The organism is Actinomycetospora atypica (assembly GCF_042653685.1).
Taxonomy (GTDB): Bacteria; Actinomycetota; Actinomycetes; order Mycobacteriales; family Pseudonocardiaceae; genus Actinomycetospora; species Actinomycetospora atypica.
In genome coordinates this window covers 1-55513 of the sequence record NZ_JBHSIV010000006.1, presented here as the reverse complement: position 1 = coordinate 55513, position 55513 = coordinate 1, and the positions used below count along the sequence as shown (strand labels likewise).

Genomic DNA, 55513 nt, shown 5'->3' with positions numbered 1-55513 from the left:
ACGACCGGGTGGCGCTGTCGTCCTACGTCGGGGACGCGAGCGCCGACGACCTCGCGCTCGACGAGCACGCGGACCCGCTCGTCGAGCTCCACCTCGACGAGCCCGTCGTCGCGGTCGACCGCGCCGCCCGCACGGTGACCACGGCGAAGGGCCGGGAGGTCGCCTACGACGAGCTCGTGCTCGCCACCGGCAGCGTGCCGTTCGTGCCGCCGGTGCCGGGCCGCGAGCTCGACGGCGTGTTCGTCTACCGCACGCTCGACGACCTCGACGGGCTGCGTGACGCCGCGGCGGCCGCCATCGCGACGGCCGGGGCCGGCCGGCGCTCGGGCGTCGTCGTGGGCGGCGGGCTGCTCGGGCTCGAGGCCGCCAACGCGCTGCGGCAGCTCGGGCTCTCGCCGCACGTGGTGGAGATGGCGCCGCGGCTCATGCCGGTGCAGGTCGACGAGGGAGGCGGGGCGCTGCTGCGCTCGCTGGTCTCCGAGCTGGGTCTGCGCGTGCACACCGGGGTGTCCACCGCCGCGATCGCGCGCGACCACCGCGGCGGGCTCACCGTGACCCTCTCCGACGGCACCGAGCTCGACGCGTCGGTGGTCGTCTTCTCCGCCGGCATCCGGCCCGCCGACTCCCTCGCCCGCGCGATGGGCCTCGAGGTCGGCGAGCGCGGCGGGGTGCTGGTCGACGAGCGCTGCCGGACCGACGACGAGCACGTGTGGGCCGTCGGCGAGGTCGCGGCGGTCAAGGGCCGCACCTACGGCCTCGTCGCGCCGGGGTACGCGATGGCCGAGGTGGTGGCCGAGCGCCTCACCGGGGCGGAGGGCCGGTTCACCGAGGCCGACATGTCGACCAAGCTCAAGCTGCTCGGGGTCGACGTCGCGAGCTTCGGCGACGCCCACGCCGCCACCCCCGGGGCGCTCGAGGTCACCCTGAACGACCCGGTGGCGGGGACCTACGCCAAGCTCGTGGTCTCCGACGACGCGCAGACGCTGCTGGGCGGGGTCCTCGTCGGGGACGCCTCGAACTACGAGACGCTGCGCGGCTTCCTCGGCGAGACGCTGCCGGGCGACCCGATGTCGCTGATCGCCCCGGCGGGCGACGGCGCCGTGGGCGTGGGCATCGACGCGCTGCCCGACGGCGCCCAGATCTGCTCCTGCAACGCGGTCACCAAGGGCGCCCTGGTGGAGGCCATCACCTCCGGCGAGGCGTCGACGGTGCCGGAGCTCAAGGCGTGCACCCGGGCCGGCACCACCTGCGGCTCGTGCGTCCCGACCCTCGCGAAGGTCCTCGCGAGCTGCGGCGTGGAGGTCTCGAAGGCGCTCTGCGAGCACTTCACCCACAGCCGCGCGGAGCTCTACGAGATCGTCATGGCGACGGGCCTGCGGACCTTCAGCGAGATCGTCGACCGGTACGGCACGGGCCGGGGCTGCGACGTCTGCAAGCCCGCCGTCGCCTCGATGCTCGCCACCCTGGCCGGCGGCCACGTCCTCGACGGCGAGTCGGCCGCGCTGCAGGACACGAACGACCACTTCCTGGCCAACATGCAGCGCAACGGCACCTACTCGGTGGTGCCGCGGCTGCCCGGCGGCGAGGTCACGCCCGAGGGACTCATCGCGATCGGGTCCGTGGCGAAGGACTTCGGGCTCTACACGAAGATCACCGGCGGCCAGCGGATCGACATGTTCGGCGCGCGCGTCGAGCAGCTGCCCGCGATCTGGCGCCGGCTCGTCGACGCCGGGTTCGAGTCGGGCCACGCCTACGGGAAGTCGCTGCGCACCGTGAAGTCGTGCGTCGGCACCGACTGGTGCCGCTACGGGGTGCAGGACTCCGTGGGCCTGGCCGTGGCGCTCGAGCTCCGCTACCGGGGCCTCCGGTCGCCGCACAAGCTCAAGTCCGGGGTCTCGGGGTGTGCCCGGGAGTGCGCCGAGGCCCGCAGCAAGGACTTCGGGATCATCGCGACCGAGACCGGCTGGAACCTCTACCTCGGCGGCAACGGCGGCTTCACCCCGCGCCACGCGGAGCTGATCGCCACCGACCTCGACACGGCGACGCTGGTCCGCACCGTCGACCGGTTCCTCATGTTCTACGTGCGCACCGCCGACCGGCTGCAGCGCACGGCGCCGTGGATCGAGTCGCTCGAGGGCGGGATCGACCACCTCCGCGAGGTGATCATGGAGGACTCGCTGGGGATCTGCGCGTCGTTGGACGAGCAGATGGCCGCCCACGTCGCGGGCTACGCCGACGAGTGGGCCGCCGTGCTCGACGACCCCGACAAGCTCGAGCGCTTCACCTCGTTCGTCAACGCGCCCGGCGTGCCCGACCCGACGATCGAGTTCGTCGACCACCTCGGCCGCCGCGTCCCAGCCGGGATGAAGGACGGGCAGCCGACGGACCTCGCGGCGCTCGGCCTGGGCGGCGTGCCGATCACCGACGGCGCCCGCATCCCGATGGGAGCCCCTGCATGAGTCTCGACACCGCCGCGGCGCGGTCCAAGGATCCGCAGCCCGTCCCCGCCGAACCGACCACCCCCTCGTCGGGACGCGGATGGACCGCGATCTGCCCCCTCGACAAGCTCCAGCCCGAGCGCGGGGTGGCCGCGCTGGTGGCCGGGGAGCCGGTCGCGGTGTTCCGCACGCACGACGACCGCCTGTTCGCCCTGCACAACGTCGACCCCTTCTCGGGCGCCTCCGTGCTCTCCCGCGGCATCGTCGGGGACCTCGGCGGGGTGGCGGTGGTGGCCTCGCCGCTGCACAAGCAGCACTTCGCGCTGGAGACCGGGGCGGCGCTGGAGGACGAGAGTGCCGTGGTGGCGACCTATCCTGTGCGGGTGGTGAACGGGACGGTCGAGGTCGGCGCGCGTGAGTGAGGGTCCGCTGAGCGGCGTGCGCGTGGGGGTGACGGCCGACCGGCGCGCGGACGACCAGATCGAGCTGCTGCACCGCCGCGGCGCCACCACGGTGCACGGCCCGACGATGCGGATCGTCCCGCTCGCCGACGACGCCGACCTCGCGGCGGTCACGAGGGAGCTGGTCGACGCGCCGCCCGACGTCGTCGTCGCCACCACCGGGCAGGGGTTCCGGGGCTGGCTCGAGGTCGCCGACGAGTGGGAGCTCGGGGAGCGGCTGCGCGCGGTCCTCGGCGACGCCGAGATCCTCGCCCGCGGCCCGAAGGCCCGGGGCGCGATCCGCGGCTCGGGTCTGCGCGAGGCGTGGTCGGCCGACGAGACCGAGTCGTCGCCGGAGGTCCTGGAGCACCTGCTGGCCTCCGAGCTCTCCGGGCGGCGGGTCGCGGTGCAGCTGCACGGCGATGCGATGACCTCCTTCCTCACGGCGCTGCGCGAGGCGGGCGCCGACGTCGTCGAGGTGCACGTCTACCGCTGGGAGCCGCCGCCCGACCTGCCGGCCGTCGACGCCCTGATCGCGGCGATCGTCGGCCGCGAGGTCGACGCGGTGACATTCACCAGCGCGCCTGCGGTCGAGGGGCTCGTGCACCGGGCGGAGGCGACGGGCCGGGGCGACGAGCTGCTGGAGGCGCTGCGCGACGGGGTGCTGGCCTGCTCGGTCGGCCCGGTGACGTCCGCGCCGCTCGACCGCCGCGACGTCCCCTCCATCGCGCCCGACCGGTTCCGGCTCGGGGCGATGGTGCGGCGGCTGGAGGAGCACGTGGCACGACGCGGCATCGAGGGGAGCGCGCCGACCGGAGAGCTCGACCCCACGAGCCCGGCCACGGTCCGGTCATGACGCTGGTGGTGCTGGCGCACGGCACGAACGACCCCGCCGGCCGCGCCACGTGGGGGGCGCTGCTGACCGGGGTGCGCGCGCGGCTGCCGGAGGTGACGGTCCGGCTCGCGTGGGCCGGGGTGGCGCGCCCGCAGCTCGCGGACCTGCTGCCGAAGATCCCGGACGAGCCGGTGGTCGTCGTGCCGGCCTTCCTCGCGTCCGGGTTCCACGTGCGCCGCGACGTCCCCGACCAGCTCGCGGCCCTGGATCGTCGGGACGTGACGGTCACCGAGCCGTTCGGGCCTGACCCGGGGCTGGTCGACGCCGCGCTCGGCCGGCTGCGTGCGGCCGGGTGGGCGGGCGAGCGGGTGGTGCTCGCGGCGGCCGGGTCGACCGACGAGGTGGCGCAGGCCGACCTGCGCACGGCGGCCGACCTGGTGGCGGCCCGGCTGGGGGGCGAGGTGCCCGTCGGCTACATCGCGGGCGGCGCACCGAAGCTCGCCGACGTGGTGGCCGCGCAGGACGGGCCGGTGGCGCTGCTCATGTGGCTGCTCGCGCCGGGGGTGTTCCACCGCTGGGCCGGCGACTCGGGCGCAGCGGTGGTGGCGGAGCCGTTGGGCGACCACCCGGGCGTGGTGGACGTGGTGTGCGCGCGGTACCGGTCGGCGCTCGCCGTGGCAGGGTGAGCCGTCCGCGGCCGGTGTGTCCCGCGACGCGCCGTGTCCCGATGCTCCCCGCGAGTATGTCGAGCGCCCCGGGTGGGCAGACTGCCCCGGACGCAGCACACGCGAAGGGAGGGGAGCCCGGATGGCGGAGGACGGCCAGCTGATCGCGGGGCGCTATCGCCTCGGCACACAGGTCGGCAGCGGGGCGATGGGCGTGGTCTGGCGCGCCGAGGACGAGACGCTGCGCCGGACGGTCGCCCTCAAGCAGGTCCGGCTGCCGAGCGGGGTCGACGACCTGAGCCGCGAGCAGGCCTACCGCCGCGTGATGCGCGAGGGCCGGCTCTTCGCCCGGATCCACCACCCCCACGCGATCGCGGTGTTCGACGTCGTCGACCACGACGCCCAGCCGTGGCTGGTGATGGAGTACCTGCCGTCCCGGAGCCTGTCCGAGGTGGTGGCCGCCGACGGGGTGTTCACACCGCCGGTCGCCGCGGCCGTCGGGCACCAGGTCGCCGCCGCCCTGACCGCCGCCCACACGGCCGGGATCGTGCACCGCGACGTCAAGCCCGGCAACGTCCTGCTCGGGGCCGACGGCATGGTGAAGGTGACCGACTTCGGCATCTCCCGCGCGGTCGACGAGGCGACCATCACCTCGACCGGGATGATGGCCGGCACCCCCGCCTATCTCGCGCCGGAGGTCGCCCGCGGCGCGGAGGCCACCTTCCGCTCCGACGTCTACTCGCTCGGGTCCACGCTCTACGCCGTGGTGGAGGGCGAGCCGCCGTTCGGCCGCGACGAGAACGCGCTCGCCCAGCTGCACCGGGTCGCCTCGGGGGAGTACCGGCCGCCGCGGCACGCCGGGACCCTGGCGCCGCTGCTGGAGCGGATGCTCGCCGCCGATCCCGTGCATCGCCCCGAGATGCACCAGGTGTCCGACGAGCTCGAGCGCCTGTCGGCCGTCGAGGTCGAGACCGAGGAGTGGGGCGGGCAGAGCCCCTCGACCGGCGCGACCGTGCCGGTGAGCCCGAGGGGACCCGTCGGGCCCGCGGGGTCCGCGTCCGGGGGCTCCGGGACGGGGCCGGGCCGGGTCGCGGTGGCGGCCGTCTCGTCGCCGTCGACGCGCCCCCAGACCGCGCCGCAGGCCGCCGCGCCCCAGGCCGCCGCACCGCAGGCCGTCGCGCCGCAGGCCGGCCCCCAGGCCGCCGCCCCGGACATCACCCGCCCGACCCCGCGGCCCTCCGACACCGCCGTGGCGGAGACCGAGGAGCAGGACGCGCAGGACACGCCGGCCCCGCGCCGTCGTCGGGGTCTGCTCGGGGCCGCCCTCGCGCTGCTGCTGGTGGGGGCCGTCGTCGTCGTGGCCCTGATCCTGGCCTCGGGCGGCGGCGGCAGTCCCACCGCCACCGTCGCCGGGCCCACCCCGAGCGCCTCGGAGGACGCCGGCTCGGGCAGCGGGGAGACCACGGCGTCCGACGCCCCGGCGGCCACCGACGCACCGGCGGCGTCCGACGCCCCGGTGGCACCCGCCCAGGGCACGCCGGACCAGGTCGCGCAGCAGCAGGCCGTCATCGACTACTACGCGATGATCCCGACGAATCTGCCCGAGGGCTGGGGGCGACTGACCTCGTCGTACCAGCGCACCACCGCCGGCGGCTTCGCCGGCTACTCCCGCTTCTGGGACGCGATGAGCCAGGTGTCGGTGCGCGGGGTCTCCCCGGGCGCGGGCAACAGCGTCGACGCCACCGTCACCTACGTCTACCGGGACGGACGCACCAGCGAGGAGCGGACGCTCTTCACGATGGTGCAGGAGGACGGGGTCTGGAAGATCAACGACAGCCGGATCCTCTCGAGCCGCTAGCTGCCGGGCTCGCGGTAGCGCGCGGAGTAGCGGGCCGCCGCCTCGTCGTCCTTCTCCCGCGTGCGCTCCGCCCGGGTCGCGACCCCGGTGCCCACCGGGTAGCCGGCCTTGAGCAGGCGGTGCTCGGCGGTCTCGTGGACGTAGGCCACCGCGAAGATCATCCCCATGATGCCCCCGCCGAGGGCGCACATCGCCCGCAGCCACAGCGGGCCGGGCACGAAGATGATGATGGCGGCCGCGAAGGGCGCGATCTGCACGACGATGCGGACCACGTGGCGCACCCACCACGTGCGGCAGGTGGTGTCGTGCAGCACCCACGGCGAGAAGCGCTCCGGGAGCGAGCCGCCGTAGGCGTACCAGAGCCACCACAGGGGGCCGGGCCGATTGACGCTTTGCACCCCAACAGTATGCGCACCAAGTTAGGATGGCGCCATGTCCGCCGCCCCCGAGGAGCTCGATGCCCTCGCGCTGGAGAATCAGGTCTGCTTCGCGCTGGCCGTCGCGGCCCGCTCGGTGATCGGGCTCTACCGCCCCCTGCTCGAGCCGTTGGGGCTCACCCACCCGCAGTACCTCGTGATGCTGGCGCTCTGGGGCGACGAGCCGCTGTCGGTCACCGACCTGTCGGAGAAGCTGGCACTCGACCCCGGCACCCTCTCGCCGCTGCTCAAGCGGCTCGAGGCCCAGGGCTACCTGGAGCGGCGGCGCGTCCCGGGCAACGAGCGCACCCTCGCGGTCACCCTCACCGACGCCGGCCGCACGCTGCGCGCCGACGCCGAGCGCATCCCGCCGGCGGTCGTCGAGCGGCTCGGGATGCCGGTCGAGGAGCTGCTGCGGCTGCACGCCGACCTGAGCGCGGTGATCGCGGCGGCCCGCACGGAGTGACTCAGGGGCGGGCGTCGAGCATCGCCCGCACCACCGGGCTGCGGGTGATCGCCCGCGACCAGGCGGCCACCACCGGCAGCGGCGGCGGCTCGCGGTCCAGCGGGACCCGGGCGACCGTCGTGCTGGGGTCGGGTGCCGCCTGGGCGAGCACCGACCAGCCGAGGCCCTGCCCGACGAGGGCCCGCACCATCTCCGGGGAGCGGGTGCGGTGCTCGATGCGCGGCGTCACCCCCAGCTCCCGGCACACCGCGAGGGCGTGGTCGGAGGACGGCGGGAGGTCGAGCAGCACCATCGGCTCGTCCGCCACGACGCGCAGGTCGACCGGCCCGACGCCGGCGTGCGGGTGGTCCCGGGCGACGAGCAGGTAGGGGACGTTGGCCGCGATCCGCTCGGTGTCCAGGCCCGAGGAGAGGCCGTGGTCGTAGAGCACGGCGAGGTCGAGCTCACCGTCGAGCAGTCGCCGCTGCAGCCGGTCCTGGTCGTCCTCGACGAACTCCACCCGGGTCCGCGGGTGGCGCTCCCGCAGCGCCGCGATCCATGGCGCGACCACCGCCGGCGCGAGCGTCGGGTAGCAGCCGACCGAGACGACCCCGGCGACCTCGCCCGATCCGCCCACGCTCGTGGCGAGCTCCCCGGCGTCGCGCAGCAGCCGCCGCCCGCGGGTGGCGGCCGCCCGGCCCGCCGGGGTGAGCCGGACCCCGTGCGCGCGGCGCCGCAGGGTGAGCTGGACGCCGAGCGCCCGGTCGAGCTCGTCGAGCGCGACGGAGATCGCCGAGGGCGAGACGTGCAGCGCCGCCGCGGCGGCCGCGAGGGTGCCGTGCTCGGCCACGGCGACCAGGTAGGAGACCTGCCGCAGGGTAAAGTTCATAGAACTCACGAAGAACCGTAGCATCGTGAAATTTACAGGCGGGGCTTCCGCGAGGACTCTGGTCGCTATGACCACCACCACAAAGGCGCCGAGCGTCGTGGACGTCGCCGCGTCCGAGGACGTGCCGGAGCGCGGCCGCCTCGTCGTCGAGATCACGACGACGAGGCCGGTGACCGTCGGCATCTTCCGCTTCGCCGGCCGGCTGTACGCCTGGGAGAACGTGTGCGCCCACCAGGGCGGGCCGGCCTGCCAGGGCCGGATCGTGAGCCGGGTCCGCGAGCGGCTCGACCCGGAGCAGCGCAGCCTCGGGCTCACGTTCGACGACGGCACGATGCACGTGGTGTGCCCGTGGCACGGCTACGAGTACGACGTGACCACCGGCCGCCACCCCGGGGTGCCCGGCGCGTCGTTGCGCCCGTTCCCGGTGGACGAGGAGGAGGGCCGGATCCGTGTCACGGTCTGAACGGGCGGCCCGTATCGATCAGCTGGTGGCCGAGCTGGGCGCCGAGGTGGAGGCGGGGTTCGCCGACGGCGCTATCGCGCGCCTCGCGCCCGACACGGCCCGACGCCTCGTCGGGACGGCCGGGCGCTGCTGGGCCGTGGCCACCGAGGAGGACGCCCCGGCGCCCGACGGCACCGACCTCACTCCCACCGACGCGGTCGTCCTCGCCACCGCGGCCCTGCGCAGCAACGACCTCAACCCGTTCGACCTCGCCCTGTGGTTCTCGAGGAGCAGCTCATGAGCACGGTCCGGCGCCTGCCCACGCAGGAGATCACCACCGCCACCGACACCCGCGAGATCCTCGCGAACGCCCGGCGCGACACCGAGCGCTACGGCCTGGACGACTACTTCATCGTCGACGTCGACTCCCACCACGTGGAGCTCGACTCGTGGCCGGAGATCCTGCAGTACCTCGACAGCCCGGTCATGCGCGACACCGCGAACCAGATGATGCAGAACTGGCCCAACGCGGCACGCCTGGCCCTGCACAACCACTCGCCCGGCCTGACGATGCAGGACGTCTCCGGGCGCATCCCGCACCAGGCGGCGCTGGGCGAGGACACGCCCGGCGTCGAGAGCGGCGCCCACCGCGACGCGACGCTGGTGCGCCGCGCGATGGACGCGATGTCGATCGACGTCCAGGTCGTGTTCCCGCAGCCGATGCTCGAGACCGGGCTGCACCCGCAGCCGGAGGTCGCGACCGCCCTACTGCAGGCCTACAACCGCTGGTTCGTCGCCGAGGTGCTGCCGCGCGAGCCGCGCATCCGGACGATGCTCGGCCTGCCCTTCGAGAACCCCGACGCCTGCCTCGCGACGATCGAGGAGTTCGCCGACGCCCCCGGGGTGATCGGCTTCCTGGTGACCTCGCAGCGCCACGCCGGGGTGCACCGCAACGCCTACATGCCGGTCTACCGCGAGCTCGAGCGCCGCGGCCTGCCGATCGGGTTCCACGCGGGCCCGAACCAGTCCGACACGATGACCTCGACGATGAACCGGTTCCTCTCGGCGCACGCGATGAGCTTCGTGACCTGCAACATGACCCACATGACGAACTGGATCGTCAACGGCATCCCGGAGCGCTTCCCGGGCCTGCGGACGATCTGGATCGAGAGCGGCCTCGCGTGGCTGCCGTTCATGATGCAGCGCCTCGACCACGAGTACTCGATGCGCCAGTCCGACGCCCCGCTGCTCACGCGCCCGCCCTCGCACTACATCCGCGAGATGTACTACACCTCGCAGCCGATGGAGTGGACCGACGACAAGCTGCTGGCCTCCACGCTCGAGGCGATCGACGCGGAGAACACGCTGATGTACTCGTCGGACTGGCCGCACTGGGACTTCGACGTCCCGGGCCGCATCGCCGCGCTCCCGTTCGTCTCCGACCACGGCAAGCGCAACATCCTGGGGGAGACGGCGCGGAAGGTGTTCTCGCTGGGCGGCTGACGCCCTGCGCCCGCGGTCCCGCCGCTCGCGTGCGAGTGGCACGGGAGGCAGGTTCCGGGGCCGTCGGACCTGCCTGACGTGCCACTCGCGACGGCGGATCGCCGGCCGTTGCGCGACGCACACGGCCGGCGGAGTCGGCCCCCGATGTCCGCGCCGTTGCGACACGCAAGGCCGGGCGCGAGCGCCACGGATCGAGCCGGCTGTGTGCGGCCCGCAACGCCCGGCGCCCCCGACGGGTACTCCCGCTGCCATGAGCGGATTCGTGCGGGCGGCCGGCACCGGGGAGACCTACGACTTCGACGGGGCCGTGTTCACGGTCAAGGCGTCGGGGGACGACACCGAGGGCCGTGTCTCGGTGATGGAGCAGGCGGCGCCGGTGGGCCTCGTCGTCGCCCCGCACACCCACGAGGGCGAGGACGAGATGTTCCACGTGCTCGCGGGTCGGGTCGGCGGGCGCTGCGGCGAGGAGGAGTTCACGGCGGCGGCGGGCGACTTCATCTTCCTGCCGCGCGACGTCGAGCACACGCTCTGGGTGCTCGACGACGAGCCGGTGCGGATGCTGACGATCTGCGGGCCCGCGAAGTTCGACCGACTGGTGACCGAGCAGGGGACCAGACGCGGGTAGCCCCACCCATGACCAAGGGCGCGAAGGACTACGAGAAGGACTACACCGACCCCGAGCTGCGCGAGCGCCTCAAGGAGGAGATCAAGCAGTCGGACAAGGGTGCGGCCGCCGGGAAGTGGTCGGCCCGCAAGAGCCAGATGCTCACCCAGGAGTACGAGAAGCAGGGCGTGGACTACAAGCACAAGGACGAGCCCACCGAGCAGCAGCGCAACCTCTCGCAGTGGACCGACGAGGAGTGGCAGACCGCCGACGGCTCCACCGACGCCCGCGGCGAGGACGAGACCGACCGCTACCTCCCGAAGAAGGCCTGGGAGGAGATGTCGACCGAGGAGCAGGAGAAGACCCGCGAGGCCAAGAAGAAGGGCTCCCGGGAGGGGAAGGGCGACGTCCCCAACACCGAGGGCGCGAAGCAGGCCCGCAAGGACGCCCACCTCGACGGGATGAACGCCGACGAGGCCGTCAAGCAGGCGAAGGACCTGTCGCCCGACGAGGCGCAGAAGGCCCTCGAGCACGAGAAGCAGAACAAGGACCGCAAGACGGTGACGCAGAAGCTCGAGAAGGTCGCGTCGAAGGACTAGGGCCCGGGTGGGCCCAGACGGTCGACGACGCCCTCGCCGATCCGGGCGAGCGTCTCCAGTTCGTCCGCGGTGAGGTGGTCGACGAGCGCCGCCCGGACGTCGCGGACGTGCTGCGGGGCCGCGGCGGTGATCCGCTCGGTGCCCTCGGGCGTGATGACGGCGATGCACCCGCGTTGGTCCGTGGCACATCGCTCGCGCGTGACCAGGCCGCGCTTCTCCATCCGCCCCAGGTGCTGCGACAGGCGGCTCTTCTCCCAGCGCACCAGGGCGCCGAGCTCGAACGACCGGAGGCGGCCCCCGTTCTCCGAGAGGTGCGCCAGCACCTGGTAGTCGGCACCCGAGAGTCCGTCGCGGGTGCGGAGCTGCCGCTCGAGGAACTCGTCCAGCGCGTCCTGCATCGCCATGAGACCTCGCCAGGCGCGTTCCTCCTGCGGATCCAGCCATCGCGCCTCGTCCATGGCGCCCAGCCTACCGTTGGTTGACGTGTGAACCTCCGCGGTCGTACTTTGGTTCACACGTTAACCAGCGGGTGAGGGAGCAGCGGGATGAAGATCGTGACGATCGGCCGGGGCACCATCGGCAGCGGGCTCGCCCGCCTGTGGCGGGAGGCGGGCCACGAGGTCACCGAGCTCGGGCGGGAGGGCGGGGACGCCTCCGAGGCGGACGTCGTCCTGGTCGCCGTACCGGGCGGGGAGATCACGACGGCACTGGCGAAGGTCACGGGCCTCGTCGGGAAGATCGCCATCGACGCGACGAACGCGCTGCCGCGTCAGGGCTCGGCTCCCTCGTACGCGCAGGAGGTGAAGACCGCGACGGGCGGTCCGGTGGCCAAGGCGTTCAACATGAACTTCGGCGGCCTGTTCGACCGGGTGCGCGAGCAGCGTGTCCGCCCGAGCAACTGGTACGTCGCGGACGAGGACGCCGTCGCCGTCACCGAGCAGCTGACCCGGGACGCCGGCTACGACCCGGTCCGGGTCGGGGACCTCTCGCGCGCCCGCCAGTTCGAGGACGCGGCCTGGCTCCTGCTCGGCATCGCCCCGGTCGGCGGCGTCTTCTACCGCGTCGCCGTCCCGGGCGAGCTCTGAGTACCGGCCGACACGTCCGAGAACGGGAGACGCCATGACCACGACCACGACCACGACCACGACCCTCCGGACGCGACCGGTGAGCGCCTGATGTTCACCGGAGCACGGACGGCCAACGACTTCGCCGACACCCCGGTGGGCGACGACGAGCTCACGGCCGTCTGGGAGCTCGCCCGCTGGGCGCCGACCGCCGGCAACACGCAGCCCCTGCGGGTCCTCTACGTCCACCCCGGGGCGGGCCGGGAGCGGCTCGTCGAGCACATGAACGAGGGGAACAGGCACAAGACGCGGTCCGCGCCCGCGGTCGCGGTCCTCGCCCGCGACACCCGGTTCCACGAGCACGTCCCGGTGCTGCTGCCGTTCAAGCCGGAGCTGAAGGACGTGTTCGCGGCCGACGACGCCCTGCGGGCCGAGACCGCGACCTTCAACGCCACGCTGCAGGCCGGCTACTTCATCCTCGCCGTGCGGGCGCGCGGGCTGGCGGCCGGTCCGATGGCGGGGTTCGACGCCGCGGGCGTCGACGCGACGTTCTTCCCCGACGGGCGGTACCGCTCCATCCTGGTCGTCAACATCGGGCATCCCGGCGAGAACCCCTGGTTCGGCCGGCTGCCGCGCCTCGACCTCGACGACGTCCTGCAGTGGGTCTAGCCGGGCCGCCTCGGGTCCTCCGGCCACGCGTGCTTCGGGTAGCGGCCCCGCAGGTCGGCGCGCACCTGGCGGTAGCCCTCGCCCCAGAACGACGCGAGGTCCGCCGTCACCGCCGCCGGTCGACCGGCGGGGGAGAGCAGGTGCACGACGACCGGGACGCCGGCCAGGAGCGGCGCCCGCTCCCACCCGAAGGCGTGCTGGAGCTTCAGCGCGATCACCGGGGCGGCCGGGTCGGTGTAGTCGACCGGCACGTTGCGGCCGGCCGGGGTCGTGACCCGGGGCGGCGCGAGCTCGTCGAACCGGCCCGCCTGCGACCAGGGCATCAACCGCCGCAGCGCCGTCGCCACCCTGACCCGCGACAGGTCGCCGCGGCGGCGCACGCGCGACAGGTCGAGCCACTCGTCGAGCCGTGCGAGCAGGGAGGCGTCGTCGACGGCGGGCCACGGGTCGCCGAGCGCCGCGTGGAGGAACGCGAGGCGCGCCCGCAGCGACGTCGCGGCGTCGTCCCACCGGAGCAGGTCGAGGCCCTCCGCGGCGATCCCGTCGCGGACCGCGGCGGCCACCGCCACCGGGTCGGGGTCCCGCAGGGGGCGGCGGGCCAGCACGATCGCGCCGAGCCGTTCCTGGCGCTCGGCCACCACGTCGCCGTCGACCCACGCGACCACCTCGTCGTCGCGCCACCAGGCCGCGGCGGCCTCGCGAGCGAGGTCCTCGTCGATCGGCACGGCGAGGCGCACGCGCGCCACCCGGTCACCCGGGCCGCGCACCGCGTCGGCCACCGCGATCCACGGTGCCCCGCGCAGCGGTGAGGACACCCCGAGCTCGACCCCGGTGCCGCCGGTCGTCAGGTACTCGCGCGCCTCCGCCGACCGTGCCCGGGCCAGGCGGTCGGGGTAGGCGAGGGCGACGACGACGGCGGGCGGTCCCGACGATGCCCGCCCGCCGCCCGGGACCGCCTGCTTCAGCCGTCGGACCTCCGCCTGCCAGCGCGGGTCGTGCGAGCCCCGGGCCGCTCGGAGGCGCTCCTCGAGGTCGTCGGAGCTCCCCGGCACCTCGGCGGCGAGCAGCGCCACCACTTCGGTCGCCGTCTTCGCGCCGACCGCGTCGGCCCCGTCGAGCAGGGCCCGCCCGAGCCGTGGGTGCACCCCGGCCGTCGCCACCGACCGTCCGCGCTCGGCGATGCGCCCCTCGCCGTCGGTCAACCCGAGTCCGCGCAGCACCTCCCGCGCGGCCTCGAACGCGGTCGCCGGCGGCGGGTCGAGCAGGGCCAGCCCGGCGGCGTCGGGGGTGCCCCACCGGGCGAGCTGCAGGGCGAAGCCGGCGAGGTCGGCGTGCGCGAGCTCGGGGGAGTCGTCGCGGTCGCGGTGGGCGTGCTCGGCCTCCGACCAGCATCGATACACCGCTCCCGGCGCCTCGCGACCCGCGCGCCCGGCCCGCTGGGTGGCCGAGGACTGCGACGCGAGCACGGTGACGAGCGCGTCGAGCCCGCGCGCGTGGTCGGTCCAGGGCCGCCGCGCGAGGCCCGCGTCGACGACGATCCGCACCCCGGGCACCGTCAGGCTGGTCTCGGCGATCGACGTCGACAGCACCACGCGCCGGCGTCCGGTCGACCCGGCCAGGACCGCGTCCTGGTGCGCCGCGTCCTGCCCGCCGTGCAGCGTGAGCACCTCGGCATCCGTCCCGACGAGGCGTCGGGCCACCTCGTCGATCTCCCGGCGGCCGGGCAGGAACACGAGCGCGTCGCCCTCCCGTTCGGCGAGCGCCCGGCGCACCACGGCGCCGACGTGGTCGATCAGCGCCGGCTCCACCCGCATCCCCCGCGGCGGCGGCACCGGCTTCGCCGGCGGGCACCAGACGACCTCGACGGGGTGCAGCGGGTCGGGCGCGGTGATCACCGGGCCGTCGAGGGCGGCGGAGAGGCCGTCGGCGGCTGCGGTGGCGGAGGTGGCGAGCAGCTGCAGCTCGGGGCGCAGGATGCGCGCGTCGACGGCGAAGGCGAGCGCCAGGTCGGTGTCGAGGTGGCGCTCGTGGCACTCGTCGAGGACGACGGCGTCGACCCCGGCGAGCTCCGGGTCGCGCTGCAGCCGCGCGACGAGCAGGCCCGTCGTCACCACCTCGACCCGGACGTCCTTCCCGCCGCGCCGCTCGCCCCGGATCGCGTAGCCGACCCGCTGCCCGACCGGCTCCCCGACGAGCGAGGCCATCCGCGCCGCGGCCGCCCGGACGGCGACCCGCCGCGGCTCGGCCACGAGCACCTTCCCGGTGACCGCCCCGGCGAGCGCGAGCGGCACGAGCGTCGTCTTCCCGGTGCCGGGCGGCGCGACGAGGACCGCTGCACCGTGCTCGGCCAGCGCGGCCTCGAGCCGCGGCAGGGCCGGACGCACCGGCAGGTCGAGCCCGACCTCGTCGATCACGCCCGCCGGTCTACCACCACCGGGTACGCGGAGCGCGCAGCTGATCGCGTCGGACGATCACGCGAACGGCGACCGCTCCCCGGAGGCGTCGAACAGAGCGACGTCGACGGACCGGAAGGCGTCGCCGACGTCGGGCGCGTGGGCCACCGCCCGCCACGCGTCCAGGTCCTCCCACGACCGCCACCGCTCGTAGTTGTTGATGCGCCCCGGGTCGACGGAGTCGGCCGTGATGGCGGCGTCGAGACAGCCGGGCGCAGCCCGGGCGCGCCGGACGAGGTCGGCGAACTCCTCGACGAGCCGGTCCCGATCCTCGGGCGTGACCTCGACGTGACCTCCGATGATCAGCATCGCTTCAGTCTAACAACTCTCGGGTCCTGAACAAGGACCAAGAGGGTCGCCGGTCGCGGGGGTCAGTCGTAGATGACCGCGAGGCCGCGCTCCTGCAAGCCGGCGAGGCCCGTGCGCATCGCCTGCTGCTGCTCGGCGGTGTGCCCGGTCCAGTCCTCGAGCTCCCCGACGATGCGCACGGGCTCGCGGGTCCGGAACGAGCGGGTGGGATTGCCCGGGAGCTTCTTGTCGGTGACGTTGGGGTCGTCCTCGATCTCGCCGAGGGGCTCCACGAGGTAGATGCGCCCGGGTCCGTCGCCCTGGGCCAGCTCAGCCCCCCAGACCGCGGCGTCGAGCGTCTCGGTCACGTAGACGTGGTTCATCACCCGCCCCTCCTCGAAGTTCGAGAGGCGGCCGGGAACCAGCAGGTCGCCGATCGCGAGGTCGGCCTTCGTCCCGTGCAGCAGCGCGCCCGACTCGTGGATCTCGAAGGGCTTCGGCCCCGTCATGTCGTGTCCTCTCGACGTCCTGACCAGCGAGGACGGCGATTCTCCGACGCGGGTGAGGGCTTGCCGCAAGCCCCGCCACCCGCTATACGTTGGTGCAGAGCTTGTGAGCACTTAGCGGGGCTATAGCCCCGCTTAGTGCTCACAAGGGCTCCGCCCACACCGTCAGCTGCCCAGGGCCAGCACGTTGCAGACGTCGCCCCGGCCGCCCGAGCTGGTGAGCCCGCGCTGCGAGCGGATGCGCTCGGCGAGGTGGCGGGCGTCGTCGCCGACCCCGGAGAACCGGCCCGAGCCCCAGGTCCACTGCCACGGCAGGCCGAGGAAGTAGAGGCCGGGCGCCGAGGTCACGCCACGGCTGTGGCCGGGGGCGCCGCGCCCGGAGAACACGGGGACGTCGACCCACGAGAAGTCCTGCCGGAAGCCGATGCACCAGACCACCGAGGTGATCCCGGAGTCGGCGAGGCGGAGCTCGGTGGGGTCGGACTCCGAGTGCCACACCGGGGTGTAGCGGTCCTCGACCGGGGCGTCGATCTGCTTGGCCGCGATGTGCTTGTCGATCGTGTCCTTGATCGACTCCGACACCTCGTCGGCGTGGTCGAGGTTCCCGGTGAGGTCGGGGGCGAAGTGCAGCACGCCGTCGCGGTGGTCGGTCATCATCCCGTAGAGGCGCATCCCGTCGCGGGCGTGCGCGCGCAGGTCGATGTCGCGCCCGCCGTCGCGGCCGGTCACGTAGTGGTTGGCCTGGGCGCGCACGGCCTCGCGGCGGGGGTGCTCGGTGACGGGCATCCGGTAGTAGCCGAGGTCGTCGAGCCAGTCGGTGACGTCGCGCCCGCGATAGAACCGCGCGACGCGCGGGGCGTTCCCGACGACGAGGTGCACCTTCCGGCCCTCGAGGTGCAGGTCCTCCGCGATCTGCGCGCCCGACTGGCCCGACCCGACCACCAGGACCTCGCCCGGCGGGAGCTGCGAGCCGTTCTTGTAGTGGTGCGACTGCACCTGCGTGATCGACGAGGGCAGCGGCTCGGACAGCGGCGGGGTGATCGGGGTGTGGTAGCCGCCGGTGGCGATGACGACCTGGTCGGCGGTGAGGCGCCCGGCCGTCGTCTCCAGCACGTAGGTCCCGTGGTCGTCGCGCGACACGCGGGTCACCCCGACGCCCTCGTGCAGCGGCGGGTCGACGAACGCCCGGTAGGCCTCGAGGTAGTCGATGATCTCCGTGCGGACCATGAAGCCGTGCGGGTCGGTGCCGCCGTAGCCGCCCTCGCCGTAGGGGAAGTCGGGGAGCCGGCACTGCCAGTTCGGCGTCACCAGGCAGAACGTGTCCCAGCGGAACGCCTTCCAGGAGTGGCCGATCTCGTCGCGCTCGAGCACGAGGTGGTCGATCCCCACCCGGCTCAGGCAGCGGCTCATCGACAGACCGGCCTGCCCGCCCCCCACGACGATCACGGGGCGGTGCGTCCCGTCGAGGTCGCCACCGAATCCGGTGCGGGTGCCGCGCAGGGGCGTGACGGTCATGGCCGGTCGTTCCTCTCAGCCGGGCGGGACACATCGCGTGGCCCTCGGTTCCGAGTGATCAGAGTCCGAGCCGTTCGTTGCGGAACGATTTCGGTCTGACTGCCGCGACATTGCCGGATGTTTCGAAATGTCCCCGTCACGGGAGAGTCATTCGGTGACGCGCTCGTAGTCACGGGGAAACGGAAGCGTCATCGCCCGTTGTGAGGCTTCAGCACCACGAGGCCGGGTCGACCCCGACGCCGGGCCTCCACCGCGTCCTCGAAGGAGACACGTCATGACCACGGCCGAACTGTCCGACGTCGAGCAGAAGAGCCTCGAGGAGATCCCGCACCCCTCGCTGCCCGAGGGCTCGAACATCTACGGCGGCACCAAGGTCTTCCCCGACCTGCAGGCCGAGAACGGCGAGACCTACTTCACCCTCGTGCACGGCATCGCGCACGAGTCGTCGGTCAGCTTCGTCGCCGTCCTGCAGGCCACGCGGGCGCTGCGCAAGGGCTTCGAGACCGCGATCTACTTCTACGGCCCGGGCTCGCTGAACTGCCTGGCCACCCGCGGGTTCCCCACCACGGGCACCTCCGCCTTCCCCGGCGAGCACAACATCAACGACCAGCTGAAGACCTTCATCAGCGAGGGCGGCAAGGCCTACTGCTGCCGCTTCGGGCTGTCGCTGCACGGTGCCCGCGAGGAGGACCTCATCGAGGGCGTCATCCCGACGCACCCGCTCGACGTCCAGGACGCGCTCATCCACTACGCGCGCAAGGGCGCGATCATCAATTCCACCTACCAGTTGTGAGCACCTGTGAGCACTTTCCGGGGTCATGGCCCCGGAAAGTGCTCACGAGGGCTCTGCCCACATCGAAGGAGGCACCTTTCCCTTGACAGTCGATATCCGTTCCGAGATGGCCGTCCGCGGTATCGCTGTCGACCTCGGCGCCACCATTCCGCTGCGCCGCCCCGGCGGCGCCGGCCCCTCCGACGACGGGCACGTGCTCGTCGACGGGCTGAAGACCACCCTGCCGATCGACCCGGCGAGCCCCTACCGGCTGCGCGACGGCCGCCTGGTCCGCAGCGGGCCCGACGGCGGGATCACCGACCTCGGCGTCGCCGTCGACACGGTCGACCGGCCCGCCTTCTACGACCTCACCACCGCCGACGGCGTGCGCTACGAGCAGATCGCCCGCCTGCACGGGAACGACGTGCTCGCGACGACCGTCGTCCAGACCTGCGTCCGCTACGACGAGGCCGACCGGTGCCGCTTCTGCGCCATCGAGCAGTCCCTGCGCAGCGGCGCGACGACCGCCGTGAAGACCCCGGCGCAGCTCGCCGAGGTCGCCGAGGCCGCGGTCCGCCTCGACGGCGTCCGCCAGATGGTGATGACCACCGGCACCTCCAACGGCCGCGACCGCGGCGCCCGCCACCTCGCCCGGTGCACCGCGGCGGTGCGCGCGGCCGTTCCCGGCCTGCCGATCCAGGTGCAGTGCGAGCCGCCGGCCCCCTCTGATCTGGAAGCCCTGGCCGTCCTCCGCGACGCCGGCGCCGACGCGATCGGCATCCACGTCGAGTCGCTCGACGACGCCGTGCGCGCCCGGTGGATGCCGGGCAAGGCGAGCGTGCCGCTCGAGCAGTACTGGACGGCCTGGCGCGAGAGCGTCCGGCTCTTCGGGCGCAACGCCGTCTCGACCTACCTCATCGTCGGCCTCGGCGAGGACCCCGACGAACTCGTCGCCGGCGCGGCGCAGCTCATCGACGCGGGCGTCTACCCCTTCGTCGTCCCCTACCGCCCCATCCCCGGCACGCTCGCGTTCGCCGACGGCGACCCCGCGCCCGACCCGGCCCTGCTCGCCGACGTCACCGCCCGCGTCGCGAAGGAGCTGAAGGCGGCCGGGATGCGCGGCTCCGACCAGGCCGCCGGATGTGCGGCGTGCGGCGCCTGCAGCGCACTCTCCGCGGCGGGGGGCTGACTCATGTCGCTCACGGACGAGTCGTTCCCACCCCTGATCGTTCCGCAGCCCGCCCGCACCCGGACCGCGCTCGGTGCCGCCGAGGAGATCCTCGGCGGCCTCGTCCGCCGACCGGCTCCCCGCGAGCTCACCATCGGCGAGGCCCCGGCCGCCGACGCGACCCACCCCGACGTCGTCGCCCACCGCGCCCTCCGTCGAGCGGTGTTCGTCGAGGAGCAGGGGCTGTTCGGGCACTCCCGCAGCGACGCGGACGACACCGACACCGACCCCCGCGCGATCGTCCTGCTCGCCCGCGACGCCGACGGCACCCCGCTCGGTGGCGTCCGGCTCGGGCCCGCCCGGCCCGGCGAGCCCGACCTCGGCTGGTGGACCGGCAGCCGGCTCGCGGTGGGCGTCGGCGGTCGTCGTCGGGCCGGGGTGCGCGTCGGCGCCGCCCTGATCCGCGCCGCCGTCGCGCGCGCCGAGGCCGCGGGCGTGCTGCGCTTCGAGGCCGACGTGCAGGCCGCGAACGGCCCGCTGTTCACCCGCCTCGGCTGGGACACCGTGCGACCGGTGTCGGTGCCCGGCGCCCCGGCGGTGCCGCACCTGCGGATGCGCCACCCGATGGACCGCATCCAGCGCCTCGTCGACGCCACGAAGGCCCCGCTCGGCGAGCTCGTCGCGGGCCTCGGCCCGGCCGGGTTCGTCGGCGACGACGGCGCCCCCGTGCCGGGCAGCGACGTGATCGCCGCCTGCGACGCGATCCTGCCCGCGATGGTGGAGCGCGACCCCGAGTGGGCCGGCTGGTGCGGCGTGCTCGTCAACGTCAACGACCTCGCCGCGATGGGTGCCCGTCCGGTCGGCCTGCTCGACGCCGTCGGCGGCCGGGACACCGCGTCCGTCGCGCACGTGCTGCGTGGGCTGCGCGCCGCCGCGGACGCCTACGGCGTGCCGGTGCTCGGCGGCCACACCACCGTCGACGTCCCCGCCTCGCTCGCGGTCACCGCGCTCGGGATCACCCCGACGCCCGTCCCCGCCGGCGGAGGGCGGGTCGGGCACCGCGTGCGGCTCACCGCCGACCTCGACGGCGCCTGGCGCCCCGGCTACACGGGCCGGCAGTTCGACACCACGTCGCGCCGCCGCCCGGAGGGCCTCCGCGCGATGGTGAACGCGATCGGTCCGGATGCCCGGTACCGCCCGGCCGCCGCGAAGGACGTGAGCATGGCGGGCCTCGTCGGGACCCTCGGCATGCTCGCCGAGGCCAGCGGCACCGGCGCGGTCCTCGACGTCGCGTCCGTGCCGCGCCCCGACGTCGCGGTGGCCGACTGGTTCACCTGCTTCCCCGGCTTCGCGCTGCTCACCACCGACGAGCCCGGCGCTCCGCTGCCCGACGCCGGACCCGCCGTCGGCGCGGAGTGCGGAGAGCTCACCGACGTGCCCGGCGTGGCCCTGCGCTGGCCCGACGGGGAGACGACGACCGCCGTCGTCGGCCCCGTGACCGGGCTCGGCCCGGCCGCCCCCGAGAGGACCCCCTCATGACCGTCACCTTCGCCGCCGCCGCCGAGGGCTTCGTCCGCGACCTGGACGAGGACTTCCGGCGCATCGAGAAGCTCGTCGGCCGGGCCCGCGAGGCGGGGGCCGACCTGCTGGCCCTGCCGGAGGCCGCCCTGGGCGGGTACCTCTCGTCCCTCGACGGCGATCACGACGACTCCCCGCCCCAGCTCGACGGGGACGGCCCGGAGATCCGGCGGCTGATCGACCTGGCCGGCGACCTCGTCGTCACGGCGGGGTACTGCGAGCGGGGCGACGACGCGTCGGGCGGGCTGCCCTACAACAGCTGCGTCGCGGTCACCGGCGACGGCGTGCTCGGGCGGCATCGCAAGGTCCACCAGCCGCTCAGCGAGCACTACTCGTACGCCGCGGGCGACCGCTTCGCCGCCTTCGACACTCCGATCGGCCGCATGGGCATGATGATCTGCTACGACAAGGCCTTCCCCGAGGCCGCGCGGGCCCTCGCCGTCGACGGGGCGCGGGTCGTCGTGTGCATGTCGGCCTGGCCGTCCTCGCGCACCAACGCCGCGCCCGTGCTCGCCGACGACCGCTGGACCCGCCGCTTCGACCTCTTCGACCGCGCCCGCGCGCTGGAGAACCAGATCGTCTGGGTCTCGGCGAACCAGGCCGGCGAGTTCGGCAGCATGCGGCTCGTCGCCAGCGCGAAGATCGTCGACCCGGGCGGCGAGGTGCTCGCCACCACCGGGACCGAGGCGGGGCTCGCCGTCGCCTCGATCGACGTCGACGACGCGGTCGACTCCGCCCGGCGCTTCATGGGCCACCTGCGCGACCGGCGTCAGGGGAGCTACGCCCCGGTGCCGGCCTAGTGCTCCGCATCGCCGCCGCGGCGGCCCACTTCACCCGCGACCTCGCCTTCGACCTCGAGCGGATCGGCGTGATCATCGCCCACGCGCGGGAGGCCGGGGTCGGGATGCTGGTCCTGCCCGACGGTGCCCTCGGCGGCTACGTCACCGACCTCCGGCCCACCGACGCCGACGAGGTCGACCTGCCGCCGGCGCTGGAACCCAACGGCGACGAGGTCCGCTCGGTCATCGACCTCGCCGCCGAGATGGTCGTCTGCCTCGGCTACTGCGAGGCGGGGCCCGACGGCGAGCGCTACAACGCCGCGGTCGCGCTCTGCGGCGACGGCATCCTCGGCCGGCACCGCAAGGTGCACCACCCGGCCGGCGTGGCCTCGCTGTTCACCGCCGGCCGCGGGTTCGCCGCGTTCGACACCCCGGTCGGCCGGCTCGGGATGCTCATCGACCACGACAAGACGTTCCCCGAGGCGGCCCGCTCCCTCGCCATGGACGGCGCGACGATCGTCGGCTGCCTCTCCGCGTGGCCGACCTCGCTGACCAACCGCGCGCCGCGGATGGCCCAGGACCGGCAGGCGCGGCTGTTCGACCTCTACGACCAGTCCCGCGCCGCCGAGAACCAGGTGCTGCTGGCCTCGGCGAACCAGAGCGGGCGCTCCGGGGCGCTGCACTTCCTCGGCCGCGCCAAGGTGGTGGGGCCCGGCGGGGAGATCCTCGCGCGCACGTGGTCGAAGGGCGGGCTCGCCGTCGCCGAGGTCGACCCCTGCGCGATGGTCGACGCGGCCCGCGCCGTCCTGCACCACCTCGACGAGCGCCGACCCGCGGCCTATCGATGCTGATCCGCCTGTCCACCTATTCGACGAAGCCCCGCGGCGGCGTGGTGCACACGCTCGCCCTCGCGGAGGCCCTGCAGCGCCTGGGCCACGACGTGCAGGTGTGGGCGCTGGCGCGCGGCGGGGACGATTCGTTCTTCCGGTCCGTCGAGGTGCCCGTGCGGTTGGTCCCGGTGCCCGAGATCGAGGGCGAGTCGGTCGGCGACCGCATCCTGCGCTCGATCGCGCTGCTGAGCGGCGCGCTCGCCGACGCCGGCCCCGCCGACGTCCGGCACGCCCAGGACTGCCTGACCGCCAACGCCGAGGGCGCGGCGCACGGCTACGCGGGCCTCGTCCGGACGGTGCACCACCTCGACCGGTTCACGACGCCGTCGTTGGTCGCCTGCCACGAGCGCGCCCTCGTCGAGCCCGCGCAGCTGCTGTGCGTCTCCGACGCCGTCGCCGCGGAGGTGCACGCGGGCTGGGGCCGGACCGCGCCGGTCGTCGGGAACGGGGTGGACGCCGCGCGCTTCGCCGCCGCGGAGGCGGGTGGCGCGGGGGCGCCGTGGCGGGAGCGGTACGGGCGCTACGTGCTCTCCGTCGGCGGGATCGAGCCGCGCAAGGGGACGCTCGACCTGGTCCGGGCGATGGCGTCGATCGAGGCCCCGCTGGTGGTCGCCGGCGGCGACACCCTCTTCGACTACCGCGGCTACCGCGACGAGGTGTTCGCCCTCGCCGCGTCGCTGGGGGTCGAGCCGGTGGTGCTCGGACCCGTTCCCGACGATGCCCTGCCCGGCCTGGTCGCGGGCGCGGCGGCCTTCGCGTTCCCGTCGACGAAGGAGGGGTTCGGGCTCGCCGCGATGGAGGCCCTCGCGGCGGGCGTGCCGGTCGTCGCGCGGGACCTCCCGGTGCTGCGCGAGGTGTTCGCGGGCGCGGTGCGGTTCGCCGCCGACGGGGATGAGTTCGCCGACGCCTACGCGGCCGAGCTGCGGGCCGTGCTCGGCGGGGACGACCCGTCCGGGCCGGCGCGGACGACGGTGGGCCGGGCGCTCGCGGCGTCGCACACCTGGGACGCGGTCGCCGCGCGGCACGTGGCGGCCTACGCGGAGCGCCTAGCCTGAGCGCATGGTCGAGACGCCCGACGTCCGCTACTGGTTCGACCCGGTCTGCCCGTACTGCTGGCTCACCAGCGGCTGGGTCCGGACGGTCGCCCGCCGCCGGGACCTGACGGTCGAGTGGCGGTTCATCTCGCTGCGGCTGCTCAACGCCCACGTCGACTACGCCGCGCAGTTCCCGCCCGAGTACGAGGCCGGGCACACCGCCGGGCTGCGGCTGCTGCGGGTGTGCGCGGCGGTGCGCGAGGCCCACGGCGACGAGGCGGTCGGCCGCTTCTACGAGGTCCTCGGGGACGCGGTGTTCGAGCAGGGGGAGGTGCCGGAGCACAGCAGCGAGCGGGAGCAGCGCGGGACCCGCGACTTCGTCGTGCCGGTGCTCGAGCGCGCCGGCCTGCCCGCCGAGCTGGCGGAGGCGCTCGACGACGACCGCCACGACGCGACGATCCAGGCGGAGACCGACGAGGCGCTCGGCCTCGTCGGGAAGGACGTCGGGACCCCGCTGATGCAGATCTCCCCGCCCGACGGGCTCGCCTTCTTCGGCCCGGTGATCAGCCGGCGGCCGTCGGAGGAGCAGGCGGAGGAGCTGTGGGACCACGTGGTGGGGCTCGCGAGCTTCCCGGGCTTCGCCGAGCTCAAGCGCAGCCTGCGCGAGCGCCCGCAGCTCCCGGCCTACGGGGTGGCGGCCGGTGAGGTCGGGCTCGTCGAGGACTGGCACGGCGGGAGCCGCCGACAGCATCGGTGACGTCCCCCGCGATCGCGCGCCCTGACGACGCCCACTGCTTAGGGTGGCCAACGATGAGCGCCCAGGCGGAGGCCCCGCCGACCCACCTCGGCCGACCGACCGTCGTCCTGCTCGCGATCGTGTGCGGCGCGGCGGTCGCGAACATCTACTACGCCCAGCCGCTGCTCCCGGTGGTGGCGCAGGCGTTCGGGGTGGCCGAGGGGACGGCCGGCTACCTGGTCACCGCCTCGCAGATCGGTTACGCCGTCGCGCTCGCGCTGCTCGTCCCCGCGGGCGACATCCTGGAGCGGCGCCGCCTCGTCAGCACCCTGCTGCTCGTGAGCGGGGTCCTGCTGCTCGGTGCCGCGGCCGCACCGTCGTTCGGGGTGCTGCTCGCCGCCGTCGCCGTGGTGGCCGTGACCAGCGCGGTCGCGCAGATCGTCGTGCCGATGGCGGCGTCGCTCGCGAGCGACGAGTCGCGCGGCTCGGTGGTCGGCAGCGTGATGAGCGGGCTGCTCGTCGGGATCCTGCTCGCCCGCACCGTGGCCGGGTTCGTCGCCGAGATCGGCGGCTGGCGGCTCGTGTTCGTGCTCGCCGCCGTGGTGATGGTGGTGCTCGCGGGCGGGGTGCGCCTCGCCCTGCCGCGCGTGCCGGTCGCCGCCGCCGCGGGCTACCCGACGCTGCTCCGCTCGGTCCTGACGATCGTCCGCGAGGACTCGCTGGTCCGCCGGCGGATGGTCCTCGGCGGGGTCGGGTTCGGGTGCTTCACCATCCTCTGGACGGCGCTGTCGTTCCTGCTCGCCGCCCCGCCGTACTCCTACGGCACCGGGGTCATCGGGCTGTTCGGGCTCGCGGGCCTGGCCGGGGCGCTCGCCGCGATCTGGGCGGGCCGGTTCGCCGACCGGGGGCACGGCCGCCGGGTGGTGACGATCGGGCTGGGCCTGCTGCTGGTGAGCTGGGGCCTCCTCGCGCTCGGCGGGTCCGCGCTCGTGCCGCTGATCGCGGGCATCGTCGTGCTGGACCTCGCGCAGCAGCTCCTGCAGATCTCCCACCAGCACGCCATCTACCGCCGCCGCCCCGACGCGCGCAGCCGCGTGACCAGCGCGTTCCTCGTCTCGGCGTTCATCGGCGGCGCGCTCGCGTCGGCGCTGACCTCGGCCCTCTACGCCACCGTCGGCTGGCCCGGCGTGTGCGCGCTGGGCGCGGTGGTGGCGCTCGTCGGGATCGCGACGTGGGCGCTCGAGTTGTGGCGGCCGTCCCCGGCGGAGCCGGTCGGCTGAGTCGCCCGTCGGTCCGATCGGGTCGAGGGAGCCCTCACGCACCGTCCGGGGCGTCCGCGGGGTGCGTGAGGGCTCCCTCGAAGACGTGCCGCTGGCTCCGCGCCGCCCGCGCGTCCACCACGACGACGCCCTCGGCGGTCAGCCGGCGGATTTGCTCGACCGCGATGTGCGGGGCCGGGGTGCCCGTGGTCCGCAGCACGCGGTGCCACGGGACGTCGGCGCCGTCGGTGGACAGGACCGTCCCGACGACCCGCGCGGAGCGTTCGCCCGCCGCGGCCGCGACGTCGCCGTAGCTGCACCAGGTGCCCTCCGGGATCGACGCGACGATCTCCCGGATCCGCTCGTGGCGTGCCTCGTCCACGCAGCCAAGTGTGCGCCGACCGGCACCCGGGGCATGTACCGGGCATGAGCACCGCACCCGAGCGGCCCACGTCCCCGCTGCAGGACCTCGCGCGCGTCGGCCTCGGCACCTTCCTGGCCGCCGCCGGTCTCAGCCACCTGACCTTCGCGCGGAAGGGGTTCCGCGCCCAGGTGCCCGACTTCGTGCCGCTCGACGTCGACGACACCGTCGTCATCTCGGGGTGCGCCGAGGTCGCCCTCGGTTCCGCGCTGGTCCTCTTCCCGAAGGAGCGCGTGAAGATCGGGACCATCGCCGCCGTCTTCTTCGCGGCCGTCTTCCCGGGCAACATCGCCCAGTGGCGCCACCGCCGCGACGGACTGGGCCTGAACTCCGACCGCATGCGGTTCCTGCGGCTGTTCGCCCAGCCCGTGCCGATCGCGGTGGCGCTGTGGTCGACCGGGGTGCTGCCCCGCCGCTGAGTCCTGCGCCTCCGGGCCCGCGGGTCGAGGCTGTCGGGGGGTCGTGGTTCCCTCGGGAGCATGACGATCCCCGGCGCGGCCCCCGCCCCGCGGCTGCTGCGGGCGGCGACGCGCGTGCCCTCGGATCTCCGGCTCGACGAGGGTTCGCGGCGCGTGCTGGAGCACCGCGCCGGGTTCCTGCGGGTGCTGGGCGGGCCGGGCACGGGGAAGACCACCCTGCTGGCCGAGCGGGTCGCCCGCCTCCTGCACGCGGATCCCGAGGCGTCCTCGCTCGTCCTGGTCGGGGACCGCCGGTCCGCGGCGGCGCTGCGCGAGCGGATCTCGGCCCGGCGGCGGGTCCTGGCGGGGGAGCCGGGCGGGTCGCTCGGCGCCGCGCGCGAGCCGCTGGTGCGCAGCGTGCACTCCTACGCGTTCGCGGTCCTGCGCCGGCACGCCGCGCGGCGCGACGAGGCCCCGCCGCGGCTGCTGCCCGGCGCGCAGCAGGACGCGATGGTGCGCGACCTGCTGGCCGGGGAGGCCGCGGGCTACGGCCGCGGGTCGGGGTGGCCCGCCCGCCTGCAGCCCGCGCTCGAGGCGCCCGCCTTCGCCGGCGAGGTGCGCGACCTGCTCCTGCGGGCGGCCGAGCGCGGGCTCGGGCCCCGGGAGCTGCGGGCCCTGGGCAAGGAACACGACGTGGCGGTCTGGGTCGCCGCGGCGCGCTTCTACCAGACCTTCGAGGAGGTCACGCTGCTGCGCGCGGCCGCCGGGTCGGCCAACCCGCTGGCCTCGGCGCCGCCGCTCGACGCCGCGGAGCTCGTCGCGGCGGTGCTCGACGCGTTCGCCAGTGACCCGGGGCTGCTCGAGGCCGAACGGGCCGCGGTGCGCCACCTCGTCGTCGACGACGCGCAGGACATGGACCCCCAGCAGCTCGAGCTGGTGCGCGTGCTCGGCGGCACGGCCGACGCCTGGGTCCTGGCCGGGGATCCCGACTCGTCGGTGCTCGGGTTCCGGGGCGCGGCCCCCGAGCTGCTGCGCGACGCCGACCCGGGCGGGCGGTCCACCGCGGTTCTCCACGTCGACCACCGCGGGTCGCCGGCCGTGCGGGCCGCGGTCGCGCGGGTCGTCGAGCCGCTGCGGGGCACCGGCCCCGCCCGCACGCGGATCGGCCCGCCGGGGGAGGACGAGGAGGCGGGCGCGGCCGACGTGTCGGTCTTCGCCACGCCGGGCCACCAGGCGGCCTGGGTGGCAGACACGCTGCGTCGGGCCCACCTGGTCGACGGGGTGCCGTGGTCGCGGCTGGCCGTCCTCGTGCGGTCGGTGCCGCTGTCGCTGCCCCCGCTGCGGCGGGCCCTGCTCGCCGCCGGGGTGCCGCTCGCGGTCCCGGCCGACGACACCCCGCTGGCCGCCCTGCCCGCCGTCGCGCCCCTGCTCACCCTCCTGCGGGCCGCCGCGCGGGCCGCCACCGCCCCGGCCGTCGAGACCCTCGACGTCGACACCGCCCTCGGGCTCCTGGTCTCCCCGCTCGGGGGCGCCGAGCCGCTGGGGCTGCGCCGGCTGCGCCGCGGACTGCTGCGCCTGCACGAGGCGGGCGGCGGCGGCACCGACCGCTCCAGCGACGAGCTGATCGTCGACGTCCTGCTCGACCACCTCGCCGGCCGGCCCGACCGGCTGACGCTGCTGCCCGACACCGACACGGCGCCGCTGCGCCGGATCGCCCGGCTGCTCGCCACCGCGGTGGGGGCGATCCGAGCCGGGGAGAGCGTGCCCGACGTGGTCTGGGCCGTGTGGTCGGCGAGCCGGCTGCAGCAGCGCTGGGTCGCCACCAGCGAGCGCGGCGGGGTGCTCGGCGCGCAGGCCGACCGCGACCTCGACGCCGTCGTGGCGCTCGTCGAGCGCGCCGGCCGGTTCGTCGAGGACCTGCCCGGGGGGACCGTCGCGGGCTTCGTCGACCAGGTGGACGACCAGCGGATCCGCACCGACACCCTCGCGCCCCGCGCCCCCGACGGCGAGGCGGTCGCCCTGCTCACCGCGCACTCGGCCCGGGGGCGAGAGTGGGACGTCGTCGTGGTCCCCGACGTGCAGGAGGGGGTGTGGCCCGACCTGCGGCGTCGCGGCACCCTGCTCGGCGTCGAGCGGATGGTCGACGTGCTCGCCGGCGTCCCCGACGACCCGGCGCTGTCCACCCGCATCCCGCTGCTCGACGAGGAGCGGCGCCTGTTCGCGGTGGCGCTCTCCCGGGCCCGCACCGCGGTGCACGTCGGGGCGCTCGAGGCCGAGGACGTGACGCCGTCGCGCTTCCTCGACGACGTCGCCCCCGCCCGCGCCGACCCCGACGCGCCCCGCCCGCGCACCCGGCCCCGGCGCTCGCTGGTGCTCGCCGAGCTGGTCGGCGACCTGCGGCGCGCGGTGACCGACGCCGACACCGAGCCCGCCCGCCGTCGCCGCGCCGCCCGCCAGCTCGCCCGGCTGGCCGACGCCGGCGTCGCGGGCGCCGATCCCGACGACTGGTACGGCCTGCTCGAGGTGTCGAGCACCGAGCCGCTGCGCCCGTCCGGGTCGGCGGTGACGGTCAGCCCGAGCGCGGTCGAGACGATCCTGACCTGCCCGCTGCGCTGGGCGCTGCAGGCCCACGGCGGCGACGACTCCGACTCCCTGGCCTCGGTCACCGGGTCGCTGGTGCACGCGCTGGTCCAGCGCGCCGCCGAGGGCGCGGGGGAGCGGGAGCTCGACGAGGCGCTCGACGTCGCGTGGGCCTCGGTCGACGCGGGGGCGCCGTGGTTCTCGCGCCGGGAGCTGGCGAACTGCCGCTCGATGCTGCGCTCGTTCCTCTCCTGGCGCGACGCGTCGCGGAAGGAGCTGACCGAGGTCGCGGTGGAGGAGTCGGTCACCGCGCGGCTGGAGCAGGACGTCGCGATCCGCGGCCGGGTCGACCGGCTCGAGGTCGACGACTCCGGGCGGCCGGTGATCGTCGACGTCAAGACGGGGAAGACGCCGGTCAGCGCGGCGAAGGCACAGGAGCACCCGCAGCTCGCGGTCTACCAGCTCGCGGTGGCGCTCGGGGCGTTCGCCGAGCGCCTCGGCGGGCCCGACGACGCCCAGGCCTCCCCGGCGCGGAGCGTGCCGGGCGGGGCGCGGCTGATCTACCTCCAGCGCGACGGGGCGCCGGCGAAGTCCCGGACCCAGACGCCGCTGGAGGCCGAGGACGTCGAGCACTGGCGCGACCAGGTCGCCACCGCGGCCCGGCTGACACAGGGACCCGGGTTCGTCGGGCAGGAGAACGACTCCTGCCCGCGCTGCCCGGTCCGCACCGCGTGCCCCGTGCACGCCTCGGGGAGGCAGGTGCCGTGACCACCCTCGACACGCCCGTCGGCGCGCAGATCGACCCCGTCGAGCTCGCCGAACGGCTCGGGCTCCGTCGGCCGACCGTCGAGCAGGCCGAGGTGGTCGCGGCCCCGTTCGCCTCGGCGCTGGTCACCGCGGGCGCGGGCTCGGGCAAGACCGAGACCATGGCGGCCCGCGTGGTCTGGCTCGTCGCCAACGGGATCGTCACACCCGACCAGGTGCTCGGCCTGACCTTCACCCGCAAGGCGGCCGGGCAGCTGGCCGACCGCATCCGCAAGCGGCTCCGCCGCCTCGCGGGCGACCCGCTGCTCGACGAGCTCGACCCGACCGGTGAGCGCCGGGTGCTGGTGCGCACGCTCGAGCCGACGGTGTCGACCTACCACGCCTACGCGGGGCGCCTGCTCGCCGAGCACGGCCTGCGCCTGCCCACCGACCCGGGGGCCCGGCTGCTCTCGCCCACGGCGTCGTGGCAGCTCGCCCACCGCGTGGTGTCCTCCTGGACCCGCGACCTCGACACCCCGCTCGTGCCGACGACGGTGACCCAGTACGTCCTCGCGCTCGCGGGCGAGCTCGGGGAGCACCTGGCCGACCCCGAGGTGCTCCGCGAGCACACCGAGCGGCTCTGCCGCGCGATCGAGTCCGCGCCGCCCGCGAAGGGTCAGCGCAGGCCGCTGCCGCAGAAGCTCGTCGAGATCGTGGAGCGCCAGCGCTTCCGGGCCGCGCTCCTGCCCCTGGTCGCCGAGCTCGCCGAGCGCAAGCGGGCAGAGCGCTGCCTCGACTTCGCCGACCAGATGGCCGCCGCGGCCCGGCTCGCCGACGGCCACCCCGAGGTCGGCCAGGCCGAGCGCGGGATGTTCCGCGCGGTGCTGCTCGACGAGTACCAGGACACCGGGCACGCGCAGCGCATCATGCTGCGCGCGCTGTTCGCCGGGGACGAGCAGACGGCGGTCACCGCGGTCGGCGACCCGTTCCAGTCGATCTACGGCTGGCGCGGCGCGAGCGCGGCGAACCTGCCGCGCTTCGTCACCGACTTCCCGCGGCCCGACGCCGACGGCGAGTGGGTCGCGGCCCGGCGCTTCGGACTGCTCACGAGCTTCCGCAACCCGCCCGAGGTGCTCGACCTGGCCAACGGGATCGTCGGGCCGCTGCGCGACCCGCAGGCGATGGCCGGGGTCGGGGAGCTGCGCGCCTTCGCGGGCGCCGCGCCGGGCGACGTCCGGGTCGCCCTGCACCCCGACGTCGTCGCGGAGCGGGAGTGGCTCGCCGACGCGGTCGCCGACCGCTGGCGGGCGGCCCTCGACGCGGGCGACCCGGCACCCACCAGCGCGGTGCTGGTGCGGCGACGGGCCGACATGAGCGAGCTCGCGGCCGTCCTGCGCTCGCGCGGCCTGCCGGTCGAGGTGGTCGGGCTCGGCGGGCTGCTCGACGAGCCCGAGGTGCGCGACCTCGTGAGTGCGCTGCGCCTGGTGGTCGACCCGCTCGCCGGCGGCGCGGCGGTGCGGCTGCTCACCGGGGCCCGCTGGCGCATCGGCGGCGCCGATCTCGCCGCCGTGTGGCGGCGGGCCCGGGAGCTCGCGGCCCCACCCGTGTCGGTCACCGCGCCCAGCGCGGGTGCGCCCGACCCGGTCGTCGACGCCCTGCCCGGAGAGCACGCCGAGCGCGCGGGGCTGGTCGACGCGCTCGACGACCCGGGCCCGCCCGAGCGGTACTCGCCGGCCGGCTACGCCCGGCTGCGCGTCCTGGCCCGGGAGCTCGCCGGGCTGCGCCGTCGGGTCACCGCGCCGCTGGTCGACCTCGTCGCCGACGTCGAGCGGACCCTGCTGCTCGACGTCGAGGCCGTCGCGCGGCCCGGGGAGACCGGGCGGGCGCACCTCGACGCGTTCGCCGACGTGGTCGCCGACTTCTCCGGCGGCGCGGCGGCCTCCGGGGGCACCGCGACGCCGACGGCGCTGCTGTCCTACCTCGACGCCGCCGAGGAGGCCGAGGACGGCCTGACCCCGGGCGAGGTCGACTCCACCGCCGGCGCCGACCCGGCGCTCGGCGCGGCCCGCGTGCAGATCCTGACTGTGCACGCGGCCAAGGGGCTGGAGTGGCAGATCGTCGCCGTGCCCCACGTGTGCGCGAAGGTCTTCCCCGGCCCGAAGCTCTCCGCGTCGTGGCTGCGCTCCATCCCGTCGCTCCCCGTCGAGCTCCGCGGCGACCGGCCCGACCTGCCGACCCTGTCCGTCGACGGCGCCGAGGACCGCAAGGAGCTCACCGAGCGGCTCGAGCGCCACGAGCAGGCGTTCGACGACCGCCGGCTGATCGAGGAGCGGCGCCTGTTCTACGTCGCCCTGACCCGCTCCGAGCACACCCTGCTGGTCTCCGGGCACCGGTGGGCCGAGTCCGGGGCGACGCCGCGCGAGCCCTCGGAGTTCCTCACCGAGGTCGGGGAGCTCGCCGCGGGCGGCGGCGCCGTGGTCGACGTCTGGGCCGACCCGCCCGAGGAGGGCACCGCGAACCCGCTCGCCGAGACGGTGCGCGCCGAGGCCTGGCCGATCGACCCGCTGGGCGCCCGCCGGGCGGCCGTGGAGGAGGGCGCCGAGCTGGTCCGGGCCGCCCGGGAGCAGGCGGCCGGGCCCGACACCGCGGACCACGACGAGCCCGATACCGACGACGCGCCCGACCCCGAGCCCGACCCCGACGGCTGGGTCGCCGACGTCGACGTCCTGCTCGCCGAGCGCGCCGCGGCCCGCGAGCGGCACGCCCGCGTGCTGCTGCCCCCGCAGCTCTCGGTGAGCCAGCTCGTCGACCTCGCCGCCGACCCCGACGCGCTCGCCCGGCGGCTGCGGCGCCCCGTCCCGCGCGCGCCCGATCCCCGGGCCCGGCGCGGCACCGAGTTCCACGCCTGGGTCGAGCGCTGGTTCGCCCGCACCGAGCTGCTCGAGTTCGACGAGCTGCCCGGCGCGGCCGACGACGCCGTGGGCGACACCGACGGGGAGGCGGCGGCCGAGCTCACGCTGCTGCAGGACCGCTTCTCGGCGAGCCCCTGGGCGAACCGCAGCCCGGTGGCGGTCGAGGTGCCGTTCGAGACCGAGGTCGAGGGCACCCTCGTGCGCGGTCGCATCGACGCCGTGTTCACCGACCCCGACGGCGGCGCCACCGTGGTCGACTGGAAGACCGGGACCCCGCCGGCCCCCGAGCAGATGCCGGCCCTGTCGGTGCAGCTGGCGGCCTACCGGCTGGCGTGGTCGGCGCTCTCGGGCACGCCGGTCGAGCGGGTCCGGGCGGCGCTGCACTACGTCCGCGACGACCGCACCGTCACCCCGGCCGACCTCCTCGACGCCGCGGGGCTGCGGGCCCTGGTCGCGAGCGTGCCGGTCGAGGTCCGCGAACCCGAGGGCGACGCCGGCTCCCCGCCCGGGACGGCCTGGGCCGACGACGAGGCCGAGCCCGACGAGACCGGGTTCGACGACGGCGACCCGGAGATCCGGTGACCCGCGGGCGACCCGGACGCCCCTCGCCCGGGCCCGCGACGAGGGGGATCATCGACCCGTGAGCAACACCGAGACCGCCCCCGACGAGGTCCTCTGCGACGGGACGGAGCCGGGCCCCGTCGTCGAGATCCTCACCCCGCGAGAGGTCCCGCTCGGCGGGCCCCGGGCGATGACGGTGCGCCGGACCCTGCCCCAGCGGAGCCGGTCGCTGATCGGGGCGTGGTGCTTCGTCGACCACTACGGGCCCGACGACGTGGCCGCCACCGGCGGCATGGACGTCCCGCCGCACCCGCACACCGGCCTGGCCACCGCGAGCTGGCTGTTCACCGGCGAGGTGGAGCACCGCGACTCCCACGGCGTGCACGCGATCGTCCGCCCCGGCGAGCTCAACCTCATGACCGGCGGGCACGGGGTCTGCCACTCCGAGGTCTCCACCCCGGGCACCGCGACCCTGCACGGGGTGCAGCTCTGGCTCGCCCTCCCCGACGCCCACCGCGACACCCCCCGCGCCTTCGAGCACCACGCGCCCGACGCCGTCGACCTGGTCGGCGCCACCGCGCGGGTCTTCCTCGGCGAGCTCGCGGGCATCGTCAGCCCGGTCGAGACGTTCACCCCGCTCCTGGGAGCCGAGCTGATCGTCGAGCCGCACGCCACCCTCGCCCTCGACGTCGACCCGGCCTTCGAGCACGGCGTCCTCGTCGACACCGGGGAGGTCCGCCTCGGCGGCGAGGCCGTCGCGGCGGCCGAGCTCGCCTACCTCGCCCCCGGCCGGGAGCGCCTCGAGCTGGCCAACCCCGCCGACGTCCCGGCCCGGGTGCTGCTGCTCGGGGGCACCCCCTTCGGCGAGCAGATCGTCATGTGGTGGAACTTCGTCGCCCGCAGCCACGACGAGGTCGTCGCCTTCCGCGCCGCGTGGGAGGACGACCCGGAGGAGCGGTACGGCCGCGTCGTCGGGTACGTCGGCCGCGACGGCGCCACGGCCCGGCTGCACGCCCCCGCCCTGCCGAACGCGGTGATCAAGCCCCGCGGCTAGTCCGAGTACGGATAGTAAGCGTTCCGCTGACGTCGGGTAGCGGATCACCTACTGCTCTGACTCTTGTGTCACTCTCCGTGCCGTCTCTACGTTGTCGTCAACGGCTTCTCACCCGGGCGGCCGCGGGGGGATCACGGAGAGTCGGATGGGCCGATGACGATCGACAGGGGGGAGCCGGTCGGCCGGCGCGGACAGTGGCTCCGCGCCGGCCGGGCGACGGCGGAGCTCGAGGAGTGGGTGGTCGGGCCGGTCCACGCGCCGTACACGACCGACGCGCTGGTGGACCTGGCACCCGACCCGGGCCCGTGGTCGCAGCGGCGGCTGCTCGCCGTCGTCGGGGCCACCGGGCCCGACGACGTCGCGGCCACGCTGCGCTGGGCCGGCGAGCACGGGGTGGCGGTGGTGGTCGTCGACCCGCAGGGGGCACGGCCGCGGCGGGACGCGATGGACCGCCCGACGGTGGCGATCTCGCTGAGCCGCGTCGACCGCGTGCGGCTCGACGCCGACGGGGCGACGGTCCGCGCCGGGGTCGGGGCCGCGTTCCCGGCCGTGCACCGCGTCGCGCAGGCCCACCGGGCCGCGCCGAGCGACCTGCTGTGCCGCCGCGGCACGGTCGGGCACGGCGTCGACGGGCTCACCCGGTGCGGGGTCACCCTGGTCACCGGCGACGGCGTGATCCACCACCTCGGGACCGGCGGCGGGGACCGGGACCTGTGGTGGGCCCACCGGGTCCGACCCGATCGGGTCGGCGTCGTCACCGAGGTGGTGCTCGACCCGTGGGACACCACGGTCCGGTTCGGCCGGCCGGCCTGGTCGGCGGGCGACGAGGCCCGGCTCGCCACGATCCGTCGGCGACACGACCCCGATCGGGTTCTCGGCTAACCAATCGTGCTCCCGGGGCGATGCACCGGGCGTGACGACGATCGGTCCGCGCCCCCCGAAGGGCGCCGTCGGCCGGGTGGCCCGTGCCGCCCTCGAGCTCGGCGACCTGGTGGACGGCCCGGTGCAGCCGCCCTACACCACCGGGGCCGCCGTCGAGCTGCTGCGCGCCCCCTCCCTCGGCCGCCCGCCGTCGCGCCTGGTCGCGGTGGTCGGTGCCACCGGGACCCGCGACGTCGTCGCGACCCTGCGCTGGGCCGCCGAGCACGACACCGAGGTGGTGGTGCTCGACCCGCACTCCGCCCAGCCCCCGAGCCGCACCAGCCGGCCCGCGATCGCGCTGTCGCTCTCCCGGGTCGACCAGGTGACGGTCGGCCGCGACGGCCTGGTCCACGCCGGCGTCGGCGCGTCCTGGGACCGCGTCCGCCGCGTGGTCACCGACTCCGGCGCCCCGGTGCGGTCCCCGCTGCGCCCCGACACGATCGCCGACGCCCCCGGGGCGGCCGGCGTCCGCGGCGTGACGCTGGTGACCGGCGACGCCGTGGTGCACCAGCTCGCGGGCGCCCACCCCGACCCGGAGCTGTGGTGGGCCTTCCGCTGCCGCCCCGAGGCGGTCGGCGTGGTCACCGGGATCGTGCTCGACGCGGACGGCGCCGGCCCCGCCCTGCTGGCCGCCGCTCCGGAACCCGACGACGACGCCCGCTTCGCCGCCCTCGTCCGCCGCCACGACCCGGCGGCCCTGCTCGGATAGCCGCCCTCAGGCCTCGGCGCGCACCCGCAGGGCGTGCGTGATCATCGGGTACTGCAGGGGCAGCCGTCCCAGGGCGATCGCCCGGTACGGCCACGGCTCGCGACGCCAGTCCCAGGCCATCTGCACGTTGGCCGGGTAGACCGCGAGGAACAGCCCGGCCGCGGCCGTCGCCCCCAGCCGGCGGGTGCGCGGCACGGCCACGGCGGTCCCGACGAGGACCTCGGCGACACCGCTCGCATAGGTCCAGAACCGGGCGGACCCCGGGATCCACGACGGCACGATCGAGTCGAACGGCGCCGGCACCGCGAAGTGCAGCACCCCCGCGCCGATCAGCGGGGCGGCGAGCAACGCCGCGGAGCGGCGGGACGAGAGGGCCATGCCGGTCAGCGTCCCAGAGTCGATCACCGGCCGACGGCGTAGCCCTGCATCCCGCGGGGGTTCGCCGCGCCCCACAGCACCCCGCGGTCGCGGTCGATCCCCACCGCGGACAGCCGCCCGAGCGACCAGTCCCCGGCGCGGGTCACCCGGTGCCCGCGCCGCTCGAGCCCGCCGATCACCGCGGCGCCGAGCCGGTCCTCGACCGTCGCACCGCCCGGCTCGCGGTCGCGCGGCCAGAACGAGCCCGGGGACGACGTGGTGTGCAGCGCGGGCGCGTCGATCGCGGCCTGCGGGCCCCAGCCCCCGACGAGGGTGCGGAGCAGGTAGAGCAGCTGCCACTGGTCCTGCTGGTCGCCGCCGGGCGACCCGAGCGCGGCGACCGGCCCGCGGTCGTCGAGCACGAGCGTGGGGGTCAGCGTGGTCCGCGGACGGCGCCCCGGCGTCAGCGTCGAGGGCAGTCCCTCCTCGAGCCAGGTCATCTGCAACCGCGTGCCGAGCGCGAACCCGAGCTCGGGGATCGTCGGGGACGACTGCAGCCACCCGCCCGACGGGGTGACCGAGACGATGTTCCCGAGGCGGTCGACGACGTCGACGTGGCAGGTGTCGCCGCGCATCTCCCCGTGCGAGCTCGTCGGTGGCTCTCCCGTCGCTCCGCTCGCCCCGGGCTCGCCGGCCAGCTCCACGGTCGGCTCGCCCACCGCCGAGCTCCCGCCGACCGCCGGGGCGGCCCCCGCCAGGGCGAGCTCCGCCATCCGCGGCTCCCGGCCGCCCACCCGTCCCGGGCGGACCTCCGACGAGGCCCCGTCGGTGATCAGGCTCCGCCGCCCGTCGAGGTAGGCGGGGTCGAGGAGCTCGTCGAGCGTGACCGGGCAGTCGTCGCCGAACCACGCCTCGCGGTCTGCCTGCGCGAGCTTGATCGCCTCCAGGACCACGTGCGCACCCTCGGCCGTCGACGGGTCCACGGTGTCGAGGGGCTCGAGCAGCGCCAGCATCTGCAGCAGCGCGGGGCCCTGCCCCCACGCCGGCGTCTTCGCCACGCGGTGGCCCGCGAACGTCCCGACGAAGGCGTCGGTCACCGACGCCCGCCAGCCCGCGGAGTCGGCGACGGTGAGGACGCCGGCGTGGTCGGTGCCCGACGAGTGCCGGTGGGGCGTGGCGCAGAACGCCTCGACCGCCTCGGCCACGAAGCCCTCGGCCCACTGCGTGCGCACGGCGTCGACGCGGTCCTCCCTCGTCGGGCCCTGCGCGGCGCCGGCGAGCCGCTCCAGCGTCGCGGCCCAGGCGGGGTTGCGGAGCACCTCGCCGGGCGCGGGCGGTCGTCCGGACGGGAGCCAGAGCGCGGCCGAGGTGGGCCAGTGCCCGGTGAACAGGTCGGCCACCGCGGCGATCGTCGACCCGACCCGGGGGACGGCGGGGAAGCCGTCGCGGGCGTAGCCGATCGCGGGGGACACGACGTCGCCCACCTCCCACGTCCCGTGGTCGCGCAGCAGCAGGAGCCAGGCGTCGGTGGCGCCCGGGATCGCGGCGGCCAGGGCGCCCGCGCCGGGGACCCGGTCGAGGCCCTCGTCGCGATAGCGGGCCGCCGACGCCGCGGCGGGCGCCGGGCCCTGGCCGTCCAGCACCCGGGGCGTCGGGTCGTCCGCGGTGGCGAAGACGGCGGTCAGGTCGCCGCCGGGGCCGTTGAGGTGCGGTTCGACCACCTGCAGGACGAAGCCCGCGGCCACCGCGGCGTCGAAGGCGTTGCCCCCGCGCTCGAGCACGCCCATCGCCACCGCCGAGGCGGCCCAGTGGGTGGACGCCGCCATGCCGACGGTGCCCTCGAGGGTCGGGCGCGTGGTGAAGGCCGGCGGGCGCGTGAAGGGGGTCACCCCGGCGATGGTGGGCCACGACGACATCCCGTGCACGGTATCGAAAGACAACTACCCAGTATGGTATTGACACCAAGAGCGGCTGACCAGCAGGATCGTCGCCATGACCACGACTGCCGCCGCTCCCGCCTCCACCACGTCGACCCGGGGCCGGCCGGCCACGATCGGGCTCTGGGTGCTCCAGGTGCTCCTCGGGCTGATGTTCGTCGTCGGCTCCGGCTTCCCGAAGCTCGTCGGCGAGAGCTACGCCGTCCAGATCTTCGAGGACCTCGGGGCCCCGTGGCTGCGGATCGTCGTCGGCGTGCTCGAGGTCGCGGGCGGCCTCGGCCTGCTGATCCCGCGCCTCGCCGGGCTGGCGGCCGCCTGCCTCGTCGCGCTGATGGTCGGCGCCACCGTGGCGCAGCTCTTCTTCCTGAGCGAGGGCTTCTGGTACACGCCCGTGATCATGGGCGTCCTGCTCGCCGTGGTCGCGGTGGCCCGGCGCCGCGAGATCCCGGCGACCTTCCGGCGCTAGCGTGGGGCGCGTGACCAGCACGCTCGAGCCGCAGTCCGGGACCGCCGAGCAGGCCGAGGTGGCGGCGCGCGCCGACGCCTTCGTCGCCGAGCTGTCGGAGTGGCTGCGCATCCCGTCGATCAGCGCCGACCCGGCCCACCACGACGACGTCGCCCGCTCGGCGACGTGGCTGGCCGACACGCTCCGGCGGGACGGCTGGCCGACGGTGGAGGTCTGGGACGACACGGCGGCCCTGCCGGCCGTGTACGCGCACTGGCCCGCGGCCGACCCGGCCGCGCCGACGGTGCTCGTCTACGGCCACCACGACGTGCAGCCGGCCGACCTCGCCGACGGCTGGAGCTTCGCGCCGTTCGAGCCGCAGGTGGTGGGGGAGGAGCTGCGCGGGCGCGGCGCCTCCGACGACAAGGGCCACATCGCGATGGTGCTGCTCGGGGTCCGGGCCCACCTCGCCGCGACCGGCGCGACCGCTCCCGCCGTATCGCTGAAGCTGCTGGTGGAGGGCGAGGAGGAGTCGGGGTCGGCGCACCTCGCCGAGCTCCTCGACGCGCACGGCGACGCCCTGGCGTGCGACGAGATCGTCGTGACCGACACCGGCATGATCAACCGGGACAGCCCCACCGTCTGCTGCGGCATGCGCGGCCTCGTCGACCTCGACGTCGTCTTCCGCGGCGCGTCGGTCGACCTGCACTCCGGCATGTTCGGCGGCGCCGTCCCCAACCCGGTGGCCGAGCTCGCCGGCCTCGTCACCGCCTTCCACGACGAGGCCGGCCGGGTGGCCGTCCCGGGGTTCTACGACGACGTGCGCGAGGCCACCGAGCGCGAGCGGGTCGCGTGGGCGGCGCTGCCGTTCGACGAGCCCGAGTGGCTCGCGGGCCCCGCGGCGGGCGCGACGGCGACGGCGGGGGAGCAGGGGTGGAGCACCTACGAGCGGCTCTGGGCCCGCCCCACCGCCGAGGTCAACGGCCTGCACGGCGGCTACGACGGGCCGGGCCACAAGACGATCGTCCCGCACTCCGCGACGCTGAAGATGACGTTCCGGCTGGTCGCCGACCAGGACCCGGCGCGCATCAAGGCCCTCGTCGAGCAGTTCGTGAACGAGCGCGTCCCGGCCGGGATCACCGCCGAGGTCTCCACCGGCGGGCCCGGGGTGCCGCCGCTGATCTGCGACCTCGACTCGGCGCTCGTCGCCTCGATCCGCGAGGCGATGGGCATCGCGCTGGGCACCGAGGTGCTGCCGGCGCGCGAGGGGGGCAGCGGCCCCGAGGCGCTGCTGACCACCGCGCTCGACGCCCCGCTCGCGTTCCTCGGCGTCATGCTGCCCACCGACCGCATCCACGCCCCCGACGAGCGGGCGGTGCTCCCGTTGCTGCTGCGCGGGGCCGAGTCGGTGGCGCACCTGTGGCGCCTCCTCGCCGCCCGCTCCCGCTGAGCGTCAGCGATGGCACTTCGCTGACACTGGACGGCAGGAATCGCACACGCTCGCACCGCGCTTGCGTTCGAGCGCGCTCGAACTCCTAGCGTCGAGCCCATGACCAGTACGCAGCAGACCCCGCAACAGCCCCTCGGTTCCGGGTTCGGCGCGACCAGCACCGCCGCTGACGTCGTGGCGGGACTCGACCTCTCCGGCCGCCTCGCGATCGTCACCGGCGGCTACTCCGGGCTCGGCCTCGAGGCGACCCGCGCCCTCACCTCCGTCGGCGCCCACGTCGTCGTCCCCGCCCGCCGGCCCGAGGTCGCGGCCGAGGCGCTCACCGGCCTCGGGAACGTGGAGACCGACGCCCTCGACCTCGGCGACCTCGACTCCGTGGCCGCCTTCGCGCAGCGCTTCACCGGCTCCGGCCGCCGCGTCGACGTGCTGATCGACAACGCGGGCGTCATGGCGACCCCGCTCGAGCGCGTCGGCCCCGGGTGGGAGCGCCAGTTCGCCACCAACCACCTCGGCCACTTCGCCCTGGTCAACCGTCTCGTGCCGACCCTGGCCGACGACGCCCGCGTCGTCTCGGTCTCCTCGCGCGGCCACCACTTCTCGGGCCTGCACCTCGACGACGTCCACTACGAGCGCCGCGAGTACGACAAGTGGCAGGCCTACGGGCAGTCGAAGACCGCCAACGTCCTGTTCGCGGTCGGCCTGGCCGCCCGGGGCGTCCGGGCCTTCGCCCTGCACCCCGGCGGGATCATGACCCCGCTGCAGCGCCACCTGCCGCGCGAGGAGATGGTCGCGCTCGGCTGGCTCGACGAGGCCGGCAACCCCGGCCCGGCGGCGTCGTCGTTCAAGACCCCCGAGCAGGGCGCCGCCACCGAGACCTGGGCCGCGACGAGCCCGCAGCTCGCCGACCTCTCCGGGGTGTACCTGGAGGACTGCGACGTCGCGGTCGCCGTCGACACCTCGAAGGGGCCCGACTCCCGCGGCGGGTACGGCAGCGGGGTCATGCCCTACGCGATCGACCCCGACACCGCCGAGGCGCTCTGGGCGTACTCGGCGCAGCTCACCGGGGTCGACGCCTTCAGCTGACGCCCCCGGGCGGAGCACCGACGCCGCCGGACGGGGTGTCGGGAAAAGCGTGAGGTGTACCAGTCGGTCGCTCTGGGTACCGGGGCGGGATCCCTCGATCGGGTCCGGCGTGGCGGGTGCAGAATCTCACCCGTGTCACTCTCCGCGGACCGTCTGGGTTCCGCCTCGCTGCGTCTCCCCGTGACGACCGCCCGGGCCGCCGAGAGTGAACGTCGTCCGTCCCGGTCCATCCCTCTGCTCGTGGCGCTGGCCCTGGGGGCGATGGCGGTCGTCGCCCTCGTGCTGCCGCGGGTGCCGGCGCTGGCCGACGCCGTCGGGATGGGGGCCGCGCCGGCCGCGGCCCCCGTCGCCCCGCCGATCGTCGTGACCGCGGTCGTCACCGCCACGGCCTCGTGCGTGTCGGCCGACCCGCACGACCGGGTGACCCTCGAGGTCGCCGGGGTGCGGCGCGAGGCCGTGCTCGACGGCTGCGGCCGCTCCGCGGGCTTCCCCGTCCCGGTCTCGGTCCCCGCCGACGGGGCGATCACCGGGCCGCTGGGCGTCGTCGGGTCCGGCGCCACCGCCCGCCCGGCCACCACCGACGTGTCCGGGGAGGGCGTGTCCCCGCTGGTGGCGCGCCTCGAGATCGCCCTGGCCGTGGCGGCGGCGCTGGGAGCCGGCTCGCTGCTCGTCGTGGTGGCCCGCGGCGCGGCCCCTGCCCGGCCACGCCGGGAGATCGTCGTGCCGGTCCCGCGTGGCCCCGCCCGACGCGCGGCCCACGGACGACGCCGCCGTTAGGGTCGGGGGGTGAGTACGGCCCCCACCTCGACGTCCCCGGCCGCGCGTGACGCGCACGAGGGCATGCAGCGCACGCGCCTGACGCTCGACAACGGTCTGCGGGTGCTCCTCGCGCCCGACCGGACGAACCCCGTCGTGGGGATCGCGGTCCACGTCGACGTCGGCTTCCGCAGTGAACCGGAGGGCCGCACCGGGTTCGCCCACCTCTTCGAGCACCTGATGTTCCAGGGCTCGGAGAGCCTGGAGAAGCTCAGCCACTTCCGGCACGTCCAGGGCTCGGGCGGGGTGTTCAACGGCTCCACCCACCAGGACTACACCGACTACTTCGAGATCCTCCCGGCCGCCGCGCTCGAGCGGGGCCTGTTCCTCGAGGCCGACCGGCTGCGCGCGCCGAAGCTGACCGAGGACAACCTCCGCAACCAGATCGACGTGGTGAAGGAGGAGATCCGCCTCAACGTGCTCAACCGGCCCTACGGCGGCTTCCCCTGGATCCTGCTGCCGCCGGTGCTGTACTCGACCTACCCGAACGCCCACAACGGCTACGGCGACTTCACCGACCTCGAGCAGTCCTCGCTCGACGACGCCGCCGCGTTCTTCGACGCCTACTACGCGCCCGGCAACGCGGTCCTCACCGTCGTCGGCGACTTCGATCCCGACGATGCCGCGGCGCTGGTCCAGCGCCACTTCGGCGACATCCCGGCGCGCCCGGTGCCGACGCGGCCGTCGTTCGGCGAGCCCCGGCCGCAGGGCGAGCACGTCGAGTCCGTGGTCGACCCGCACGCCCCGCTGCCGGCGCTCGCGCTCGGCTACCGCCTGCCCGACCCGGGCACCGACCTGGCGGGCTACCTCGCCCACGCGGTCCTCGGCAGCCTGCTCACCGACGGCGAGGCCGCCCGCCTGACCCAGCGCCTCGTCTACGGCGACGGGCTGGTCACCGACGTGTCCGCCTCGGCCGGGCTGATGGGCGCGCCGCTCGACGCCCGCGACCCCGACACCTTCACGATCACCGCCGTGCACCCCGACTCGGTCGACCACCGCCGCGTGGTCGACGCCGTCGACGGCGAGCTGGACGTGCTGGCGAAGGAGGGACCCGACCCGGAGGAGCTGCGCCGGGTCACCGCCCGCTGGGCCGGGGCGCTCTACCGCGAGCACGACCGGCTGATGAACCGGATGCTCGCCCTCGGTTCGGCCGAGCTCGTCCACGGGCGTGCGGAGCTCTCCGACGAGCTGCCGGGCGCGATCGCCGCGGTCACCCCCGAGGCGGTCGCCGGCGCGGCGGCCGCCCTGCGCCCCGACTCCCGTGCCCTGCTCGTCCTGACCCCGGGAGCCTCGTCGTGACCACCACCGAATCCAGGATCGAGCGCCGCTCCGCCGCCGAGATCGGCCGCACCCCCGCCGGCCCGCGGGAGCTCCCGCCGCTGCGACCGCAGCCGCAGGTGCCCGCCCCCGAGGAGACCGACACCGTCCTGTCGACCGGGCTGCGCGTCATCGCCGTGCGCCGCCCGGGCGTGCCGATGGTGGAGATGCGCCTGCGCATCCCGTTCTCCGCCCACGACGCCGCCGAGGCCTCCTGGCACTCCGCCGTCGCCGAGGTGCTCGCCTCGACCCTGCTCTCCGGTACCACCCGCCGCACCCGGGTCTCGCTCGACGACGACCTCGCGGGCGTCGGCGGCGAGATCGGCTTCTCCGTCGACCCCGAGCGCCTCGCCGCCGCCGGCCACGCGCTGGCCGACGGGCTGCCGACGCTGCTCGACGTGCTCGCCGACGTCCTGACCGGGGCGACCTATCCCGACGAGGAGGTGTCCCGGGAGCGCGAGCGGCTCGCCGAGCGGATCCAGGTGGCCGCCGCCCAGCCGTCGGTGATCGCCCGGCGGGCGCTGCAGCGCCACCGCTACGGCGACCACCCGATCACCCGGGAGATGCCCGAGGTGGCCGAGGTCGCCGCGGTCTCCCCGGAGGACCTGACCGCCCTGCACCGCCGCATGGTCGTGCCCTCGGGCTCGGTGCTCGTGCTGGTCGGCGACCTCGACCCGGCCGGCGCCGTGGCCGCCGTCGAGGCCGCCCTCGCGGCCTGGGACTCGCCCGGCGACGCCGGCGTCCTGCCCCCGCTGCCCGCCCTGCACGGGTCGGACCTGCTGCTCGTCGACCGGCCCGGGGCGGTGCAGTCGCAGCTGCGGCTCTCCGCGGCCGCGATCCCGCGCACCGACCCGCGGTACGCGGCCCTGCAGCTCGCGAACCTGGCCTTCGGTGGCTACTTCTCCTCGCGGCTCGTCGAGAACCTGCGCGAGGACAAGGGCTACACCTACCACGCGTCGTCGTCACTGGAGTTCGACCCGTACGGCGCCGCCCTGCTCGTGGAGACCGACTGCGCCTCCGAGGTCACGGCCGCCGCGCTGCTCGAGATGCGCTACGAGCTGGGCCGGGCCGCGGTGGTGCCGCCGAGCGCCACCGAGCTCGAGTCGGCCCGCCGCTACGCGATCGGGTCGCTGCTCATCTCGATGAACACCCAGGCCGGACTCGCGTCGACCCTCGCCGGGCTCGCCGGGGTGGGGCTCGACCCCACGTGGATCCGGGAGCACCCCCAGCGCCTCGAGGCCGTCACGCACGACGAGGTCGCCGCGGCCGCCGTGGAGTTCCTCGCCCCGTCGCGCTTCACCGGCGTGGTGGTGGCGGACGCCTCGACGACGGCGGAGTCGTTGCGTGCGCTCGGTGGTATCCGCGTCCCGTGACGACTACGCCGGCCACCACCGCAGGCCCCGACATGCGCGCGGCGTTCCACCTCGACGACCTGCCCCGCCTCTCCCGCTCCACCGTCGACCGGCGCGAGCAGGTCCGCGGCGACCCCGAGCACGTCGCCTCGACCTGGCCGCTCGCCCGCGTCGTGCGGGTCGACCCGCAGGGCCGTACCCCGGTCTCGGAGGACGCGGACGGGACGCTCCGGCTCGTCGACGTGTCCTCGCGCGACTTCGGCGAGGCCCCGCCCGAGGGCGCGGTGCTGCTCGGCGAGGAGGACGGCACCGCCTACTGGGGCGTGCGGGTGCCCGACGTCGACTCCGCCAACGACGCCGGGTCGGGCTTCTCCGCGACCGAGAAGTGGCGCGACCTGCGGGTGTCGGGCGGCGACCTCGACGCCCACTCGGCGGGCCTGCTGACGACCGCCGTGGCCCTGCTGTCCTGGCACGACCGCGCCCGTTTCTGCTCCCGCGACGGCTCGCCGATGCGCGCGATCAAGGCCGGGTGGGCGCAGCTGTGCGAGGCGCACGACCACGAGGAGTACCCCCGCACCGACCCCTCGATGATCTGCCTGGTCCACGACGGCGCCGACCGCGTGCTGCTCGCGCGCCAGCCTATCTGGCCGGCCGGGCGCTACAGCGTGCTGGCGGGCTTCGTCGAGGCGGGCGAGTCGCTCGAGGCCTGCGTGGCCCGCGAGTGCGCCGAGGAGGTGGGGGTCGCGGTCACGACGATCACCTACCTCGGCTCCCAGCCCTGGCCCTTCCCGCGCTCGCTGATGATCGGCTTCGCGGCCGTCGCCGACCCCGAGCAGACGATGCAGCTGCAGGAGGGCGAGATCGAGAACGCCCGCTGGGTCACCCGCGACGAGCTGCGCGCCGCGCTCGAGGCGGGCGACTGGATGACCCGCGAGGGCGAGAGCCCGAAGGGCGCCCACGGCGTCGGCGGCACCGCGTTCGAGGCGGGCGAGGAGCGGGAGCTCATCCTGCCCGGCGGCGTGTCGATCGCCCGGGCGATGCTCGAGGCCTGGGCGGCCGCGGCCTAGGGATCAGCAATGGCACGGTGCTGACGCCTGACGTCAGGACGGCGCCACTCGCACATCCGGCTCCGCCCTGTCCCCGGACACACGAAGGGCCCCTCCACCCGAGGTGGAGGGGCCCTTGTCCGTGGTCGGTCACACGCCGGGCGCGGCCTCGGCCTTCGCCAGCGCCGTCTTGACCTCGGCGAAGCTCGGGTTCACCGCGGCGGACCCGTCGGGGTAGACGACCGTCGGCACCGTCCGGTTGCCGCCGTTGATCTCCACGACGATCTTCGCGGCGTCCGGGGTGCGCTCGATGTCGACCTCGTCGTAGCCGATGCCCTCCCGGTCGAGCTGGCTCTTGAGCCGCCGGCAGAAGCCGCACCAGCTGGTCGTGTACATCGTCATCTGCGCCATGTCCGGTCCAACGCGCGGAGGCCGCCGTGACTTCCCGCGGGTCACTCCTCGACGTGGGCGAAGCGGTGTCGCGTGATGCTGACCGCCTGCTCGCGCAGCACCGAGAGCAGCTCGCGGCGCCCGTCGGCGAGCACCGGGCCCTCGACGAGCGACGCCCCGACCTCGGCGGCCTCGCGGCGCAGGGCCTCCGGCGGCGTCCCGAGCACCCGGACCCGCTCGCCCGGCTCGCAGGCGCGGCGCGGCGCGATCCGCGGCGGGACGCGCCCGCCGTCGCCGTGGGCCGGGTCGGCCCGGACGAAGGTCGTCACCGACACCCCGGCGCACGCCCCGGCCAGTTGGAGCCGCAGCAGGTCGCGCCGGGAGGCGCCCTCGCCGTGCGCCACCCGCAGCCCCGGCAGCGGCCGGTACCGGAACACGTTCGCCTCGGCCGCGATCCCGGTGGGGTCGTGCTCGACGGAGAACTCCTCGCGCCACCAGTGGGCGTCCGACCCGGCCGCCGCGCGCAGCCACGCCAGGTCCTCGGCCGACACCGAGCCGGCCACCGAGGCCAGCAGCTCCGAGGCCGCCCGACCGAGCGGGGCGGACGGGAGGGCGGCGGGGTCGGCGTCGGCCCACGTGCCGAACTGCGCCACGTAGTTCGGCCCGCCCGGCTTCGCCCCCGGTCCCACCACCGAGCCCTTCCATCCCCCGAACGACTGCCGCTGCACGATCGCCCCGGTGATGTGCCGGTTGACGTAGGCGTTGCCGACCTCGACCCGCTCCATCCAGTGGTCGATCTCGTCGCGGTCGAGCGAGTGCAGACCGCCGGTCAGCCCGAAGCCGGTCGCGTTCTGCCACGTGATCGCCTCGTCGAGGGTCGCGGCCGTCATCAGCCCGAGCACCGGGCCGAAGCACTCCGTCACGTGGAACCACGAGCCGGGCGCGACACCCTCACGCACCCCCGGAGTCCAGAGGCCGTCACCCAGGCGGCGCGGCTCGACGAGCCACGACTCGCCCGGCTCCAGCGTGGTCAGGGCCCGCTCGAGCTTCCCTGACAGCTCCCCGACCAGCGGCCCCATCGTCGAGGACAGGTCGGTGCCGGGGCCCACCCGCAGCGTCCGCACCGCATCGGCGAGCTGGCGGCGGAAGCGGCGCCCCACCGCGGAGCGCGGGTCGCCCACCGACCCGACGAGGATCGCCAGCGAGGCGGCCGAGCACTTCTGCCCCGCGTGCCCGAACGCGGAGCGCACGAGGTCGGCGACCGCGAGGTCGGGGTCGGCGGCCGGGGTGATCACCAGCGCGTTCTTGCCCGAGGTCTCCGCGATCACGCCGAGGTCGGGCCGCCAGGACCGGAACAGCGCGGCGGTCTCGCTCGCCCCGGTGAGCACCACGCGCTCGACCGCGGGGTGGGTCACGAGCCGGCGCCCGGCCTCGCCCTCGTCGGTGTGCACCAGCTGCAGCGCGTCGGCGGGGATGCCCGCCCGGTGCAGCGCGGCGACGCCGACCTCGGCGCACGCCCGCACCTGGGGCGCCGGCTTGATGACGACCGCCGCGCCCGCCGCGAGGGCGGCCAGGCAGCCGCCCAGCGGGATGGCCACCGGGAAGTTCCACGGCGGCGTCACCACCACCACGCGGTCGGGGGTGAACCGGTCCTCGTCGAGCTCGACGGCCCGGTCGGCGTAGTAGGTCGCGAAGTCGATCGCCTCGGAGATCTCCGGGTCGGCCTCGGCGACGGTCTTGCCGGCCTCGCCGACCATCGTCGTGAGCAGCTCGGTGCGGGCGGCCGCGAGGGCCCGGGCGCCCTCGCGCAGGAGCGCCGCGCGTTCCCTCGGGCTCCGCGAGCGCCAGTCGGCCTGCTCGGCCCGGGCGACGATCCCGTCCACGGCCGCCGGGTCGGTGACCTCGGGGGAGCGCACGGGGGTCGGCGCGCCCGCGACCGCCCGGCGCGCCCAGTCCCGGTTCGCGGGCAGGGAGGGATCGGTGTCGGGCTCGTTGTGGAACTCCCCGGCGGCCACCGGGGTCTCCCGCGTGCGGTCCTGCGTGCGCCGCGGGGTGTCGGGGACGGCGTCGCGGTCGCGGACCGAGGCCCGGAACCGGTCGAGGTAGGAGGCCGGGCCCTCGTCGGAGAACATCGCGTAGAGGTAGTTCTCGTGGCCCGCGTTCTCCTCGAGACGCCGGACCAGGTAGCTCACCGCCGCGTCGAAGTCCTCGGCGTGCACGACCGGCGTGTAGAGGACCAGGCCCGAGTCGGGCAGGTCGGCCGCCACCGCCCGGGCCTGCGCGGGCGCCATGCCCTGCAGCATCTCCACGTCCATCTGCGCGGCGACCCCGCGGGCGGCCGCGAGCTCGACGGCCAGCGCGACGTGGTGCAGGTGGTGGCTCGCGACCCCGAGGCGCAGCGCGTCGGCGAGCCCGGGGCGCAGCGCGTGGTCGAGCAGGCGCACGTAGTTGGCGTCGACCTCGGCCTTGGTGGCGTAGGGCGCCTGCGGCCAGTCGTGCAGCGCGGCGTCGACGCGCTCCATGGCGAGGTTCGCGCCCTTGACCAGCCGGACCTTGATCGACGCCCCACCCGCCTCGACGCGGCGTCGGGCGTAGTCGGCGAGGTGCTCCAGGGCCGCCACCGAGTCGGGCAGGTAGGCCTGCAGGACGATGCCCGCGGAGTAGTCCCGCAGCCCCGGCCGGTCGAGCAGCGCGGTGAACAGGGCGACGGTGAGGTGGAGGTCCTTGTACTCCTCCATGTCGAAGTTGACGAAGACGCCGTGCTCTCGCGCGGTCTCGAGCAGCGGGGCGAGGCGGCGGACCAGCCGGTCGCGGCTGCCCTCGAGGTCCCACGGCACGAGCTGGCTCGCCACCGACGAGGCCTTCACCGACACGTAGTCGACGTCGGGGCGGCGGATGAGCGCGAGGGTCCGCTCCAGGCGCCGGTCGGCCTCGTCCTCCCCGAGCACCGCCTCGCCGAGGAGGTTGAGGTTGAGCCGGAACCCCTCGGCACGCGCGGACGCCAGGCGCCGGCGCAGGGACCGGCCGGAGGCGTCGACGACGAGGTGCCCGACGAGCTGCCGGAGCCGGCGCCGCGCGAGCGGCACGACGAGCCGCGGGGCGCGGGGCGCCAGGGCGGCACCGGTGCGGAGCATGACCCGGTCGAGGGGCGAGGCGAACCCCGGCAGCGTGGCGCCGCGCCCGGCCGTGCGGGCCAGCTCGCGGGCGGCCACGGCGTCGTCGTCGGGCCGGGCCACCCGGTCGACGAACCGCATCGCGAACTCGACCCCGGCGGGGTCGTGGACCAGGGAGGCGAGCCGGCGGGTCGCCGCGTCGGACCCGGCGGCGTCGGACGCCTCGCTCCACCGCGCGGCCCGGGCGACCGCCCGCTCGACCATCGCGTCGTCGATCGGGCCGTCGACCGCGCCGTCCATCACCGCCTGCTCGCTCATGGACCCATGGTGGCCCCGGGGACCGACACTCCTCTTGTCCGAATCCGGCGCCCCCGCCGCCGGGCCCGACCAACCAGGATGGCGCGGGTGGACATCCCCGCCCCGGCGCTGCTCGCGCTCTTCGCCGAGCTGACCGGCGTGATGTTCTGCGCGAAGGACGCCGACGGGCGCTACGTCGAGGTCAACGACGCGTTCGTGCGCCGGACCACCGCGCGGACGCGCGCCGCGGTCGTCGGGAAGCGGGCGGGGGAGCTGTTCGTCCCCGCCCTCGCCGAGCGGTACGAGGAGCAGGACGCCCGCGTGCTCGCCGAGGGCCGCACCCTGCGCCACGAGCTGGAGCTGATCCGCCGCGAGGGCGGGGTCCCCGGCTGGTACCTGACGACGAAGGTGCCGGTGCGCGAGGGAGGCGCGGTCGTGGGGGTGGCGAGCGTGTCGGAGGACCTGCGCTCCGCCGACGAGACCGACCCCGCGATGCCCGCGCTCTCGCGCGTCGTCGACCTGGTGGCGGCCCGGCTCGACGACCCGCCGCGGCTCGAGGAGATGGCCGCCGCGGCCGGGACCTCGACCTCGACCCTGGAGCGGCGGATGCGGGCGGTGTTCGGCCTCGCGCCGACCCAGTTCGTGCTGCGGGCGCGCATCGACCGGGCCCGCGCGCTGCTGACCGGCACCGACACCCCGCTCGCCGAGGTCGCGCTGCGCTGCGGCTTCTACGACCAGCCGGCGTTCACCCGCCAGTTCGCGCGGCTCGCGGGGGAGACGCCCGGCCAGTTCCGGCGACGCGCCGGGGCGTACCCGGGGGAGGAGCCCCACGATGTCGGACCCGGTTGAGACGATGGGGGCGTGACCCCCGCGGACGGCCTCGATCCCGAGCAGCGCGCGGCCGTGCTCGCCGCCCGGGGCCCGGTCTGCGTGCTCGCCGGCGCCGGTACCGGGAAGACCCGCACGATCACCCGGCGCATCGCCCACCTCGTCACCACCGACCAGGTCCGCGCCGGGCAGGTCCTCGCCGTCACCTTCACCGCCCGCGCGGCCGGCGAGATGCGCACCCGGCTGCGCGATCTCGGCGTCGGCGGGGTGCAGGCGCGCACCTTCCACGCCGCCGCCCTGCGCCAGCTGCGCTACTTCTGGCCGCGCGCGGTCGGCGGCGAGGTGTGGCCGCTGCTCGACAACAAGATGCGCTTCGTCGGCCAGGCCGCCCAGCGCGCGAACGCGGCCACCAACCGGGAGTCGCTGCGCGACCTCGCGAGCGAGATCGAGTGGGCCAAGGCCTGCCTCGTCGCGCCCGACGCCTACGCCGCGGCCGCGACGAAGGCCCAGCGCGACACCCCGGCGCCCGTCGAGCAGGTGACGGCGGTCTACGAGACCTACGAGCAGCTCAAGAACCGCGCCGAGCAGCTCGACTTCGAGGACCTGCTGATCCACACGGCCGGCGCGCTGGAGGACTCCGCCGCGGTCGCCGACGAGTTCCGCGAGCGCTACCGCTGCTTCGTCGTCGACGAGTTCCAGGACGTCACGCCGTTGCAGCACCGCCTGCTGGGGGCGTGGCTCGGCGGCCGGGACGACCTCACGGTGGTCGGGGACGCCAATCAGACGATCTACTCGTTCGCCGGGGCCAGCGCCGGGTACCTGCTCGACTTCCCCCGCCGGTTCCCCGACGCCGAGGTGGTCCGCCTGGTGCGCGACTACCGGTCCACCCCGCAGGTGGTCGCCGCCGCGAACACCGTGATCGGCGCGGCCCGGGGCCGGGCGGCCGGGTCGCGGCTGCGCCTCGAGGGGCAGCGCCCGCCGGGCCCGGCGCCCGACTTCTCCGAGCACGACGACGAGCCGGCCGAGGCCGCCGCCGCCGCTCTGCAGATCCAGTCGTTGATCGACGACGGCGTCCCCGCCTCCGAGATCGCGGTGCTGTTCCGCATCAACGCGCAGTCCGAGGCCTACGAGCAGGCGCTGTCCGATCTCGGGATCCCCTACCAGGTGCGCGGCGGCGAGCGGTTCTTCCAGCGCACCGAGGTGAAGAACGCGATCGCCGCGCTGCGCACCACCGGCAACCGGCTCGAGGGCGGCCCGGAGGCCGTCGTCGGGAAGGACGTCGTCACCACCGTGCGGGCGGTGCTCGGCGAGCAGGGGCTCACCGAGACCCCGCCCGCGGGCAGCGCGGCCGACGGTGCGCAACGCCAGCGCTGGGAGTCGCTCCGGGCGCTCGCCGAGCTCGCGGGCGACCTCGTCGCCGCCCTGCCCGAGGTCACCTACTCCGGGTTCCTCGGCGAGCTCGCGAACCGGGCGCAGGCCCAGCACCCGCCGACCGTGCAGGGCGTCACGCTCGCGACGCTGCACGCGGCCAAGGGCCTCGAGTGGGACGCGGTGTTCCTCGTCGGGCTCACCGACGGCGCGCTGCCGATCCAGCACGCCGACGGTGACGACGAGGCGATCGAGGAGGAGCGGCGCCTGTTCTACGTGGGGGTGACGCGCGCGCGGGTGCACCTGCGGATGTCGTGGGCGCTGGCCCGCAACTCCGGTGGCCGGCGCTCCCGGCGGCGCAGCCGCTTCCTCTACGGCCTGGTTCCCGACGACCACCCCGCCGCCCGCAAGGCGGGCACCGGGATCGACGGCGGCCCGAAGCAGAAGGTGTCGAAGGCCGGCTGCCGGGTGTGCGGCAAGACGCTGGGCGACGCCGCCGCGCAGAAGATCGGGCGCTGCACCGAGCACCCGTCGGACATCGACGAGGAGCTCCTCGACGCGCTGCGGTCGTGGCGGTCGAACGAGGCCAAGCAGCGCTCGGTGCCCGCCTACGTCGTCTTCACCGACGCGACGCTGGTCGCTCTCGCCGAGCAGCGCCCGCTCGACACCAAGGGCCTCGTCACCATCCCCGGCATCGGCGCCTCCAAGCTCGAGCGCTACGGCGAGGACGTCCTGACGATGGTCCGCGAGCACGTCTCCTGAGCCGTCCGGGAGAAATCCCGACGACCTCGCGGTAATTCCGTTGCGGCGTCCGCGAGGAGCCCCCTAGGTTCGTCGACACCGGCGCGCGAGGTGCCGGGTCGATCTCCGACGGCCGGAAGGGGTGTGCCGATCATGAAGCTGTTAATCGGTGCGCCGATCCCCTCCCCGTCGGTCGACGTGTGGCAGTCCCGCGGCTCCGAGCCATGGGTCGCCCTGGTGCGGACACGAGCGTTCGCCGCCGTGCCCACCGCCGTGGTCGCCGGGGGAGAGGTGTGCCCGGTCAGCGGTGTCCCCGGTGGCACCCGCCCGGCCGGCTCCCTGCGGCCCACGCCGACACACGTCGATCTCGACCCGTTCCGTCCGCGCCCGAGCGGTGGTCCGCCCCAGGACTGACCACCGACATCTCGAGGCCGCGGACCCACCGGGTTCGCGGCCTCCGTCGTCTCACGAGGACGTCGGCTCCGCGGACCGGGTGACCCCCGAACCACCCGCCGTAGGAGGTCCGAGCGATGTTCCCCGTCCCTGCCGCCCCCGACATAGCCGTGTCGGTCTCCCTGCCGTGCCTGGAGGAGCCCGACGACCTGTGGTTCTCGGAGAACCCCGCCGACCTCGAGCAGGCCAAGGTGCTGTGCGCCGCCTGCCCGGTCCGGCGCACCTGCCTGTCCGGTGCGCTGCAGCGGCGGGAGTTCGCCGGGGTGTGGGGCGGCGAGATCCTCGATCGCGGTGCCGTGATCGCCCGCAAGCGCCCCCGGGGCCGGCCGAGCAAGGCCGACCTCGCGCGGGACGCCGAGATCGCGGCGGCCCGGGCCGAGGCCGGCGTGGCGTGACGCCCCCGGCCCGCCCCTCCGGGCGAGGGGTCCTGCGCGGACCCCTCGCCCGGTCTCACACGTCGAAGCCGGGCTGCCACTCCCGGAAGATCGAGCGCAGCCCGATCTCGGCGTCGAGCTGGCAGAGCACGGCGACCGAGGCGAGCGTGACCCGGTGGATGAGCAGGTACTGCGGCGGCAGGTTCAGCCCGCGGCCCGTCTCGAACTCGGGCCGCCGCAGGTCGCCCAGCCGCTCGGCCTGCCCGCGGATCCAGTCGCGGGTGAAGTGGAACTTCTCGGTGCGCAGCGGGTCGACGAGCGGCCCGAGGTAGGCCGTGGCGCGCTCCGCGGTCATGTCGGTGTCGGGCAGCACGAAGTGCAGGTCGCGCATCAGCTGCAGCAGCTCCTCGGAGCGGTCCTCGACCGCGAGGGCGAGCATGTGCCCGAGCTCGTGCGGCAGGCCGTCGGGCAGCCGGGCGACGGCGCCGAAGTCGATGACGCAGAGCCGGCCGTCGGGCAGGAGCTGGAAGTTGCCGGGGTGCGGGTCGGCGTGCAGCAGTCCGGTGCGGGCGGGCGCGGAGAAGTGGAACGTCGAGAGCAGCGTGCCGACGCGGTCGCGCTCCTCCGGGTCGCCGTTGCGGATGACCTGCGAGAGCGGCGTGCCGTCGACCCACTCGCTGACCATGGCCTTCGGCGCCGAGGCGACGACGCGCGGCACGATCACGTGCTCGTCGCCCTCGAAGGCCGCTGCGAAGGTGCGCTGCGCGTCGGCCTCGTCGCGGTAGTCGAGCTCCTCGGACATCCGGTCGCGCAGCTCCTGCAGCAGCGGCTTGATCTCCATGCCGGGCACCATCGGCTGGATCAGCCGGGAGAAGCGCTGCAGCTGCCGCAGGTCGGCCATCACGGCCTCCTCGGCGCCCGGGTACTGCACCTTGACCGCGACCTCGCGGCCGTCGCCCCAGACCGCGCGGTGGACCTGGCCGATGCTCGCCGACGCCGCCGGGGTGTCGTCGAACTCACGGAACCGGTCGCGCCAGCCCCGCCCGAACTGCTCGGCGAGGACCCGGTGCGTCCGCGCGGCGGGCATCGGGGGCGCCGCGGTCTGCAGGCGGGTGAGCGCCTCGCGGTAGGGCTCGGCCAGCTCGTCGGGCACCGCGGCCTCGAACACCGACAGGGCCTGACCGAACTTCATGGCCCCGCCCTTGAGCTCCCCGAGCACCGCGAAGAGCTGCTCCGCCCCACGTCGGGCCACGTCCGCCGAGATCTCACCGGCGTCACCGCCCGCGAGACGTCGTCCCCACCCTGCGGCCGTCCGGGAGGCGAACCCGAGCGGCAGGGACGCCAAGCGCGCGGAGCGTTGGACCGTTCGGCGGGGAATCTCGTCGGACACGTCATCGATTGTCCCCCGAGCCGACGACCCCGGCGCGCGGAGGTCGGGGTCCGGTGCACGGGCAGCGGGGGTGGACGGCCCGCTCGCAGCGGGTCGCGCGGCCCGTGGCGGGCTCGAGTTCGACGGCGGCACCGCTGAGGTCGGGACCGCCGGCGAGGTGGGCGAGGACCTGCGCCACGGCCAGGCCCGCGACCGCCGCCGCCACGGCCACCGGGACCGCCGGGGGCACCGCGGCGAGCTGCGCGGCGACCCGCGGCCAGGCCGGGTCGGCGTCGGTGCGGTGCCGGTCGGCGCAGCGCAGGCACGAGGTGCGCCCGGGCAGCACCAGCGGACCGACCGTCCCCGTGGTCTCGCCGGCGGTCACGGCCAGGTGCGGCTGGTGGCGGGCGTGCAGGGGAGCGGCCGCCACCAGGTCGCCGGCGGCGCGCCCCGTGAGCACCACGAGGTCGGGACGACGACGGGTCGGCTCGGCCACCGCGACGCCCGCGGCGACCCGGCTCACGGCGTGCGCCCCGGCCGCGACGGCGGGCGCGACGAGGTCGGCCTCGGTCAGCCCCGTGCCGAGGTCGCCCCGCCCGACCGACCCCGCCGCCCGCACCGCCACCCGCCCG

51 protein-coding genes (1 of these 51 cut by a window edge) are annotated in these 55513 nt (G+C 75.5%); 37 read left to right on the top strand and 14 right to left on the bottom strand.

Annotation, left to right across the window (positions count from 1 at the left end):
• From nirB to ACFPBZ_RS07475, 5 genes are all read left to right on the top strand, one after another.
• Positions 1-2459: the 3' portion of a nitrite reductase large subunit NirB gene (gene nirB / locus ACFPBZ_RS07495; protein ID WP_378035397.1), read on the top strand. It extends 124 nt beyond the left edge of the window; 2459 of the gene's 2583 nt are visible here — the last part of the coding sequence; the start codon falls outside the window, past its left edge; it ends in the stop codon at positions 2457-2459.
• On the top strand, positions 2456-2860 hold the full coding sequence (gene nirD, locus ACFPBZ_RS07490) for a nitrite reductase small subunit NirD (RefSeq protein ID WP_378035396.1): 405 nt from the start codon (positions 2456-2458) through the stop codon (positions 2858-2860). Before nirB ends, nirD begins: the two co-directional genes overlap by 4 nt.
• Complete coding sequence (locus ACFPBZ_RS07485) at positions 2853-3734, top strand: uroporphyrinogen-III synthase (protein ID WP_378035395.1); 882 nt, start codon at positions 2853-2855, stop codon at positions 3732-3734. The genes nirD and ACFPBZ_RS07485 overlap by 8 nt, the downstream gene beginning before the upstream one ends.
• Entirely contained in the window at positions 3731-4399 is a 669-nt protein-coding gene (locus ACFPBZ_RS07480) for a sirohydrochlorin chelatase (RefSeq protein ID WP_378035394.1), read from the top strand. Before ACFPBZ_RS07485 ends, ACFPBZ_RS07480 begins: the two co-directional genes overlap by 4 nt.
• A 121-nt stretch (positions 4400-4520) precedes the next feature.
• On the top strand, positions 4521-6236 hold the full coding sequence (locus tag ACFPBZ_RS07475) for a serine/threonine-protein kinase (RefSeq protein ID WP_378035393.1): 1716 nt from the start codon (positions 4521-4523) through the stop codon (positions 6234-6236).
• Here ACFPBZ_RS07475 and ACFPBZ_RS07470 read toward each other — a convergent pair.
• Positions 6233-6634, bottom strand: a complete 402-nt coding sequence (locus ACFPBZ_RS07470; protein ID WP_378035392.1) for a DUF5313 family protein — start codon at positions 6632-6634, stop codon at positions 6233-6235. The two genes, ACFPBZ_RS07475 and ACFPBZ_RS07470, sit on opposite strands and share 4 nt — an antisense overlap.
• A gap of 34 nt (positions 6635-6668) precedes the next feature.
• Here ACFPBZ_RS07470 and ACFPBZ_RS07465 point away from each other — a divergent pair, with 34 nt between their 5' ends.
• Positions 6669-7118 (top strand): MarR family winged helix-turn-helix transcriptional regulator, encoded by a 450-nt coding sequence (locus tag ACFPBZ_RS07465; RefSeq protein ID WP_378035391.1) that lies wholly within the window; start codon positions 6669-6671, stop codon positions 7116-7118.
• 1 nt (position 7119) lies between these two features.
• On the opposite strand, the gene ACFPBZ_RS07460 is transcribed toward ACFPBZ_RS07465, so the two are convergent.
• Positions 7120-7986, bottom strand: a complete 867-nt coding sequence (locus tag ACFPBZ_RS07460) for a LysR family transcriptional regulator (protein ID WP_378035390.1) — start codon at positions 7984-7986, stop codon at positions 7120-7122.
• 67 nt (positions 7987-8053) lie between these two features.
• On the opposite strand from ACFPBZ_RS07460, the gene ACFPBZ_RS07455 reads away from it, so the two are divergent.
• From ACFPBZ_RS07455 to ACFPBZ_RS07435, 5 genes are all read left to right on the top strand, one after another.
• A complete protein-coding gene (locus tag ACFPBZ_RS07455; RefSeq protein WP_378035389.1) occupies positions 8054-8449 on the top strand; it encodes a Rieske (2Fe-2S) protein in 396 nt (131 codons plus the stop codon).
• Entirely contained in the window at positions 8436-8729 is a 294-nt protein-coding gene (locus ACFPBZ_RS07450) for a hypothetical protein (RefSeq protein WP_378035388.1), read from the top strand. The genes ACFPBZ_RS07455 and ACFPBZ_RS07450 overlap by 14 nt, the downstream gene beginning before the upstream one ends.
• A complete protein-coding gene (locus tag ACFPBZ_RS07445; protein ID WP_378035387.1) occupies positions 8726-9931 on the top strand; it encodes an amidohydrolase family protein in 1206 nt (401 codons plus the stop codon). The genes ACFPBZ_RS07450 and ACFPBZ_RS07445 overlap by 4 nt, the downstream gene beginning before the upstream one ends.
• 250 nt (positions 9932-10181) lie before the next feature.
• The gene (locus ACFPBZ_RS07440) at positions 10182-10556 is read left to right on the top strand and encodes a cupin domain-containing protein (protein ID WP_378035386.1); all 375 of its coding nucleotides are present in this window, start codon (positions 10182-10184) and stop codon (positions 10554-10556) included.
• Between the two features lie 8 nt (positions 10557-10564).
• Positions 10565-11134, top strand: coding sequence for a hypothetical protein (locus ACFPBZ_RS07435; RefSeq protein ID WP_378035385.1), 570 nt, complete (start codon positions 10565-10567; stop codon positions 11132-11134).
• Here the strand turns inward: ACFPBZ_RS07435 and ACFPBZ_RS07430 are convergent.
• Positions 11131-11592, bottom strand: a complete 462-nt coding sequence (locus tag ACFPBZ_RS07430) for a MarR family winged helix-turn-helix transcriptional regulator (RefSeq protein WP_378035384.1) — start codon at positions 11590-11592, stop codon at positions 11131-11133. The two genes, ACFPBZ_RS07435 and ACFPBZ_RS07430, sit on opposite strands and share 4 nt — an antisense overlap.
• Before the next feature lie 87 nt (positions 11593-11679).
• Here ACFPBZ_RS07430 and ACFPBZ_RS07425 point away from each other — a divergent pair, with 87 nt between their 5' ends.
• Together ACFPBZ_RS07425 and ACFPBZ_RS07420 are read left to right on the top strand one after the other, a co-directional pair.
• Positions 11680-12219, top strand: a complete 540-nt coding sequence (locus tag ACFPBZ_RS07425) for an NADPH-dependent F420 reductase (RefSeq protein ID WP_378035383.1) — start codon at positions 11680-11682, stop codon at positions 12217-12219.
• A 90-nt stretch (positions 12220-12309) separates the two neighbouring features.
• The gene (locus tag ACFPBZ_RS07420; RefSeq protein ID WP_465251509.1) at positions 12310-12867 is read left to right on the top strand and encodes a malonic semialdehyde reductase; all 558 of its coding nucleotides are present in this window, start codon (positions 12310-12312) and stop codon (positions 12865-12867) included.
• On the opposite strand, the gene hrpB is transcribed toward ACFPBZ_RS07420, so the two are convergent.
• From hrpB to ACFPBZ_RS07400, 4 genes are all read right to left on the bottom strand, one after another.
• Positions 12864-15281: an ATP-dependent helicase HrpB gene (hrpB, locus tag ACFPBZ_RS07415; protein ID WP_378035382.1), complete on the bottom strand. Its 2418-nt coding sequence runs from the start codon at positions 15279-15281 to the stop codon at positions 12864-12866. The two genes, ACFPBZ_RS07420 and hrpB, sit on opposite strands and share 4 nt — an antisense overlap.
• Before the next feature lie 57 nt (positions 15282-15338).
• Complete coding sequence (locus tag ACFPBZ_RS07410; RefSeq protein WP_378035381.1) at positions 15339-15629, bottom strand: putative quinol monooxygenase; 291 nt, start codon at positions 15627-15629, stop codon at positions 15339-15341.
• Between the two features lie 62 nt (positions 15630-15691).
• The gene (gene arr / locus ACFPBZ_RS07405; RefSeq protein WP_378035380.1) at positions 15692-16117 is read right to left on the bottom strand and encodes an NAD(+)--rifampin ADP-ribosyltransferase; all 426 of its coding nucleotides are present in this window, start codon (positions 16115-16117) and stop codon (positions 15692-15694) included.
• Between the two features lie 162 nt (positions 16118-16279).
• A complete protein-coding gene (locus ACFPBZ_RS07400) occupies positions 16280-17629 on the bottom strand; it encodes an MSMEG_0569 family flavin-dependent oxidoreductase (RefSeq protein ID WP_378035379.1) in 1350 nt (449 codons plus the stop codon).
• 274 nt (positions 17630-17903) lie between these two features.
• Here ACFPBZ_RS07400 and ACFPBZ_RS07395 point away from each other — a divergent pair, with 274 nt between their 5' ends.
• The 8 genes from ACFPBZ_RS07395 to ACFPBZ_RS07360 all read left to right on the top strand — a co-directional run bounded on the left by ACFPBZ_RS07395 (position 17904) and on the right by ACFPBZ_RS07360 (position 25866).
• Complete coding sequence (locus tag ACFPBZ_RS07395) at positions 17904-18422, top strand: MSMEG_0572/Sll0783 family nitrogen starvation response protein (protein WP_378035378.1); 519 nt, start codon at positions 17904-17906, stop codon at positions 18420-18422.
• A 106-nt stretch (positions 18423-18528) separates the two neighbouring features.
• Positions 18529-19590 carry an MSMEG_0568 family radical SAM protein gene (locus ACFPBZ_RS07390; RefSeq protein WP_378035377.1) on the top strand — a complete coding sequence of 354 codons (1062 nt, stop codon included), beginning with the start codon at positions 18529-18531 and terminating at the stop codon, positions 19588-19590.
• A gap of 3 nt (positions 19591-19593) precedes the next feature.
• Positions 19594-21108 carry an MSMEG_0567/sll0787 family protein gene (locus tag ACFPBZ_RS07385; protein WP_378035376.1) on the top strand — a complete coding sequence of 505 codons (1515 nt, stop codon included), beginning with the start codon at positions 19594-19596 and terminating at the stop codon, positions 21106-21108.
• A complete protein-coding gene (locus ACFPBZ_RS07380; protein ID WP_378035375.1) occupies positions 21105-21947 on the top strand; it encodes a carbon-nitrogen hydrolase family protein in 843 nt (280 codons plus the stop codon). Before ACFPBZ_RS07385 ends, ACFPBZ_RS07380 begins: the two co-directional genes overlap by 4 nt.
• Complete coding sequence (locus ACFPBZ_RS07375; RefSeq protein WP_378035374.1) at positions 21947-22777, top strand: carbon-nitrogen hydrolase family protein; 831 nt, start codon at positions 21947-21949, stop codon at positions 22775-22777. Before ACFPBZ_RS07380 ends, ACFPBZ_RS07375 begins: the two co-directional genes overlap by 1 nt.
• Positions 22771-23871 carry an MSMEG_0565 family glycosyltransferase gene (locus tag ACFPBZ_RS07370; protein ID WP_378035373.1) on the top strand — a complete coding sequence of 367 codons (1101 nt, stop codon included), beginning with the start codon at positions 22771-22773 and terminating at the stop codon, positions 23869-23871. Before ACFPBZ_RS07375 ends, ACFPBZ_RS07370 begins: the two co-directional genes overlap by 7 nt.
• Positions 23872-23875: 4 nt before the next feature.
• The gene (locus ACFPBZ_RS07365; protein WP_378035372.1) at positions 23876-24607 is read left to right on the top strand and encodes a mycothiol-dependent nitroreductase Rv2466c family protein; all 732 of its coding nucleotides are present in this window, start codon (positions 23876-23878) and stop codon (positions 24605-24607) included.
• Between the two features lie 53 nt (positions 24608-24660).
• Positions 24661-25866 (top strand): MFS transporter, encoded by a 1206-nt coding sequence (locus ACFPBZ_RS07360; RefSeq protein WP_378035371.1) that lies wholly within the window; start codon positions 24661-24663, stop codon positions 25864-25866.
• Between the two features lie 34 nt (positions 25867-25900).
• On the opposite strand, the gene ACFPBZ_RS07355 is transcribed toward ACFPBZ_RS07360, so the two are convergent.
• Positions 25901-26227 carry an MGMT family protein gene (locus tag ACFPBZ_RS07355; RefSeq protein WP_378035370.1) on the bottom strand — a complete coding sequence of 109 codons (327 nt, stop codon included), beginning with the start codon at positions 26225-26227 and terminating at the stop codon, positions 25901-25903.
• A 44-nt stretch (positions 26228-26271) separates the two neighbouring features.
• On the opposite strand from ACFPBZ_RS07355, the gene ACFPBZ_RS07350 reads away from it, so the two are divergent.
• The 6 genes from ACFPBZ_RS07350 (at position 26272) to ACFPBZ_RS07325 (ending at position 36145) form a co-directional block, all read left to right on the top strand.
• Complete coding sequence (locus ACFPBZ_RS07350) at positions 26272-26685, top strand: DoxX family protein (protein ID WP_378035369.1); 414 nt, start codon at positions 26272-26274, stop codon at positions 26683-26685.
• A 60-nt stretch (positions 26686-26745) separates the two neighbouring features.
• Positions 26746-30012 (top strand): ATP-dependent helicase, encoded by a 3267-nt coding sequence (locus ACFPBZ_RS07345; protein ID WP_378035368.1) that lies wholly within the window; start codon positions 26746-26748, stop codon positions 30010-30012.
• A complete protein-coding gene (locus ACFPBZ_RS07340; RefSeq protein ID WP_378035367.1) occupies positions 30009-33482 on the top strand; it encodes an ATP-dependent helicase in 3474 nt (1157 codons plus the stop codon). The genes ACFPBZ_RS07345 and ACFPBZ_RS07340 overlap by 4 nt, the downstream gene beginning before the upstream one ends.
• Before the next feature lie 58 nt (positions 33483-33540).
• Complete coding sequence (locus ACFPBZ_RS07335; RefSeq protein WP_378035366.1) at positions 33541-34515, top strand: pirin family protein; 975 nt, start codon at positions 33541-33543, stop codon at positions 34513-34515.
• 153 nt (positions 34516-34668) lie between these two features.
• Positions 34669-35397: an FAD-binding protein gene (locus ACFPBZ_RS07330; RefSeq protein ID WP_378035365.1), complete on the top strand. Its 729-nt coding sequence runs from the start codon at positions 34669-34671 to the stop codon at positions 35395-35397.
• 31 nt (positions 35398-35428) lie between these two features.
• On the top strand, positions 35429-36145 hold the full coding sequence (locus ACFPBZ_RS07325) for a hypothetical protein (protein ID WP_378035364.1): 717 nt from the start codon (positions 35429-35431) through the stop codon (positions 36143-36145).
• Between the two features lie 6 nt (positions 36146-36151).
• On the opposite strand, the gene ACFPBZ_RS07320 is transcribed toward ACFPBZ_RS07325, so the two are convergent.
• On the bottom strand, positions 36152-36523 hold the full coding sequence (locus ACFPBZ_RS07320) for a DoxX family protein (protein WP_378035363.1): 372 nt from the start codon (positions 36521-36523) through the stop codon (positions 36152-36154).
• A 23-nt stretch (positions 36524-36546) separates the two neighbouring features.
• Positions 36547-38418 carry a gamma-glutamyltransferase family protein gene (locus ACFPBZ_RS07315; protein ID WP_378035571.1) on the bottom strand — a complete coding sequence of 624 codons (1872 nt, stop codon included), beginning with the start codon at positions 38416-38418 and terminating at the stop codon, positions 36547-36549.
• A gap of 76 nt (positions 38419-38494) precedes the next feature.
• Here ACFPBZ_RS07315 and ACFPBZ_RS07310 point away from each other — a divergent pair, with 76 nt between their 5' ends.
• The 7 genes from ACFPBZ_RS07310 (at position 38495) to nudC (ending at position 45969) form a co-directional block, all read left to right on the top strand.
• Positions 38495-38905, top strand: coding sequence for a DoxX family protein (locus tag ACFPBZ_RS07310; RefSeq protein ID WP_378035362.1), 411 nt, complete (start codon positions 38495-38497; stop codon positions 38903-38905).
• Between the two features lie 10 nt (positions 38906-38915).
• Complete coding sequence (locus ACFPBZ_RS07305; RefSeq protein WP_378035361.1) at positions 38916-40334, top strand: M20/M25/M40 family metallo-hydrolase; 1419 nt, start codon at positions 38916-38918, stop codon at positions 40332-40334.
• A gap of 99 nt (positions 40335-40433) precedes the next feature.
• A complete protein-coding gene (locus tag ACFPBZ_RS07300) occupies positions 40434-41417 on the top strand; it encodes an SDR family NAD(P)-dependent oxidoreductase (RefSeq protein WP_378035360.1) in 984 nt (327 codons plus the stop codon).
• Positions 41418-41549: 132 nt separating this feature from the next.
• Positions 41550-42194, top strand: coding sequence for a hypothetical protein (locus tag ACFPBZ_RS07295; protein ID WP_378035359.1), 645 nt, complete (start codon positions 41550-41552; stop codon positions 42192-42194).
• A gap of 63 nt (positions 42195-42257) precedes the next feature.
• Positions 42258-43532 (top strand): M16 family metallopeptidase, encoded by a 1275-nt coding sequence (locus tag ACFPBZ_RS07290; protein ID WP_378035570.1) that lies wholly within the window; start codon positions 42258-42260, stop codon positions 43530-43532.
• Entirely contained in the window at positions 43529-44923 is a 1395-nt protein-coding gene (locus ACFPBZ_RS07285; RefSeq protein WP_378035358.1) for a M16 family metallopeptidase, read from the top strand. Before ACFPBZ_RS07290 ends, ACFPBZ_RS07285 begins: the two co-directional genes overlap by 4 nt.
• Before the next feature lie 32 nt (positions 44924-44955).
• On the top strand, positions 44956-45969 hold the full coding sequence (gene nudC / locus ACFPBZ_RS07280; RefSeq protein WP_378035569.1) for an NAD(+) diphosphatase: 1014 nt from the start codon (positions 44956-44958) through the stop codon (positions 45967-45969).
• Positions 45970-46098: 129 nt separating this feature from the next.
• Here the strand turns inward: nudC and ACFPBZ_RS07275 are convergent, their stop codons facing one another.
• Together ACFPBZ_RS07275 and ACFPBZ_RS07270 are read right to left on the bottom strand one after the other, a co-directional pair.
• Complete coding sequence (locus tag ACFPBZ_RS07275; RefSeq protein WP_378035357.1) at positions 46099-46359, bottom strand: mycoredoxin; 261 nt, start codon at positions 46357-46359, stop codon at positions 46099-46101.
• A gap of 41 nt (positions 46360-46400) precedes the next feature.
• Entirely contained in the window at positions 46401-49769 is a 3369-nt protein-coding gene (locus tag ACFPBZ_RS07270; protein WP_378035356.1) for a proline dehydrogenase family protein, read from the bottom strand.
• Positions 49770-49847: 78 nt separating this feature from the next.
• On the opposite strand from ACFPBZ_RS07270, the gene ACFPBZ_RS07265 reads away from it, so the two are divergent.
• The 3 genes from ACFPBZ_RS07265 to ACFPBZ_RS07255 all read left to right on the top strand — a co-directional run bounded on the left by ACFPBZ_RS07265 (position 49848) and on the right by ACFPBZ_RS07255 (position 53533).
• Positions 49848-50597, top strand: a complete 750-nt coding sequence (locus tag ACFPBZ_RS07265) for an AraC family transcriptional regulator (RefSeq protein WP_378035355.1) — start codon at positions 49848-49850, stop codon at positions 50595-50597.
• Between the two features lie 12 nt (positions 50598-50609).
• The gene (locus ACFPBZ_RS07260) at positions 50610-52706 is read left to right on the top strand and encodes an ATP-dependent DNA helicase UvrD2 (protein ID WP_378035354.1); all 2097 of its coding nucleotides are present in this window, start codon (positions 50610-50612) and stop codon (positions 52704-52706) included.
• Positions 52707-53215: 509 nt separating this feature from the next.
• A complete protein-coding gene (locus ACFPBZ_RS07255; protein ID WP_378035353.1) occupies positions 53216-53533 on the top strand; it encodes a WhiB family transcriptional regulator in 318 nt (105 codons plus the stop codon).
• A 55-nt stretch (positions 53534-53588) separates the two neighbouring features.
• Here ACFPBZ_RS07255 and ACFPBZ_RS07250 read toward each other — a convergent pair whose 3' ends face one another.
• Positions 53589-54902: an ABC1 kinase family protein gene (locus tag ACFPBZ_RS07250; RefSeq protein WP_378035352.1), complete on the bottom strand. Its 1314-nt coding sequence runs from the start codon at positions 54900-54902 to the stop codon at positions 53589-53591.
• A 1-nt stretch (position 54903) separates the two neighbouring features.
• Positions 54904-55513, bottom strand: a 610-nt coding sequence (locus ACFPBZ_RS07245; RefSeq protein ID WP_378035351.1) for a TOMM precursor leader peptide-binding protein, incomplete at its 5' end; no start/stop codon positions are given.

What these genes read in the sequence shown, in the direction of transcription:
- ACFPBZ_RS07300 (WP_378035360.1), top strand. Translation starts at nt 40,434, where the DNA reads ATGACCAGTACGCAGCAGACCCCGCAACAGCCCCTCGGTTCCGGGTTC.
- ACFPBZ_RS07390 (WP_378035377.1), top strand. Translation starts at nt 18,529, where the DNA reads ATGGCCGTCCGCGGTATCGCTGTCGACCTCGGCGCCACCATTCCGCTG.
- ACFPBZ_RS07385 (WP_378035376.1), top strand. Translation starts at nt 19,594, where the DNA reads ATGTCGCTCACGGACGAGTCGTTCCCACCCCTGATCGTTCCGCAGCCC.
- ACFPBZ_RS07430 (WP_378035384.1), bottom strand. Translation starts at nt 11,592, where the DNA reads ATGGACGAGGCGCGATGGCTGGATCCGCAGGAGGAACGCGCCTGGCGA.
- ACFPBZ_RS07360 (WP_378035371.1), top strand. Translation starts at nt 24,661, where the DNA reads ATGAGCGCCCAGGCGGAGGCCCCGCCGACCCACCTCGGCCGACCGACC.
- ACFPBZ_RS07310 (WP_378035362.1), top strand. Translation starts at nt 38,495, where the DNA reads ATGACCACGACTGCCGCCGCTCCCGCCTCCACCACGTCGACCCGGGGC.
- ACFPBZ_RS07350 (WP_378035369.1), top strand. Translation starts at nt 26,272, where the DNA reads ATGAGCACCGCACCCGAGCGGCCCACGTCCCCGCTGCAGGACCTCGCG.
- ACFPBZ_RS07465 (WP_378035391.1), top strand. Translation starts at nt 6,669, where the DNA reads ATGTCCGCCGCCCCCGAGGAGCTCGATGCCCTCGCGCTGGAGAATCAG.
- ACFPBZ_RS07275 (WP_378035357.1), bottom strand. Translation starts at nt 46,359, where the DNA reads ATGGCGCAGATGACGATGTACACGACCAGCTGGTGCGGCTTCTGCCGG.
- ACFPBZ_RS07330 (WP_378035365.1), top strand. Translation starts at nt 34,669, where the DNA reads ATGACGATCGACAGGGGGGAGCCGGTCGGCCGGCGCGGACAGTGGCTC.
- nudC (WP_378035569.1), top strand. Translation starts at nt 44,956, where the DNA reads ATGCGCGCGGCGTTCCACCTCGACGACCTGCCCCGCCTCTCCCGCTCC.
- ACFPBZ_RS07480 (WP_378035394.1), top strand. Translation starts at nt 3,731, where the DNA reads ATGACGCTGGTGGTGCTGGCGCACGGCACGAACGACCCCGCCGGCCGC.
- nirD (WP_378035396.1), top strand. Translation starts at nt 2,456, where the DNA reads ATGAGTCTCGACACCGCCGCGGCGCGGTCCAAGGATCCGCAGCCCGTC.
- ACFPBZ_RS07270 (WP_378035356.1), bottom strand. Translation starts at nt 49,769, where the DNA reads ATGAGCGAGCAGGCGGTGATGGACGGCGCGGTCGACGGCCCGATCGAC.
- ACFPBZ_RS07365 (WP_378035372.1), top strand. Translation starts at nt 23,876, where the DNA reads ATGGTCGAGACGCCCGACGTCCGCTACTGGTTCGACCCGGTCTGCCCG.
- ACFPBZ_RS07410 (WP_378035381.1), bottom strand. Translation starts at nt 15,629, where the DNA reads ATGCTGATCATCGGAGGTCACGTCGAGGTCACGCCCGAGGATCGGGAC.
- ACFPBZ_RS07380 (WP_378035375.1), top strand. Translation starts at nt 21,105, where the DNA reads ATGACCGTCACCTTCGCCGCCGCCGCCGAGGGCTTCGTCCGCGACCTG.
- ACFPBZ_RS07320 (WP_378035363.1), bottom strand. Translation starts at nt 36,523, where the DNA reads ATGGCCCTCTCGTCCCGCCGCTCCGCGGCGTTGCTCGCCGCCCCGCTG.
- arr (WP_378035380.1), bottom strand. Translation starts at nt 16,117, where the DNA reads ATGACGGGGCCGAAGCCCTTCGAGATCCACGAGTCGGGCGCGCTGCTG.
- ACFPBZ_RS07440 (WP_378035386.1), top strand. Translation starts at nt 10,182, where the DNA reads ATGAGCGGATTCGTGCGGGCGGCCGGCACCGGGGAGACCTACGACTTC.
- ACFPBZ_RS07370 (WP_378035373.1), top strand. Translation starts at nt 22,771, where the DNA reads ATGCTGATCCGCCTGTCCACCTATTCGACGAAGCCCCGCGGCGGCGTG.
- ACFPBZ_RS07265 (WP_378035355.1), top strand. Translation starts at nt 49,848, where the DNA reads ATGGCGCGGGTGGACATCCCCGCCCCGGCGCTGCTCGCGCTCTTCGCC.
- ACFPBZ_RS07475 (WP_378035393.1), top strand. Translation starts at nt 4,521, where the DNA reads ATGGCGGAGGACGGCCAGCTGATCGCGGGGCGCTATCGCCTCGGCACA.
- ACFPBZ_RS07400 (WP_378035379.1), bottom strand. Translation starts at nt 17,629, where the DNA reads ATGACCGTCACGCCCCTGCGCGGCACCCGCACCGGATTCGGTGGCGAC.
- ACFPBZ_RS07290 (WP_378035570.1), top strand. Translation starts at nt 42,258, where the DNA reads ATGCAGCGCACGCGCCTGACGCTCGACAACGGTCTGCGGGTGCTCCTC.
- ACFPBZ_RS07255 (WP_378035353.1), top strand. Translation starts at nt 53,216, where the DNA reads ATGTTCCCCGTCCCTGCCGCCCCCGACATAGCCGTGTCGGTCTCCCTG.
- ACFPBZ_RS07425 (WP_378035383.1), top strand. Translation starts at nt 11,680, where the DNA reads ATGAAGATCGTGACGATCGGCCGGGGCACCATCGGCAGCGGGCTCGCC.
- ACFPBZ_RS07435 (WP_378035385.1), top strand. Translation starts at nt 10,565, where the DNA reads ATGACCAAGGGCGCGAAGGACTACGAGAAGGACTACACCGACCCCGAG.
- ACFPBZ_RS07445 (WP_378035387.1), top strand. Translation starts at nt 8,726, where the DNA reads ATGAGCACGGTCCGGCGCCTGCCCACGCAGGAGATCACCACCGCCACC.
- ACFPBZ_RS07315 (WP_378035571.1), bottom strand. Translation starts at nt 38,418, where the DNA reads ATGTCGTCGTGGCCCACCATCGCCGGGGTGACCCCCTTCACGCGCCCG.
- ACFPBZ_RS07455 (WP_378035389.1), top strand. Translation starts at nt 8,054, where the DNA reads ATGACCACCACCACAAAGGCGCCGAGCGTCGTGGACGTCGCCGCGTCC.
- ACFPBZ_RS07460 (WP_378035390.1), bottom strand. Translation starts at nt 7,986, where the DNA reads ATGAACTTTACCCTGCGGCAGGTCTCCTACCTGGTCGCCGTGGCCGAG.
- ACFPBZ_RS07345 (WP_378035368.1), top strand. Translation starts at nt 26,746, where the DNA reads ATGACGATCCCCGGCGCGGCCCCCGCCCCGCGGCTGCTGCGGGCGGCG.
- ACFPBZ_RS07395 (WP_378035378.1), top strand. Translation starts at nt 17,904, where the DNA reads ATGACCACGGCCGAACTGTCCGACGTCGAGCAGAAGAGCCTCGAGGAG.
- ACFPBZ_RS07420 (WP_465251509.1), top strand. Translation starts at nt 12,310, where the DNA reads ATGTTCACCGGAGCACGGACGGCCAACGACTTCGCCGACACCCCGGTG.